61 protein-coding genes (1 of these 61 running past the window's edge) are annotated in these 57,671 nt (G+C 37.3%); 14 read left to right on the top strand and 47 right to left on the bottom strand.

Features of this window, described 5'->3' with window-relative positions; genetic code table 11:
- Positions 1–330, top strand: partial view of a 4-hydroxy-3-methylbut-2-enyl diphosphate reductase gene (locus N782_RS08170; RefSeq protein ID WP_036818337.1) — the end only. Its footprint begins 615 nt before the window's first position; the window shows 330 of its 945 coding nt (coding positions 616–945); the start codon falls outside the window, past its left edge; its stop codon occupies positions 328–330.
- A 45-nt stretch (positions 331–375) separates the two neighbouring features.
- Here the strand turns inward: N782_RS08170 and N782_RS08165 are convergent, their stop codons facing one another.
- The 22 genes from N782_RS08165 to rpsU all read right to left on the bottom strand — a co-directional run bounded on the left by N782_RS08165 (position 376) and on the right by rpsU (position 20,599).
- On the bottom strand, positions 376–1,500 hold the full coding sequence (locus N782_RS08165; RefSeq protein ID WP_036818335.1) for a Nif3-like dinuclear metal center hexameric protein: 1,125 nt from the start codon (positions 1,498–1,500) through the stop codon (positions 376–378).
- Positions 1,493–2,203, bottom strand: a complete 711-nt coding sequence (locus N782_RS08160) for a tRNA (adenine(22)-N(1))-methyltransferase (protein ID WP_036818333.1) — start codon at positions 2,201–2,203, stop codon at positions 1,493–1,495. The genes N782_RS08165 and N782_RS08160 overlap by 8 nt, the downstream gene beginning before the upstream one ends.
- A gap of 167 nt (positions 2,204–2,370) precedes the next feature.
- A complete protein-coding gene (gene cccA / locus N782_RS08155) occupies positions 2,371–2,766 on the bottom strand; it encodes a cytochrome c550 (RefSeq protein WP_036818331.1) in 396 nt (131 codons plus the stop codon).
- A 105-nt stretch (positions 2,767–2,871) separates the two neighbouring features.
- Positions 2,872–3,408, bottom strand: a complete 537-nt coding sequence (locus tag N782_RS08150) for a hypothetical protein (RefSeq protein WP_036818329.1) — start codon at positions 3,406–3,408, stop codon at positions 2,872–2,874.
- Between the two features lie 272 nt (positions 3,409–3,680).
- Positions 3,681–4,799, bottom strand: a complete 1,119-nt coding sequence (gene rpoD / locus N782_RS08145; protein ID WP_036818326.1) for an RNA polymerase sigma factor RpoD — start codon at positions 4,797–4,799, stop codon at positions 3,681–3,683.
- A gap of 43 nt (positions 4,800–4,842) precedes the next feature.
- Entirely contained in the window at positions 4,843–6,657 is a 1,815-nt protein-coding gene (gene dnaG / locus N782_RS08140; RefSeq protein ID WP_036818323.1) for a DNA primase, read from the bottom strand.
- A 676-nt stretch (positions 6,658–7,333) separates the two neighbouring features.
- The gene (locus N782_RS08135) at positions 7,334–8,146 is read right to left on the bottom strand and encodes a pyruvate, water dikinase regulatory protein (RefSeq protein WP_036818320.1); all 813 of its coding nucleotides are present in this window, start codon (positions 8,144–8,146) and stop codon (positions 7,334–7,336) included.
- Positions 8,147–8,170: 24 nt separating this feature from the next.
- Positions 8,171–8,800 (bottom strand): transcriptional regulator CcpN, encoded by a 630-nt coding sequence (gene ccpN, locus N782_RS08130; RefSeq protein ID WP_036818319.1) that lies wholly within the window; start codon positions 8,798–8,800, stop codon positions 8,171–8,173.
- A 156-nt stretch (positions 8,801–8,956) separates the two neighbouring features.
- Positions 8,957–9,703 carry a DNA repair protein RecO gene (gene recO / locus N782_RS08125; protein ID WP_036818318.1) on the bottom strand — a complete coding sequence of 249 codons (747 nt, stop codon included), beginning with the start codon at positions 9,701–9,703 and terminating at the stop codon, positions 8,957–8,959.
- A gap of 21 nt (positions 9,704–9,724) precedes the next feature.
- Positions 9,725–9,868, bottom strand: coding sequence for a YqzL family protein (locus tag N782_RS21005; protein ID WP_084103019.1), 144 nt, complete (start codon positions 9,866–9,868; stop codon positions 9,725–9,727).
- A gap of 98 nt (positions 9,869–9,966) precedes the next feature.
- Positions 9,967–10,872, bottom strand: coding sequence for a GTPase Era (gene era / locus N782_RS08120; protein ID WP_036818316.1), 906 nt, complete (start codon positions 10,870–10,872; stop codon positions 9,967–9,969).
- Between the two features lie 194 nt (positions 10,873–11,066).
- Positions 11,067–11,438 carry a diacylglycerol kinase family protein gene (locus tag N782_RS08115; protein WP_036818313.1) on the bottom strand — a complete coding sequence of 124 codons (372 nt, stop codon included), beginning with the start codon at positions 11,436–11,438 and terminating at the stop codon, positions 11,067–11,069.
- The gene (ybeY, locus tag N782_RS08110; protein WP_036818310.1) at positions 11,413–11,880 is read right to left on the bottom strand and encodes an rRNA maturation RNase YbeY; all 468 of its coding nucleotides are present in this window, start codon (positions 11,878–11,880) and stop codon (positions 11,413–11,415) included. Before ybeY ends, N782_RS08115 begins: the two co-directional genes overlap by 26 nt.
- On the bottom strand, positions 11,880–14,000 hold the full coding sequence (locus tag N782_RS08105) for an HD family phosphohydrolase (protein ID WP_036818308.1): 2,121 nt from the start codon (positions 13,998–14,000) through the stop codon (positions 11,880–11,882). The genes ybeY and N782_RS08105 overlap by 1 nt, the downstream gene beginning before the upstream one ends.
- A 64-nt stretch (positions 14,001–14,064) precedes the next feature.
- Positions 14,065–15,024, bottom strand: a complete 960-nt coding sequence (locus tag N782_RS08100; protein WP_036818306.1) for a PhoH family protein — start codon at positions 15,022–15,024, stop codon at positions 14,065–14,067.
- Between the two features lie 3 nt (positions 15,025–15,027).
- The gene (gene yqfD / locus N782_RS08095) at positions 15,028–16,215 is read right to left on the bottom strand and encodes a sporulation protein YqfD (RefSeq protein WP_036818304.1); all 1,188 of its coding nucleotides are present in this window, start codon (positions 16,213–16,215) and stop codon (positions 15,028–15,030) included.
- Positions 16,216–16,235: 20 nt separating this feature from the next.
- Positions 16,236–16,520: a sporulation protein YqfC gene (yqfC, locus tag N782_RS08090; RefSeq protein ID WP_202595678.1), complete on the bottom strand. Its 285-nt coding sequence runs from the start codon at positions 16,518–16,520 to the stop codon at positions 16,236–16,238.
- 79 nt (positions 16,521–16,599) lie between these two features.
- Positions 16,600–17,139 carry a hypothetical protein gene (locus N782_RS08085; protein ID WP_036818301.1) on the bottom strand — a complete coding sequence of 180 codons (540 nt, stop codon included), beginning with the start codon at positions 17,137–17,139 and terminating at the stop codon, positions 16,600–16,602.
- A 31-nt stretch (positions 17,140–17,170) separates the two neighbouring features.
- Positions 17,171–18,166: a flotillin-like protein FloA gene (floA, locus tag N782_RS08080; RefSeq protein WP_036818299.1), complete on the bottom strand. Its 996-nt coding sequence runs from the start codon at positions 18,164–18,166 to the stop codon at positions 17,171–17,173.
- 18 nt (positions 18,167–18,184) lie between these two features.
- Positions 18,185–19,516: an NfeD family protein gene (locus N782_RS08075; protein ID WP_036818297.1), complete on the bottom strand. Its 1,332-nt coding sequence runs from the start codon at positions 19,514–19,516 to the stop codon at positions 18,185–18,187.
- A 447-nt stretch (positions 19,517–19,963) separates the two neighbouring features.
- Positions 19,964–20,410: a GatB/YqeY domain-containing protein gene (locus tag N782_RS08070; RefSeq protein ID WP_036818294.1), complete on the bottom strand. Its 447-nt coding sequence runs from the start codon at positions 20,408–20,410 to the stop codon at positions 19,964–19,966.
- Positions 20,411–20,425: 15 nt separating this feature from the next.
- Positions 20,426–20,599, bottom strand: coding sequence for a 30S ribosomal protein S21 (rpsU, locus tag N782_RS08065; protein WP_036818291.1), 174 nt, complete (start codon positions 20,597–20,599; stop codon positions 20,426–20,428).
- A gap of 250 nt (positions 20,600–20,849) precedes the next feature.
- On the opposite strand from rpsU, the gene N782_RS08060 reads away from it, so the two are divergent.
- Positions 20,850–21,785 (top strand): Na/Pi symporter, encoded by a 936-nt coding sequence (locus tag N782_RS08060; RefSeq protein ID WP_036818289.1) that lies wholly within the window; start codon positions 20,850–20,852, stop codon positions 21,783–21,785.
- A gap of 1,050 nt (positions 21,786–22,835) precedes the next feature.
- On the opposite strand, the gene deoC is transcribed toward N782_RS08060, so the two are convergent.
- The 13 genes from deoC to gpr form a co-directional block, all read right to left on the bottom strand.
- On the bottom strand, positions 22,836–23,507 hold the full coding sequence (gene deoC / locus N782_RS08055) for a deoxyribose-phosphate aldolase (protein ID WP_036818287.1): 672 nt from the start codon (positions 23,505–23,507) through the stop codon (positions 22,836–22,838).
- A 154-nt stretch (positions 23,508–23,661) separates the two neighbouring features.
- Positions 23,662–25,020, bottom strand: coding sequence for a tRNA (N(6)-L-threonylcarbamoyladenosine(37)-C(2))-methylthiotransferase MtaB (gene mtaB, locus N782_RS08050; RefSeq protein WP_036818286.1), 1,359 nt, complete (start codon positions 25,018–25,020; stop codon positions 23,662–23,664).
- A 4-nt stretch (positions 25,021–25,024) separates the two neighbouring features.
- Positions 25,025–25,777 (bottom strand): 16S rRNA (uracil(1498)-N(3))-methyltransferase, encoded by a 753-nt coding sequence (locus N782_RS08045; RefSeq protein WP_036818284.1) that lies wholly within the window; start codon positions 25,775–25,777, stop codon positions 25,025–25,027.
- A gap of 47 nt (positions 25,778–25,824) precedes the next feature.
- Positions 25,825–26,763: a 50S ribosomal protein L11 methyltransferase gene (prmA, locus tag N782_RS08040; RefSeq protein WP_036818281.1), complete on the bottom strand. Its 939-nt coding sequence runs from the start codon at positions 26,761–26,763 to the stop codon at positions 25,825–25,827.
- A 30-nt stretch (positions 26,764–26,793) separates the two neighbouring features.
- A complete protein-coding gene (gene dnaJ / locus N782_RS08035; RefSeq protein ID WP_036818280.1) occupies positions 26,794–27,921 on the bottom strand; it encodes a molecular chaperone DnaJ in 1,128 nt (375 codons plus the stop codon).
- A 151-nt stretch (positions 27,922–28,072) separates the two neighbouring features.
- Positions 28,073–29,896, bottom strand: coding sequence for a molecular chaperone DnaK (gene dnaK, locus N782_RS08030; RefSeq protein ID WP_036818278.1), 1,824 nt, complete (start codon positions 29,894–29,896; stop codon positions 28,073–28,075).
- A 48-nt stretch (positions 29,897–29,944) separates the two neighbouring features.
- The gene (grpE, locus tag N782_RS08025) at positions 29,945–30,505 is read right to left on the bottom strand and encodes a nucleotide exchange factor GrpE (RefSeq protein WP_036818276.1); all 561 of its coding nucleotides are present in this window, start codon (positions 30,503–30,505) and stop codon (positions 29,945–29,947) included.
- A 177-nt stretch (positions 30,506–30,682) separates the two neighbouring features.
- Positions 30,683–31,726, bottom strand: coding sequence for a heat-inducible transcriptional repressor HrcA (gene hrcA / locus N782_RS08020; RefSeq protein ID WP_036818273.1), 1,044 nt, complete (start codon positions 31,724–31,726; stop codon positions 30,683–30,685).
- 210 nt (positions 31,727–31,936) lie between these two features.
- A complete protein-coding gene (hemW, locus tag N782_RS08015; RefSeq protein WP_036818270.1) occupies positions 31,937–33,088 on the bottom strand; it encodes a radical SAM family heme chaperone HemW in 1,152 nt (383 codons plus the stop codon).
- 125 nt (positions 33,089–33,213) lie between these two features.
- Positions 33,214–35,028 (bottom strand): translation elongation factor 4, encoded by a 1,815-nt coding sequence (gene lepA, locus N782_RS08010; protein ID WP_036818354.1) that lies wholly within the window; start codon positions 35,026–35,028, stop codon positions 33,214–33,216.
- A 345-nt stretch (positions 35,029–35,373) separates the two neighbouring features.
- Positions 35,374–35,724: a DUF3679 domain-containing protein gene (locus tag N782_RS08005; RefSeq protein ID WP_036818266.1), complete on the bottom strand. Its 351-nt coding sequence runs from the start codon at positions 35,722–35,724 to the stop codon at positions 35,374–35,376.
- Between the two features lie 14 nt (positions 35,725–35,738).
- On the bottom strand, positions 35,739–36,905 hold the full coding sequence (gene spoIIP / locus N782_RS08000; protein WP_052111239.1) for a stage II sporulation protein P: 1,167 nt from the start codon (positions 36,903–36,905) through the stop codon (positions 35,739–35,741).
- A gap of 123 nt (positions 36,906–37,028) precedes the next feature.
- Positions 37,029–38,129, bottom strand: a complete 1,101-nt coding sequence (gpr, locus tag N782_RS07995) for a GPR endopeptidase (RefSeq protein ID WP_036818264.1) — start codon at positions 38,127–38,129, stop codon at positions 37,029–37,031.
- Positions 38,130–38,312: 183 nt separating this feature from the next.
- Here gpr and rpsT point away from each other — a divergent pair, with 183 nt between their 5' ends.
- On the top strand, positions 38,313–38,579 hold the full coding sequence (rpsT, locus tag N782_RS07990; RefSeq protein ID WP_036818262.1) for a 30S ribosomal protein S20: 267 nt from the start codon (positions 38,313–38,315) through the stop codon (positions 38,577–38,579).
- A 166-nt stretch (positions 38,580–38,745) separates the two neighbouring features.
- On the opposite strand, the gene holA is transcribed toward rpsT, so the two are convergent.
- On the bottom strand, positions 38,746–39,783 hold the full coding sequence (gene holA, locus N782_RS07985) for a DNA polymerase III subunit delta (RefSeq protein WP_036818261.1): 1,038 nt from the start codon (positions 39,781–39,783) through the stop codon (positions 38,746–38,748).
- Positions 39,784–40,091: 308 nt separating this feature from the next.
- Between holA and N782_RS21000 the strand changes: the two genes are divergently transcribed.
- On the top strand, positions 40,092–40,229 hold the full coding sequence (locus N782_RS21000) for a YqzM family protein (RefSeq protein WP_036818259.1): 138 nt from the start codon (positions 40,092–40,094) through the stop codon (positions 40,227–40,229).
- Between the two features lie 191 nt (positions 40,230–40,420).
- Here N782_RS21000 and N782_RS07975 read toward each other — a convergent pair whose 3' ends face one another.
- The 3 genes from N782_RS07975 to N782_RS07965 all read right to left on the bottom strand — a co-directional run bounded on the left by N782_RS07975 (position 40,421) and on the right by N782_RS07965 (position 43,969).
- Positions 40,421–42,652, bottom strand: a complete 2,232-nt coding sequence (locus tag N782_RS07975; RefSeq protein ID WP_084103018.1) for a DNA internalization-related competence protein ComEC/Rec2 — start codon at positions 42,650–42,652, stop codon at positions 40,421–40,423.
- 99 nt (positions 42,653–42,751) lie between these two features.
- On the bottom strand, positions 42,752–43,315 hold the full coding sequence (locus N782_RS07970) for a ComE operon protein 2 (protein WP_036818255.1): 564 nt from the start codon (positions 43,313–43,315) through the stop codon (positions 42,752–42,754).
- Positions 43,316–43,381: 66 nt separating this feature from the next.
- On the bottom strand, positions 43,382–43,969 hold the full coding sequence (locus N782_RS07965; RefSeq protein ID WP_052111238.1) for a helix-hairpin-helix domain-containing protein: 588 nt from the start codon (positions 43,967–43,969) through the stop codon (positions 43,382–43,384).
- Between the two features lie 78 nt (positions 43,970–44,047).
- Here N782_RS07965 and comER point away from each other — a divergent pair, with 78 nt between their 5' ends.
- Positions 44,048–44,869, top strand: a complete 822-nt coding sequence (gene comER / locus N782_RS07960) for a late competence protein ComER (protein ID WP_036818252.1) — start codon at positions 44,048–44,050, stop codon at positions 44,867–44,869.
- A 93-nt stretch (positions 44,870–44,962) separates the two neighbouring features.
- On the opposite strand, the gene N782_RS07955 is transcribed toward comER, so the two are convergent.
- From N782_RS07955 to N782_RS07920, 8 genes are read right to left on the bottom strand one after another with little or no spacing between them, the layout of a single operon-like run.
- Positions 44,963–45,727, bottom strand: a complete 765-nt coding sequence (locus N782_RS07955) for a class I SAM-dependent DNA methyltransferase (protein WP_036818351.1) — start codon at positions 45,725–45,727, stop codon at positions 44,963–44,965.
- Between the two features lie 2 nt (positions 45,728–45,729).
- Entirely contained in the window at positions 45,730–46,098 is a 369-nt protein-coding gene (gene rsfS / locus N782_RS07950; protein WP_036818251.1) for a ribosome silencing factor, read from the bottom strand.
- 22 nt (positions 46,099–46,120) lie between these two features.
- On the bottom strand, positions 46,121–46,687 hold the full coding sequence (gene yqeK, locus N782_RS07945; RefSeq protein WP_036818249.1) for a bis(5'-nucleosyl)-tetraphosphatase (symmetrical) YqeK: 567 nt from the start codon (positions 46,685–46,687) through the stop codon (positions 46,121–46,123).
- Positions 46,674–47,243: a nicotinate-nucleotide adenylyltransferase gene (locus N782_RS07940; protein ID WP_036818247.1), complete on the bottom strand. Its 570-nt coding sequence runs from the start codon at positions 47,241–47,243 to the stop codon at positions 46,674–46,676. The genes yqeK and N782_RS07940 overlap by 14 nt, the downstream gene beginning before the upstream one ends.
- 15 nt (positions 47,244–47,258) lie before the next feature.
- Positions 47,259–47,549 (bottom strand): ribosome assembly RNA-binding protein YhbY, encoded by a 291-nt coding sequence (gene yhbY / locus N782_RS07935; protein WP_036818245.1) that lies wholly within the window; start codon positions 47,547–47,549, stop codon positions 47,259–47,261.
- Positions 47,543–48,391 carry a shikimate dehydrogenase gene (gene aroE, locus N782_RS07930; RefSeq protein ID WP_036818243.1) on the bottom strand — a complete coding sequence of 283 codons (849 nt, stop codon included), beginning with the start codon at positions 48,389–48,391 and terminating at the stop codon, positions 47,543–47,545. Before aroE ends, yhbY begins: the two co-directional genes overlap by 7 nt.
- 19 nt (positions 48,392–48,410) lie before the next feature.
- Complete coding sequence (gene yqeH, locus N782_RS07925) at positions 48,411–49,511, bottom strand: ribosome biogenesis GTPase YqeH (protein ID WP_036818242.1); 1,101 nt, start codon at positions 49,509–49,511, stop codon at positions 48,411–48,413.
- Positions 49,499–50,029 (bottom strand): YqeG family HAD IIIA-type phosphatase, encoded by a 531-nt coding sequence (locus N782_RS07920; protein WP_036818241.1) that lies wholly within the window; start codon positions 50,027–50,029, stop codon positions 49,499–49,501. The genes yqeH and N782_RS07920 overlap by 13 nt, the downstream gene beginning before the upstream one ends.
- Before the next feature lie 580 nt (positions 50,030–50,609).
- Here N782_RS07920 and sda point away from each other — a divergent pair.
- The 9 genes from sda (at position 50,610) to N782_RS21795 (ending at position 57,580) form a co-directional block, all read left to right on the top strand.
- On the top strand, positions 50,610–50,750 hold the full coding sequence (gene sda, locus N782_RS20995; protein ID WP_084103016.1) for a sporulation histidine kinase inhibitor Sda: 141 nt from the start codon (positions 50,610–50,612) through the stop codon (positions 50,748–50,750).
- A 288-nt stretch (positions 50,751–51,038) separates the two neighbouring features.
- Positions 51,039–53,369, top strand: a complete 2,331-nt coding sequence (locus tag N782_RS07915) for a Na+/H+ antiporter subunit A (protein ID WP_036818239.1) — start codon at positions 51,039–51,041, stop codon at positions 53,367–53,369.
- A gap of 1 nt (position 53,370) precedes the next feature.
- Positions 53,371–53,709, top strand: a complete 339-nt coding sequence (locus N782_RS07910; RefSeq protein ID WP_036818236.1) for a Na(+)/H(+) antiporter subunit C — start codon at positions 53,371–53,373, stop codon at positions 53,707–53,709.
- The gene (locus N782_RS07905) at positions 53,702–55,183 is read left to right on the top strand and encodes a Na+/H+ antiporter subunit D (RefSeq protein WP_036818233.1); all 1,482 of its coding nucleotides are present in this window, start codon (positions 53,702–53,704) and stop codon (positions 55,181–55,183) included. The genes N782_RS07910 and N782_RS07905 overlap by 8 nt, the downstream gene beginning before the upstream one ends.
- Positions 55,184–55,189: 6 nt before the next feature.
- Positions 55,190–55,666: a Na+/H+ antiporter subunit E gene (locus N782_RS07900; RefSeq protein ID WP_036818230.1), complete on the top strand. Its 477-nt coding sequence runs from the start codon at positions 55,190–55,192 to the stop codon at positions 55,664–55,666.
- 1 nt (position 55,667) lies between these two features.
- On the top strand, positions 55,668–55,976 hold the full coding sequence (locus N782_RS07895; protein ID WP_036818227.1) for a Na(+)/H(+) antiporter subunit F1: 309 nt from the start codon (positions 55,668–55,670) through the stop codon (positions 55,974–55,976).
- A complete protein-coding gene (gene mnhG, locus N782_RS07890) occupies positions 55,957–56,331 on the top strand; it encodes a monovalent cation/H(+) antiporter subunit G (RefSeq protein ID WP_036818225.1) in 375 nt (124 codons plus the stop codon). The genes N782_RS07895 and mnhG overlap by 20 nt, the downstream gene beginning before the upstream one ends.
- Before the next feature lie 295 nt (positions 56,332–56,626).
- Positions 56,627–57,340 carry an RNA polymerase sporulation sigma factor SigK gene (gene sigK, locus N782_RS07885; protein WP_036818223.1) on the top strand — a complete coding sequence of 238 codons (714 nt, stop codon included), beginning with the start codon at positions 56,627–56,629 and terminating at the stop codon, positions 57,338–57,340.
- Positions 57,341–57,421: 81 nt separating this feature from the next.
- On the top strand, positions 57,422–57,580 hold the full coding sequence (locus tag N782_RS21795) for a hypothetical protein (RefSeq protein ID WP_202595677.1): 159 nt from the start codon (positions 57,422–57,424) through the stop codon (positions 57,578–57,580).
- Positions 57,581–57,671 lie beyond the last annotated feature (91 nt).

The following is a 57,671-nucleotide window of genomic DNA, read 5'->3' as shown; positions in this document are numbered from 1 at the left end:
GAAGCAGTTGCTGAACAAGCTGGAGATGCTGACTTAACCCTTGTGGTAGGTGACCCACGAAGCAACAATTCTTGCCGCTTACAACAGGTTTCTGAAGAAAAAGCCGGTACAAAAGCCTATCGTATAGCTGATGTAAGCGAAATCGAATATGAGTGGTTAGAAAATGTAGAGAAAGTGGCTATTACAGCTGGTGCCTCCACACCTACCCCACTTGTCAAAGAAGTTATTCGTTTCATCGAAAATTATGATAGTAATGACGAAAATACGTGGGATCGAACTTCAAAAGTAGAACAACGTAAGATCCTGCCAAAAGTAAAAACGAAAAAATAAAAAGATTAAGCAAAAATCCTAGTACACGTGTACTAGGATTTTTCTTTATAAGAACTGAAATGGTTCTGTATTCGCTTTTGAAATCATGACATCCGTTTGAATGTTGTTTTCTTCAAAAGTAGTTTGCAAGTAATCATGAACAACTTTTTTCATTACTTTTTCTACGTGATGACCAGGGTCAATAACATTTAACCCCATACCTAGAGCGTCATGGGCAACATGAAAGTATAAATCACCAGTAATAAACACGTCGGCACCAGATCGTTTGGCTTGAGATATAAATTTATTTCCATCTCCTCCTAAGACAGCTACCTTTTTAATTGTCTTAGATAAATCACCTACAACACGTAATGCAGGTACATCAAATGACGTTTTAACATGCTCAGCAAAATCCTTAAGACTGATAGGATTCTTAAGTGATGCAACACGCCCTGCTCCTTGTTTTTCCCCTTTATTTTCAAGAGGAATTAGATCGTAAGCCACTTCTTCATAAGGATGAGCATCTTCCATAGCAGAAAGAACTTTCGACAGAAGACTTTGTGGAACAATCGTTTCCATTTTCACTTCATCCACTTTTTCTAACTCTCCTTGAGTACCTATATAAGGATTGGTGTTCTCAGAAGGTTTAAATGCCCCAATACCCGAACTATGAAAGGTACAATGACTATATTCTCCTATATGGCCTGCTCCTGCATCACCAAGTGCTTCTCTTAAATGATTCTCGTGTGTAGATGGTACAAACACTGCGAGCTTATATAAGGATTCTCTTTTAGTCTCTACCAATACATCTTCGACTTCGAGACCCAATGCTTCACACATAGCATCGTTAACACCACCCTTTGTAACGTCAAGGTTGGTATGAGCGGCATAAACGCTGATATCATGTTTCATTAACTTTTGAACGATACGACCTTTTTCTGTGTCAGGATTTATTTGTTGAAGGGGTTTAAATAATAACGGATGGTGAGCAATAATTAACTCAACACCATTATCAATTGCTTCATCGACTACATTCTCTAACACATCGAGTGTTACCATAACTTTTGAGACGGGTTTGTTTAACGTTCCCACATGAAGACCAATTGGATCTTTCTCCATAGCTAGATGTTTAGGCGAAAATTCTTCAAACCATTTAATAATCTGTTGTCCTGTTGCAATATTATCACTCATTATGTAATACCTCCTCCATCCAATTTAGTTTACGCGTAAAATCCTCTATTTTATCATGATTTGGTTGTGATGCTTTCTTCATTTCACTTAAGATTCTTTCAATATTTTCAGCTTCAGAAGACCACTTTTCACGAAATACTTTAGAGGATTCTTCCATTAAAAATGGGCCAAAGTATAGCTCTTTTTCAAAATTATCCTCTGTGTATGGTTTTCTAGGCATACCCTTATCAGCCACAAGAATTTCATAGTAGTGTCCCTCTTCTTCTATGATTTGTTCATCCGTTAATTCATAGTCATGCTCAATGAACCACTTTCTAAGTAGGGTAGCATTCACATTCGGTTGCAGAATTAATCTAGACACATGATTTAATTTTGATAGACCCTCATTTAAGATCATAGCAATAAGACTTGCTCCCATACCTGCGATGGTTATTTGGGAAACTTCACCTTCATCAATAACATCTAGACCATTCCCTTTTCGAACTTCGATACGGTCTTGTAACCCTTGTTTCCTGACCTCGCTTTTTGCTGATTGAAAAGGACCATCATTTACCTCTCCAGCTATTGCAGTAGCTGTATGATTTTGCAGACAAACATAACAGGGTAAATACGCATGATCAGAGCCTATATCAGCAAATCTTGCATGATCAGGTAAATAGGAGGCAACTACACGTAATCGGTTTGACAACTGTAAACTATTCATTTTTATCACCACTTTATCATTCTCACACTATCTATTTTAGATTAAAACGTACTAATAGGAAAATAAAACGAAGGTTGATCGCTGAAGCTAATTGTTGTTGATACATATCATGTAGCCAGAGCATAAAGAAAAGCCTTCCTTTGAACAGAAGGCTTTCCATGTACATTTTATTTCTTTTCTGCTAGCCAATTTGCAACTGCAGTTTTCTTTTCGCCTTGAATTAGATTTGGAGGCATGGACCCTTTACCATTTGTAATGATACCTTTGATATCTTCTACGTTTAATTTACTACCAACTTTTTGTAAATTTGGACCTGCACCACCTGATAAGTCACTACCATGGCAAGAAGCACAGTTATTCTTGAAGATTTGTTCTGGGTTAGCTGAAGATGATTCGCCACCTTCACCTTCTCCACCACCTTCTTCTTGCTGTTGTTCTCCACCTTCTCCGTGACCTTCTTGTACCTTATCTACTTGATTTAAACCAACAAAAGATAAAATAATCATAAGGGTAATACCTAATACCGCTATAAGTGCGTACGGTATAACTGGGTTACGTTTCATGCTAATTTCCTCCTTATGTAATCCCCTTTTTCTCTATCACTAGGACAAACTATATATATTTTACTTTAAAAAACAAGGATAGAAAAGGGAAAAACGTGTCAAAACTTAAAAAAAGATGTAAATTGACCAGATGATACATCCAATAATGCCTGAGGCTGTAAGATAATACAGCTTTCGCTTCACTCCAATAAATCCCCATAATACACAATGAAATAATATCATAGATTGCAAAAGCCAGTTCAAACCAATCAACTCTTTTGTAGCATAAACAGTTACTAAGAATAATATAAGCAAAAAAACAATCATTGCGATATGTATATTAATGGAATTTTTCTCTTTATAACGTAAAATACTCCAATAGGAAAAGGCTAACAAAATAATTAATATACTAAGTTGCATTGGTATGGATAATTCAGTAAAATATATCACAAGAAATGAAATTGGTAACAAGAGCAGCAGGAGAAAAACTTGAAAAAAATTAGAGGTTAATTTCTGAGGTGCACCTTTCCATTCATTATTAACAGTACCTTCTCCTTCTGTATAAAGCGCTAACAAAAAATCACAATATTCTTTTGGGAGCAATTGATGGGCTCTCCAATACTGAATTTCATCAACTATTACTTTTTTACGCTCATTTCCCATCGACTTCACTCCAAATCAAAGCATTTAAATTTATGTTTTATTGGATTTCGAATAGTGTCGCTAAAGAAATTTCAATGCGCTCCTAAAATACTCCCTAGAGGCTTAAGCAAAGCCTCAGCATTGTAAAATATATAACAGAAAGGCTTTGTTTAAGCCTCTAGAAAGTAACTCTGGAGATGTCTGTAGATCGAGTAACATCTCACATTTCTTTAACTAAAAAAATAACCAGTCATTAAGCGTAAAAACTTCTCACGCTTAATGACTGACAATAACTATTCTAAGAAGTCTTTAAGACGCTTGCTTCTACTTGGGTGACGAAGCTTGCGAAGTGCTTTCGCTTCAATTTGACGAATACGTTCACGAGTCACACCAAATACTTTACCTACTTCTTCTAATGTTCTTGTACGTCCATCGTCTAGTCCAAAACGAAGTCGTAAAACGTTCTCTTCTCGGTCTGTTAACGTGTCCAACACATCTTCAAGTTGCTCTTTTAATAACTCATAAGCAGCATGATCAGATGGAGAAGTAGCTTCCTGGTCTTCGATAAAGTCGCCTAGATGAGAGTCGTCTTCTTCACCAATTGGTGTTTCAAGGGAGACTGGCTCTTGGGCAATCTTTAAAATCTCTCTTACTTTATCCGGAGTTAATTCCATGTCTTCAGCAATTTCTTCAGGAGATGGTTCACGACCAAGGTCTTGAAGAAGCTGACGTTGTACTCGTATTAACTTATTGATTGTTTCCACCATATGCACTGGGATCCGGATTGTTCTAGCTTGGTCTGCAATGGCACGTGTAATGGCCTGACGAATCCACCAAGTGGCATAGGTACTAAATTTGTACCCTTTACGGTAATCAAATTTTTCTACGGCTTTAATCAGTCCCATGTTACCTTCTTGAATAAGGTCTAAGAAAAGCATTCCTCTTCCAACGTAACGTTTAGCTATACTTACTACAAGACGTAAGTTTGCTTCTGCGAGACGACGTTTAGCTTCTTCGTCTCCATTTTCAATACGTTGAGCCAAATTGATTTCTTCTTCGGCAGAAAGAAGATCTACACGACCTATTTCCTTAAGATACATGCGCACAGGGTCGTTAATTTTTACTCCTGGCGGAACACTTAAGTCATTAAGATCAAATTCTTCTTCCTTATTTAGCTGTTGCATACTTGGGTCTGCTTCAGAGTCTCCAATGACTTCTACACCTTGATCATTTAGATATTCATAAAATTCATCCATTGATTCTGAGTCAAGCTCAAAACCGGATAAACGTTCAGCTACCTCTTCGTAAGCTAAAATACCACGTTTCTTCCCTAATTCAAGCACCTGTTCTTTTGCCTGTTCTAGGGTTAGCTCATTCTCAGTTGATTTTGAGTTAGATGGCTTCTCTGCCATGAGTCCCCCTCCTTCCAAAACTTCCTTCTATCTCAAGTCTTTATTAAGACTTTAAGCTTTTTTTTAATTCTAATATTTGCATTGCAATTTGCGCTGCTCGCACAGGATCTTGTTGCCTCTCTGCTTCTTTTTGCTTGGCTTGTAGTGATGCAATATTTTCTTGTTCATTTTTCTTTGCTTGAATAACTCGAATATAATCTTGGATCTCAGGATCGCTTATTTCAGGTTGCAATTTCATCATTGCAATTTCTGAGACAAGATTTTTTACATTAGGGTCTGGAATATGCTCAATAAATTGACTGGAATTAGGTGCATACCCTTCTTCATAAAAAGCATACAAATACGTTACTATTACTTGATGCTCTGGAAGGTTAAAAGCTCCACCTAACTGCTCTTGAACTTTCTCCGCTACAGATAAATCCTGCATCATATAGTGAATTAACTGTCTTTCAGCATTATGAAAGGCAGGTAGTAGCTTTGACCCTTTATTCGTAGGCTCCTGGTAATTAGTATAGCTTTTCGTTTGGTTCTTATCCTTATCTAACCCTTGCTTTTTTCTTCGATCTATGATTTCTTTTTCTAAAACTTCTACAGAGAGGTTATTATCAGCTGCTACTTCTCGCACATAATGATCACGTTCAAGTGGTTTATCCATTTTAGAAATCTCGTCCAACACTTTTTCGATATAAGTGATGCGATCTCCTTCATGTTGTAAGTTATAACCACGTTTTAGATATTGAATCATAAATCCCATGTACGTAGCGCTAGCATCTAACACCTGCTGTTGAAAGCTTTCACTACCAAATTGATGTATATATTCATCAGGATCTTTACCATCCCTTACCGTAGCTACTCTGACTTCGCAACCAGCTTGTTTCAATGCATTAGCAGCCTTGTAGGATGCTTCGATGCCTGCATCATCTGAGTCATAACAAATGATAACACGCTCTACATACCTACGAATTAATTTTGCTTGTGCATCTGTAATGGATGTTCCTAAAGTGGCAATACCATTTTTAATACCCGCTTGATAGGCTGATATAACATCCATCTGCCCTTCAAACAGGACTACTTCTCCACGCTTTCTAATCTCAGCTCGCGCAAGGTCGAAGTTGTAAAGAATTTTTCCCTTATGGAAAAGATCCGTTTCAGGACTATTTAAGTATTTAGGGTCATTTCCATTTACACTACGCCCCGCAAAAGCCACCGTTTTTCCTTGATGGTTTCTTATTGGAAAAATTACTCTCCCTCGGAAACGATCACCATACTGGCCACTTTCGTTGTAAGATAATAATCCACCCTTTACCATTGATTGAGGGTGAAATCCTTTATTCTCCAAAAACTTTTTAGTGAAATCTTTTGAATTAGGAGCAAATCCTAATTGAAATTCGTCAATGGTTTCATCGGTTAACCCTCTTTGTTTCAAAAGTTCATACCCATCTTTTCCTTCTTTTGTATGTCGAAGCAAATGATGGTACAATTTAGTTAACCAAGTATGAGCTTCATATAAATTCTGTAGTTCAGGATTAGATTGTGAGGCATCATTGTTACCAGAAGTACCTTCTGGAAGTTGATGACCACTCTTTTCTCCTAACAGTTGTACAGCCTCTTGAAATGATATCCCTTCCATTTCACGTATAAAGGTAAAAACATTCCCACCCTTTCCGCATCCAAAGCAATGAAAAATCTGCTTGTCTGGGGAAACGGAAAACGAAGGAGTCTTTTCATTATGGAAAGGACATAATCCAAAGTAATTACGGCTTTTTTTTGTTAGCTGAACATATTCACCCACAACATCAGCAATGTCATTGGCATTCCTGATCTCTTCCACTATACTGTCTGGGATACGAGTTGACATTCTTATCACCGTGTTTACTGTTTATTCTATATCAAGGACACAATACCTTCATATTTCGACAACATTTTTCGATTCTTTCAATAAATTGTTGACCGTCTGTTAGTATTACATAAAGTTTAAAGAACGTACATACTTAAACAGAAATATAGAAAAGGCTCTTACATCATGTTCCCTAATTACATAACTACATAAACCCCTCTATTTGAAAGATTGTATTCTCTCAAAAATTAATTGTATAAGAGATCATTTAATTCTTAAGTAGTTAAGGTAAATTCGACATTATTTGTGGGATTTAGAGATATGTTATAGTTCTAATTCTACATTACTACCTGAATTCCTTCCTTCCGCTATAAGTTTAAACTTTCAGAAAAGTAAACCACAGGATATGACAAACGAACTATAAACATTTTTTCACAAAAAATAATTATAATACAAAAAACTTGTAAATGCTATGATTTTTTTCAAAAAAAAGCTGTTATTTTATAGAAACACGTAGATAAAATTAAGAATTAGTGCTCTATGTCAGTAATTAACTGGTTATGCTCATGTAATCACATAAATGCAGAAACATCCTAGATACCTTAGTTCATCTAGGATGTTTCTTTTTTCTTGTCCAGGAAATTAATACGACGCTAAGCTAACGCTAGTTCTTCGTTCTATCAATACAATGACTATACTATGATTGTTCCTTACGTCTTATTACATTCATGATTGTATTAGCCGTTTCTTCTACAGCTTTATTTGAAACATCGATGACATCACAATCAATCTTGTCTACTACTTGTTGAAAATGGTTTAACTCTTGCTTAATGCGTTCCATGTTTGCATAGGTGGCTTGATCATCTAAGCCTAATGCTTTAAGCCGCTCTTTTCGAATATCATTTAATTTCTCAGCACTTATTTTTAAACCTATACACTTCTCTGGATTAACTTTATATAATTCCTCTGGCGGATCCACTTCCGGTACAATTGGTACATTCGCTACCTTTAACCGCTTGTGAGCAAGATACTGAGATAATGGAGTCTTTGAGGTTCTAGACACACCAATTAACACAATGTCTGCCTTAAGAATCCCTCTTGGGTCCCGTCCATCATCATATTTTACAGCAAATTCTATCGCCTCGACTCGTTTAAAATAATCTTCGTCCAATTTATGTACTAAGCCTGGCTCTAAACGTGGTTTTTTTCCATAGAGATTTTCCATTTCATCAATTATAGGTCCAATTATGTCAATTGCCGGCACGTTATGATTTCTTGCTTCTTCAAGCAAAAATGTTCTAAATTCTGGTTTCACTAGTGTAAAACCAATTAACGCTTTGTGTTCTTTTGCCTGAAGGACAGCCTCTGTTAGTGTAGCAGTATCCTCAATATAAGGTATACGCCGTATTTCAAAATTACTATTGTTAAACTGACTAATAGATGCTTTCACTACTAGCTCTGCCGTTTCACCTACTGAATCAGATACAACATATACAATTGGTTTATCCATACTCTCTGTACCTCCTACTCACCTTTATACCCTTTGGTCTCTTCCTAATTCCACTAATGCTTTTGTCAAATTTGTCTTTGTTAACCTTCCGATTACTTCATAGCCTTGTTCGCTATCTTTCACAACTGGAAGTGCATCAATTTGTTTCTCAATTAGGATCTGTCCTGCTTCAAGAAGAAGATCATCCTTATAGCAAATTGTAACATTCGGCATTCTTGTCATGATGATATGAACTGGTATTTCTCGTAAATCTTGATTCCCTAGACTTGCTCTCAACAAGTCTTTCCGTGAGAGAACTCCGACTAAATAGGCACCTTCATTTACAACAAATAAAGTACCAACATCCTCTAAAAACATCGTACAAATAGCATCATACACTGATACATCCTCGCTTACAACAACAGGAATCGATTGAAACTCCTGGACCTTAAATTTTTTTAATTTTTCTGTAAGGAGTTCCGAACCTGTTTTTCCTGTATAAAAATAGCCTACTCTAGGTCTTGCATCTAGATATCCTGCCATTGTTAATATAGCCAAGTCTGGACGAAGTGTAGCCCGGGTTAAGCTTAACTGTTCTGCAATGTTTTCTCCAGTAATAGGCCCATTTTCCTTTACAATTTCAACAATTTGATGTTGCCGATCTGATAAATCCATACCTTTTATCACCCTCATATATGTGACATACTAGTTTAAATATTATATACTATATCACCGTTCTTTGAAAGTGTATGCAACAGAAAGAAGCTTTCAATTGAAAAGAAAAAACTCGCCATTAAAGAATAAATGAGCGAGTTTTAAAGGTTTTTTACATTAGTCTTTTAACCAATCCAATTGGTTAAGAAATTTTTTTGACTTCAAAAAATATCCACCATATCGTTCATAATACAAGTCTAATATTTCGCGGATACGTTGTTTATTTTCATCTTTAACAGATATATTCCCGATTCTTGTTACGTCCACTAAAAGACACATTCTCAATAGCTTAATGATGGTATCAGGTAACGTGAAGGATTCATTATCTATATGGTTACAAAAGCGGCACAAAAGACCACCTTCCATAACAGAAAAAGTATAAGGACCTTCCGTGCGCCCGCAGTTTACACATTGATTTAACTCAGGAGCAAACCCACCTTTTTTGTACATCTTTAGTTCGTACATATACAGAAGGATATCTAAATCCTTATCTTCTGTCATCCAAACCATAGTTTGAAGTAGCTGTTGATACAAGAATGGGTCGGGTTGATTTTCTTCTACTAATTTATCTGTGAGTTCTGAGATATAGGCAGCGTAGGCAGCTTTTATAATATCTTCACGTATAGACCGTAATGATTGCAATACCTCACCTTGATATAACGTCCCCATATTAGAGCCAATTTGGATTAAGAAACTTGCATGGACAAATGGCTGGGTAATGGCAGACATTTTGCTTTTAGGTTTTTTTGCCCCTTTTGCCATTACTGCTATTTTGCCTCTTTCCCGTGTGAACAAGGTAACTATTTTATGCGTTTCCCCATAGTTACCTGTTCGAATAACAATCCCCTCTACCTTTTGTAACACATTCGGTTCACCTTTCTCCTGCTATAACTGTGAATCCATCTCAGCAAAATACTCTTTGTGTTCTTTAACGTTTTGCTCATCATCACTTGTTTCAAGTTCTTTTAATAATAAATAGGTTTCAATGTTCCCTGTTTGACTAAAAACCTTCCATGTAAAGTCGAGCACAAGAAACCACACCTTTCTTTTATTTACCGTAATTTAAGGTAACTTGATTATAGATTGACCATTAAACGCTATCGATATGTTATTAAAAATTTACCATCTTAATATTCGCTTTCATCATATCCGAAATCCTGTAATTGACTTGGTCGATTCCGCCAATCCTTTTGTACTTTAACCCAAAGGTCTAAATAAATTTTTGTTCCTAATAAAGCCTCAATGTCTTCCCTAGCTCTTTGACCAATTTCCTTTAACATTTTACCTTGCTTTCCAATAATGATCCCTTTTTGACTCGGTCGTTCTGTAACAATTGTTGCCTGTACATATACCTTGTCGTTTTCTTCACGTTCATCAATAGAATCGATAGCTACTGCAATAGAGTGCGGAATTTCCTCATGTGTTAAATGCAATGCCTTCTCACGAATCAACTCACCTATTACGAAACGTTCTGGATGATCAGTTATTTGATCTTCAGGGTAATATTGAGGACCCTCTGGCATTAAGGAAACCATGGTGTTTAATAGGTGGTCCACATTGTTACCTTCTAGTGCTGAAATAGGGATTATTTCTTCAAATTCATATTTCGTCCTGTACTCCTCAATAATAGGCAGTAATTCATCTGGGTGCACCTGATCAATTTTATTTATGATGAGATAAACAGGCTGCTTTACTTTTTGAAGCATATTAATGATAAACTCGTCACCACGCCCAAAGCCTTCTTTTGCATTAATCATAAACAATACTAAGTCAACTTCATTTAAAGTTTGTTCAGCTGTATTAACCATAAAGTTACCAAGCTTATGCTTAGGTTTATGAATACCTGGTGTATCAAGGAATACTAATTGAGCTTCTTCGCTAGTGTACACACCTTGAATTTTATTTCGTGTAGTCTGAGCTTTGTCGCTCATAATTGCTATTTTTTCTCCGATGACTCGATTCATAAAAGTGGATTTCCCTACATTTGGTCTTCCAATAATGGATATGAATCCTGACTTAAAACTTGCTGACATGTTGTATCCTCCAAGTAGATATTTCATTTTGTTGAGTGTTTGATTTTAATCTATTTTACTACAAAATCATTGCCTTTTCATGTAATCGACAAAACCTATTACAGATAGAACGTTTTTTTGTAATTCCGTATAGATTTCGACATATAAGTGGACACTTGCGTATATCCGAAAAAGCCCTGGTGCTTATACCAGGGCTAAAGAAATTTAGGAATAAATAAAATACAACCAATAATGACAGATGCTAGTGCAGCAACAAATACTGCTCCAGCTGTAATATCTTTTATCTTCCCTACGAGAGGGTGATGTTCAGGAGAAAGAAAATCCATCACTCTTTCTATAGCCGAATTAAGCATTTCCATTGTTAAAACGAATGTAATAGCTAATACAAGAACTCCCCACTCCATAAGGGATAATCCTACAAAAAAACTAAATGCAATCACAAATAAGGTAATCACGCAATGTATTCGAAAATTTCGTTCCGTCTTGATAACCTCTTTAAGTCCATTCCAAGCAAAGGAAAACCCAATCCACTTCCTTGATTTAGTTTCTTTTGAGCCCGAACTCATTTAGTATATCCTCTTGTCTTGTAAACATATTGCTTTCATCTTCTTTAGATTGATGATCATATCCAAGAAGATGTAAGAAACCATGCAAGGCTAAAAAGCCTAATTCTCTCTCAAGAGAGTGATTATATTCCTCTGCTTGTTCCTTAGCTCGGTCAATAGATATAACAATATCCCCTAATAAAACAGGCATTTCCTCACCAATAATCTTCATTTCATCTTCTCCCTCTTCTTGCATAGCAAACGAAATGACATCTGTTGGCTCATCTTTTTGTCGGTAATTGCGGTTAATAATTTGAATTTCTTTGTTATCTACAAATGAAACAGATATTTCCGCTTCATCAGTTATGTTCTCTTTCTGAGCTGCAAAATTTAAGATACGTTGGATAAGGTCGATAAAATTTTCTTCTACTGAATTTGTTTCATCATGGAAATCAATGTACATTATGTAGCCTCCTTAATAGTTTGTTTGCTTTCTGGATATTGGATTCGAGAATGAAAAATACCTTGTAGAGTCTCGCATATTGCTATTTGTACTTGATCTAATTCTCTCATTGTTAGCGGACTAGAGGATAACTGACCATCTAACAACCTATCTGTAATAATGGACCTAACAATCTCTTCAATATCCTCGGTGGTTGGTTGTTTTAACGATCTCACAGCAGCTTCTACAGAATCACATATGCTAATGATTGCCGCTTCTTTGGTTTGAGGCTTTGGTCCAGGATACCGAAATTGGTGTTCCGATATGGAGGGATTAGCTTCACTAGCCTTATGATAAAAATACTTTAACAAAGTAGTACCATGATGCTGTTCGGCAATATCAACAATCTCTTGAGGCATCTTGTGCTTTCGCAATGTTTCTGCACCTAAATAAGGGTGCTCTATTATTATTTCCGCACTTTGCTCTGGTTCAATCATGTCATGTGGATTTTTTATTCCCATTTGATTTTCAATAAAATAATGAGGTTTATAAGTTTTACCTAAATCATGATAATAAGAACCCACTCTCGCCAATAAACCATTGGCACCAATCGCTTCACATGCTGATTCACTTAAATTCGCCACCATAATACTATGATGATACGTCCCTGGAGTTTCTGTTAATATCTTACGTAATAAAGGGTGATTGGGATTTGCTAACGTTAGAAGCTTTGTATCTGAAAGAATGCCTAATCCTGCTTCAAAAAAAGGTAACAATCCTAAAGTGAGTACAGAGGATAAGAAAGCTGATTGAACTGCGAAAAGCATAAGTACAAGTATAGCAGAAAAAGACAAAGGCTCATAAGATAAACATGTAAACACTATGACTAACACCACATTTATCACCGTTACACCTAACCCTGATTTAAGAAGATACATTCGATCTCTTCGGTTGTTAAGCAACATAATAGCACTTATTTGCGAAAATAATAAAAATAATCCCGCTTCAACGTTTAGTGTACCAGGTATCTGCTGATTAAAGAATATCGTAGCAAAAACAGCATAAATAACTGAAAGAATTATAGCTATTCTTTCTTGAATTAGAATTTTTAATAAGAATGCACAGGTTGCTAATGGTACAGCAAAGTATAATTTGTCCCAAGTATCTTGTAAAAAGCTTCCAATTTCCATAAACAAAAAAGCTAACATACTTATGACACCAATAGCTAATAAATTCCCTGGATTTAATCGCCCACTCTTATGTAAATGTCGTATTTCATATGCGATAACCCCCATTGCTAGCACAATGAATAGCACAAGTCCTATGTATGGATAAAGATTGTTTTTGCTATCTAACAACCCCACTAGTTTTAGTCGATTATATATGTCGCTTGTTATTCTTTCACCCTGAAAAACCAACACTTGTCCTTGACGAATCATAACAGGCTCAACTTCATTAGCAGCCTGTGTTTTAGCTTGATTCGTTTTAGATAAATTCAAGAAAGAACTCTCAATAATTGCAAAAGAAGCAATTGAATGAATAGCTTCTCTTAAATCAGAGTTAAAGCTAGTAAAATTAAGTTGCTTTTGTACTTTTGACTTGGCTTCTTTAACTTCACCAGCTTTGACCCCATCTTTTAGAATTTCATTTACTTCTTTCGTAATTAGCTCTTCTGCTAATTTACGTTCTTGTGGTGTGGAAGCCAATAGTTTAGTAAAAACTTTCTGATTGAGATTACTTGTAATATCATCAGAAAGCATATTGGTAAGTTGTTCTGCTTTTTGTTCTACCTTAGAATTTTTTTCTTTTGACTCTATTGCAGATACAGCATTAAAAATATCGTTAATATAGTTAATTCGCTTTGTAATAACCTCAGTGGATACCGTATGTATGTCTTCTACAGATTGAAATGCTTGGCTTCTTTTCTCGTCTGTTTTAGCTTTGTCCTCAATTGTAATCGGGGAAAGAATCGTTTCTTCCGCCTTCTCGAATTGCTCGACATCATATGTTTTAGTTTGTACATTGGAAAAAGACATGAAAAATAAAGCAGTCGCAAGTATAAGTAAAGTGACTCCTACTTGCAACGACGTATTTTGAACACCTTTAATCTTTGTTAGCTTCTTAAGCCAATGCAAATACATGGTTCCACCCCATTATAGACGTATATACAGAAAATAAGACCCTGTATTTGGGCCTTACTATCAATCATTCCCCTTTGTCATAAGCATCAATAACTCTTTGAACAATTGGATGACGAACTACATCTGACTGTTCTAAATAATGAAACGCGACGCCATGTATGTGGGAAAGTCTCTTTTCAGCTGTTTTGAGTCCTGAGGTTACTCCTTTTGGTAAATCTACTTGTGTAATATCTCCTGTAATAATCATCTTAGAACCAAATCCAAGACGAGTAATAAACATTTTCATTTGTTCTGGTGTTGTATTTTGAGCTTCATCAAGAATTACAAAAGCGTCATCTAACGTTCTACCTCTCATGTATGCAAGAGGGGCTATCTCAATCGTTCCTCTCTCTATTAGACGCGCTGTGTGCTCTGTGCCTAAAACATCATGGAGAGCATCGTACAATGGACGTAGATAAGGATCTACCTTTTCTTTTAGATCTCCTGGAAGAAATCCTAAGCTTTCCCCCGCTTCAACGGCAGGTCGAGTTAGTATAATCCGTTTTACCTCACCATTTTTCAAAGCTTGTACTGCCATTACAACTGCAAGGTACGTTTTACCTGTTCCAGCTGGACCAATGCCAAACACTAAATCATGATTTTTAATTCCAGAAACATAGTTACGTTGACCAAGTGTTTTAACTCGAATTGGTTTTCCTTTTGTATTCCTTGAGATTTCGTCTTCAAACAAGGTTTCAAATTGCTCGATTTTATTCTTTTTAGCCAAATCGATCGCATAGATTACATCGCGTTCTGAGATGGTCAATCCTTTACGAATAACCTTTAATATCGCGTGAAAGACACTTTCTACTAAGAGCACATGCTCCCTATTTCCAGAAACACTTACATGCTCCCCTCTTGTCACAATCGATACTTGGAGCTGCTCCTCCATTTGCTTGAGATTGCGGTCTCCGTTGCCAAATAAAGCTAAAGCTTCGTTAGGATTATCTAATTGTATGTCAATCGTTTGTAACTCTTCTTGCATTCTTCAGTCTCCTTGAGTGATCGGATATGGTTTTACAATATTTTCTTGCACCTTTATATATAGGATTAATTTTACTTTACCATTCTCTTTCTTCTCGTGCAAAATTTTTTCCCTTAATATTTTGGCATCAATTGGTAATTGCTTGCTTAATTCTCTTTTTGCTTGTTCAATACCTGCTGACACTGCTTCCTCCTGTGATCTATTTTGTTCAAACACTTCTTGCTCCCAAATATACTTAGTCTTAAAAGCGAGAGGGATTTTCCAATTGAATAAGTATAAAGGATGTTCCTTCTCCTCCATAAAAGATTGTTTATAATCTGGTTTGGTAAACCCCCAAATTGGAACGGAAGCATTAAACAGAGATATAGCATATTGTTTTTCTTTTTCCCCTGTTATGACTTTATATTCAACATTTATAGGAATCGACACTTCGCTTTCATACCATGTTTCTGCAATGATTTCCCCTTTTGCATGAACAGCTTGCTGATCATCCTCTCCCCCAATTAAGCCCGAAACCAAGATGTCACCAGGTTGTACGAAATCATTAACATTGACTTTAGGTTCTCCTTTTTCAACATACATGTCTACAATAATGCCTTTTTTCTTAGCAACAAGGTGTTGGGGACCTCCCTCGTCTTTCTCTTCCACAATAGTCTTTTCTACTCCTTGTAGATGATAGGTTGTACCTTTTTCAGTTATTCCAATCCAAAGTAGTTCCGGAACATCATTAAGAAGTCGTTGTTGCATTTGACTAGGTGTTTCAAGCTTAAACTTCCAAGCACCTTTTCGTACCCCATATTCATCTAAATTCTCTTTTATCTTGTGTTCTATCTCTGGCGTTACTCCCTCGATATCTATATCCCATACCATATTGGATAACGTAAATATTAAAATAAGGCTTAACAGGAAACCAATGACCAACGGTTTTCTTTTCCATATGGCATTTATGAGAAATGGTAATCCAATTCTAGAACTGAAGGAGATTTTATAAGACATGTTTTTTCTTAAATCTTTTAATTTCGGTATATCTTCGAGCTTTATATTTGCCTGACAGGAAGACTCGTCTAATTTTTTTATATTCCAAATTACAATACCATTTTCAACACAGCGGTTTAAAAAGAACTCTGGAAAGCTTCCAGTTACCTTAAACGTTGTGTACCCATTAAAAAAGACCCCTTGTGTCCGTTTCATATATGCCCTCCTAGATATCCCTAGTTTTGGTCAATAAATGATATATGTTCTATCGTACCTTCAAGTAAGATTTCTTCCGGTAGCATCATTCGAAGGACAAAGTTTTTACCTGTTATCTTCAATTGACCCTGTTTTAATTTCAAGCGGAGTTCTTGCTCTGAAAAGATGAGTAGACCCTTATGATTTTCTATGTAGGCATGAATTTGACCAATTGTCGTAATTCTAGGAAGTTCAAGAATAACATCAGATGGTAAATCTAAATGCTGTGCAATCCAACTCCCTATCCTTTGCTGCCATTTGTTCATCAGCTCCGCCCCCTCTCTCATACATGTGTATGAAAAAAGCACGAAATGTATCACTACATTTCGTGCTTTCTTATTGCTTTTATTTAATTTTTGATCCGTAAGGCTTTTTGGCCCTTGGAGAACCAAGCACTTCGGCCATGACAATACTTTCCATCAATCGTTTGCTAGATAATTTCTTATCTATATTTTCCACAACGGGTGCAGAACTTTTTTTATAGGGCTGCAATGTATCACGGTTGTATTGATTACCATTAGCATCACGGCTATATTGATTGCCACTAGGTCTGTCTGGTAGTGCATTATGTTCTGCATTCTCCCCTGCCGGCTGTGCTGTATGCGCATAACGATCAGTAGATTCTTGCTTTCTCTTTTTCATTTCCTCGTAACGTTCTTGTTGGGCTTCCGCAAACGTTTGTAATTCAGGTTTCTTCTCTTGTTTTGTATTTGTAGAAGGTTCTGAGTTTTGGCTTCCTCCAAAGGATGGCATCGGTTTAGTCTTGGAAGGTTTTGATCCTTTTTCTTCATCCTTTTTATTGTTAGCAAAGGCATTATATAAAAAGGCGATAACACCACCAATGATGACAGCATTACTGATGATTACTTCAATTATGTCACCCATACAAAAGCCTCCTTACTTACTAGAAAAGGCATTAGGATTTATCCTCTTCCTCATTTTCACCACTATTCATCTTCCCGATTACATCACGCATATCTGTGTCTGCCTGAATATTCTTCAAGTTATAGTAATCCATTACACCAATATTACCACTTCTTAGTGCTTCTGCCATTGCTTGTGGAACTTCTGCTTCTGCTTCGACAACTTTCGCTTGCATCTCTTGTACACGAGCACGCATCTCTTGTTCTGTTGCCACAGCCATCGCACGACGTTCTTCCGCTTTCGCTTGGGCAATATTCTTATCTGCTTCCGCTTGGTCCGTTTGAAGGATAGCACCGATGTTTTTACCAATATCAATATCAGCAATATCAATAGATAGAATCTCAAACGCGGTACCTGCATCCAGTCCTTTTCCTAGTACGTTCTGAGAAATACGATCAGGGTTTTCTAATACTTTATTATGATCTTCAGAACTACCAATGGTACTAACAATACCTTCCCCTACACGGGCAATAACTGTATCTTCACCAGCACCACCTACAAGGCGATCTATGTTAGCACGTACTGTAATACGAGCTTTTGCTTTTACTTCAATACCATCCATTGCAACACCGGCTATAAATGGCGTTTCAATAACCTTTGGATTTACACTCATTTGCACTGCTTCTAATACATCTCGACCAGCTAAGTCAATAGCAGCAGCTCGTTCAAAGCTCAATTCTATGTTTGCACGTTGTGCAGCAATTAGAGCATTTACCACACGGTCTACATTACCACCGGCCAGGTAGTGACTCTCTAATTGGTTTGTATTAACATCAACACCGGCTTTATGAGCCTTAATTAATGGATTAATAACGCGGTTTGGAACAACTCGACGTAATCTCATTCCGATTAGAGTAAAAATGCTAATTTTAACACCTGCTGCAAGTGCACTAATCCATAGCATTACTGGAATAAATGTGAATAACACTGCAACTGCAATAATAATGATTCCTACCAAAATAATTGGCATAAACTGTTCTGGAGTCATTTCTGTTTTCCCCCTTATTTATTCTTCCTCATTAATTTCTCGCACAATGACGCGAGTTCCTTCCGTTTTCACAACTTTTACATGCTTCCCTTTTTCAATAAACCCACCTTCTGTTACTACATCAATTCTCTCATTATCAAAATCACCAGTTCCAGACGGACGTAGAGGCGTTAGGGTGGTCCCTTCTAACCCGATAAGATCGAGTCTATTTTTTGATGAGATATAACCCTTCTCAGTAGAAGTAGAATCATTTAAAACAATATTCTTAAGAAATCCACGTTCTAACCCCATCGTTTTGAAAAGCACAACGGACGCTATAATAGCAACCATTAATGCAATCCCGATACTCATGGCCATATACCCCATATCATTGCCTGTCATAAACAGCGATCCTATGACCGCTCCGACACCTATGATACCGAGTATTCCCCCTGGAACAAATAACTCTAAGACAATACAGATGATTCCTAATGCAAAGAAGATAATGGTTTCATAACCTGCTAGCCCAGCAATCAGATGTCCATAGAAAAACAATACTAAAGCTGATAATCCCATTATGCCAGCTACACCAAAACCAGGTGAATACAGTTCAGCAACAAATCCTAGGCTTGCGATAGATAATAATATTGGTACAACTACCGGATTCGTAATCAATCTGGCAATTTGTTCTGAAAGTGTCGGGCTAGTTTCGACAACCTCTGCATCCTCAAGCTTTAATTGCTTTAATAAGGCTTCTCGGTCGTCAACAACACCTTCAGCGTATCCAACTTCAACTGCCTCATTAGCACTTAAGGTTAGGTATTTCCCTTCGCCTGCCTGGTATTTCGGTAAGTCAATATCTGGATTTGCCATAGCCTCTGCATATAAAGGATCTCTTCCACCTGTCTCTGCAGCGCTTCGCATAGCTTTAATCCAATTAGACTGAGCCTTTTTACTAGCGGCATTCCCATCCCCTGTAATAACACCTGCTGCTCCCATAGTAGAACCTGGTGTCATATAAATGTTATCCGCATTCAGCGCTATGTACGAACCTGCTGAAAGCGCATTTTTTTCAACGAAGGCTGTGTTGGGAATCTCAATATTTTGAAATAGTTTAGCAATGGAGCTTGCTGCATCTACAGCGCCACCTGGAGTATCAATCGAAAAAATAATATGATCCGCATTACTTTGACGAGCTTCTTTAACACTTCTTTCTAAGAATGAAGCCAACCCCTTCTCCACTGCTTGTTCTACAGGGACAACATAGACTCTTTTTCCTTCCCCTTCTGCACTAATAGTATGTGAAATTAGTACATGAAAGGCGAGTAATAGTAAGGATAGTATCCAGATGAAGCGACCTGTTCTCTTCATTGCCACCCTCCTTTCTTTCTTAACCCTCTATACGATAGGATATACGAAAACGTTTCAAAAAATTAACTTGTATATAACAAATATACACATTATTAACACAAGGTGAACAATAGCTCAGTGGTTTATCTTTTCCATCCTATAGAACAAAAGCTCGGGGCGCCAGTCTAGCGACGCTCAAACTGCTGCCCACACGACGTGGGTTGGTTCGATGTTGCTACGTGACGTAGCGATACTAATCGAACTTCCCTTTAGCCCGTATGAGATAAAGGAAACACGAAGAGCCACAGCGATTCGATGTTGACTTATCGTAAGGAGGTGCAGGAAGTTTGCTAGTCGCTGGGCGCTGGAGCTGGACGCGGCCACTTCACTCTTTTTAGTTATACACAAGCATTGAATTTTATCATTTCCATCCTATACAAAAAAACCGCCAAGCTGGCGGTTTTTTTATTAAGATAGATGTTTTTGTACAAGTTGATTTACTTGAGAGCCATCCGCTTTACCTTTCACTTTAGGCATAACAGCGCTCATCACCTTGCCCATGTCTTTCTTAGAAGTCGCTCCAAGTTCGCTAATCGTTTCTTTTACGATCTCATCAAGCTCGTCTTCAGAAAGCTGAGAAGGCATATATGATTCAATAATTTCAATTTCTCTTACTTGTTTTTCAGCTAGATCTTCACGACCTGCATCTTTAAACTCCTGGAGGGAATCTTTTCGTTGTTTTAACTCACGAGATAAAACAGTTAATTCTTCTTCCTCAGATAAATCGCCCTTCCCAAGTTTTAAAGCTTCATTTTGTAAAGATGCTTTCACCATTCGAATGACAGAAAGCTTTTCTTTGTCTTTACTCTTTAAAGCTTGTTTCATATCTTGGTTAAGACGTTCAAGTAATGACATTGAGTTTACACCCTCTTATTTACGCTTTCTAGCAGCTTCAGACTTCTTCTTACGACGAACACTTGGTTTTTCGTAATGTTCACGTTTTTTGTACTCAGCTAATGTACCATTCTTAGATACACTTTTCTTGAAGCGACGAAGAGCATCTTCAAGGTTCTCGTTTTTACGTACGCGAGTATTATTTGACATGCTATTTCCCTCCCTCCAAAGCAAAAAGACAGTTTCAAAATATTGCACATGTTCTTACTCGACATATGCCTTTTGCAATTATAATATATTCCAATGGTTAGTTCAACTTTTTTCTATTTGATTATTAAGAGGGATTTTAAATATCCGCATGTCTACATATGTCTACTCACGACAAATTGCTAAATGTTTAAAAAATTCACTCATGATTTACCCCCTTGTCCATATGATGATATAGGGGTGAAGAACAACTATGGGGGATATACTAACTCTCTTGACTGTATTTATCATTATGTTTTTATTTGGAATGACTATATTAAGAATAGGGTTGTACCAGCTTTCTTATCATAGGATGAAGAGCCTCCTAGCTCTTTTTGCTGACCACCCAATCAAAGGAATGCTTACTGGAATTGTCGTAACAGGTATTTTACAGAGTAGTTCTTGTACCATGATTATTACAGTTGGTCTAGTAGCCGTTGGTGCTCTATCGTTTAAGCAGTCAATTGGAATAATGTTAGGTGCTAACATCGGTACAACAGTTACCCTTGAATTGCTCTCCCTTTCACATAATATACCTATATGGCCGATGTTAGTGCTTGGATGTATTCTACTATTTTTTCGAAAGCCCGTTTTATTTGGTACTGGTGGTATCTTATTTGGCTTAGGTACGATGTTTGTAGCCTTACATGGATTCTCCACACTTGCACAGCCTATTCAACAACTTCCTATTATTCAAGATATGTTAGCCTTCACAAATCTTTTCCCATCATTAAGTATTGCTGTAGGCACGGTCTTAACAGCCATCATACAATCATCCACTGCTTCCACGGGTATAGCCATGTCATTTCTTAATGAAGGGTTATTTACGATGCCCTCCGCTATAGGAATCATGCTTGGAGCCAATATTGGGACATGTATTACCGCATGGCTCGCATCTCTTGGAAGCAATCAGGAGGCTAAACTTGTAGCGATGGCCCATATTTGGTTAAACGTGATTGGTGTCTTGATATTTGCACCATTTTTAGAGGAGATGGCTATGGTTTCAGGCTGGTTAGCTAACACACCAATGCAACAACTAGCACATATTTCGGTACTGTTTAATGTTATTTCATCTATTGTTGTGCTTCCATTTCTTAAACAATTTACATCTTTTGTGTTATTGGTTCATGGAAAAAAAGAAATAAGGTAAAATTTCACAGAAGCACTTCATTCACTTCTTAATTGTATTGATCCTTATTCTATAATCGCCCCATTATATTGAGGACTTGAAGTCGAGATATGTTGGGATAGGTCCGATACTTTAAAATGAATAGGGTTGGATGGGAAACAACTTGCGTCCTGCGGGCGAGCTGGCAAGCTACCTTCGGGGAAATCACCCTCAGGGGATCTTGCCTACCTCTTTCTCCCGCGGGAGTCTCGTCGTTTCCCACCCAACCCTGCCAATATGTTGCGATCGGACCTGCGACCTCAATTACCATAAAATTGATCAAGTTTGTTATGCGTAGTAGTGACCTATTCCTTAACTATATGGATCTGGAGCGACTTTTCCTACTTTTGGAGCAAGATTCGAAAAACAGGAGCAACTTTCGAAATTTAGGAGCGAGATTTAAGGAGCTACTTATAAAAATCAGGAGCGACCACAATTTTGTTGACATGCGCCGTCGCAACCAATGTCGGATTTGCGCTAGGGTGCATGAAGTCCTTTTTTAGCGAGCTTTCGAAATTAGGAACGAGTTTCTGAAAAAAGTATCGACTTCTTGATTTTTGGAGCAACTCTCGCCAAATTCAGATCAACTCTTCCAAAATAGGAGCGACAACCTAAAACTCCCTTTTCCGGCCATGTTTCCGTCCCTCCCAAAACAGCAAAGGTGGCCGTGGAACAAGGAGACTCCCGCCGGAGAAAGAGGTAGGCGAGACCCCGGAAAGCCCCGATTTTGGGCTTGAGGAGGCTTGCCAGCTCGCCGGGAGGACGCGAGTTGTTCCACGGCCACCTTTATTCTCAAAAAGCTACGGAAACATCCCTCTTTATTTGCCAATTCATTGCTAAAAAAACTGAATTTATCTCAAATCCAAGTCTTCAAGATTATGCCTCTTATTTTGAATGATGTTTGTACTAACATTACTTTTTCCCAATCATCAAATTTCCGCTTATTCCAGTCTCCAAAAAAAAAAACGCATGAGCTCCAATATCGGAGTATCCCATGCGTTTTTAGTCAACATATTTCTATGATGTGTGATATTAGTAATCAGAAGTACCTTGTCCACCTGAAACGATTTGCATTCCTGCACTTGCGCCGATACGAGTTGCTCCGGCTTCGATTACTGCGTCTGCACCTTCGCGGTCACGTACGCCACCAGAAGCTTTAACACCCATATCTGGTCCAACTGTTTCTCTCATTAAGCGAACGTCTTCTACTGTAGCGCCGCCACCAGAGAAACCAGTAGATGTTTTAACAAAATCTGCTTCTGCTTCTTTAGCCAGCTGACAAGCTTTTACTTTCTCGTCATCTGTAAGAAGAGATGTTTCGATAATTACTTTTGTAAGAGCTTTTCCTTCTGTAGCTCGAACAACAGCTTCAATATCTGCTTTTACAGCTTCATAATCTTCGCTCTTAAGTGCTCCGATATTGATAACCATATCCACTTCAGTTGCACCATTTTCAATGGCTTGCTTCGTTTCATAGGCTTTCATTTCAGTTGTTGTAGCACCTAATGGAAATCCAATAACTGTACACACTTTAACGTCTGTATCTTTAAGAAGATCATAGCAAAGTGGTACCCAGTATGGATTTACACATACGGAAGCGAAACCGTATTCCTTCGCTTCATTACAAATTTGTTCTATTTTTTCTTGTTTAGTATCAGGCTTTAATTGAGTATGATCAATCATCTTGGCCATTTTTGTATCCATTGTATCATCCTTTCAAACCGTAGTTGTACGTACCTCTTCTATAATAGCATTCTCATAAAAAAAATGCTATAACTCTTATTACCATTACCTACACAATGCTATCCTCACCATTAATAAACCCCTTACCGATTATGACAGCAAGGGGTTTTCTACGTTAGGAAGACATTTTTAACTTCTCATTTAATTTCGGGGCGTCTAACACACGTACAAATTCTCCTGCATTATAAGGATACCCGGCGTGTGTAATTTTTACCCGCACAATTTCTCCAACCATTTCTTCGTCTGCTTCAAATATCACCTTAAGATAGTTATCTGTGTAACCTACGTAACGACGATCGTTTTCATCATCTTTAAACTTTTCTTCAGGGATTACTTCCAGTACTTCCCCTTCATAAGTGGAAGCATATTCTTTCGCTTGTTGATTGGATAGCTCAATTAACTGATGAACACGTTCATTTTTAATTTCATCATCTACTTGGTCATTCATACGCGCTGCTGGTGTACCTGTACGTTTGGAATAAGGGAACACATGCAACTCAGAATATCCAATTTCTTGAATGTAACGATACGTTTCCATAAACTCTTCTTCTGTTTCACCAGGAAAACCTACAATAACATCTGATGTAATAGCCAAACCTGGAAGAGCTTTTTTGATTCGATCGATACGTTCTTTATAATACTCTGTTGTGTACTTACGACGCATACGTTTTAACACAGTATTAGAACCTGACTGTAACGGTATGTGTAAATGGCGAACAATTTTGTCCGAATCATTCAGAACCTCAATCACTTCATCGGTAATTTGACTAGCTTCAATAGATGAAATGCGAATTCGTTTAAGTCCGTTGACACGCTCATCCAACTCTCGCAGTAGCTTGGCTAAGTTATACTCTTTCATATCTTCACCATAACCACCTGTGTGAATACCGGTTAACACAATCTCTTTGTAACCAGCGTCTACAAGTTGTTGTGCTTGTTGAATAACATCTTCAGGATCTCTTGAACGCATTAGTCCACGAGCCCAAGGAATAATACAAAATGTACAGAAGTTATTACAGCCCTCTTGTATTTTGAGTGATGCACGGGTACGATCTGTAAATGCTGGTACATCCATTTCCTCGAAAATACGTGTTTTCATAATATTTGAGACGCCATTAATAGGTTGACGTTCTTCTTTAAACTGCTCGATATAATCTAACATCTTTTTACGATCTTGTGTACCAACCACAATATCTACACCTGGGATTTCCATAATCTCAGCTGGAGAGGTTTGAGCATAACAACCTGTTACACATATAACCGCATTATCATTCTTACGAATCGCACGACGAATCATTTGACGACTTTTCTTATCACCTGTATTCGTTACGGTACATGTGTTGATTACATAGACATCCGCTTGATGATCAAATTCAACACGCTCGTACCCTTCTTCTTTAAACAAATTCCAAATCGCTTCAGTTTCATAATGGTTAACCTTACAACCTAATGTATGAAAAGCTACTGTTGACATATCGTCACCTCAATTCTTCTAGTTGGTAAGAGATAGCTGATAAAATGTAGGCTGGCGCAGTTTCAGTTCGAAGTATTCTTGGACCTAATCTTACGGATAAGAAAGAAGCTTCTGTTAACTGATGAACCTCATTTTCACTAAATCCACCTTCTGGCCCTATAACAACCATTACACGTTCTGACGGTTTTATAAAGGGGATTACTTCTTTTAGAGAACGAAAAGATGGGGCCTTTGCTTCATCCTCATACGCAATGAGCTTCCAATCATAATCATGACCTTCTTCAATCAGTTGCTTTAAATTTGAAAGCTGTGTAACTGTTGGTATCATTGTGCGATGGGATTGTTCACTAGCCTCTTTAGCTATTTTTTGATAGCGTTCTTGTTTCTTTTGTGCTTTTTTCGCATCCCATTTCACAATAGAGCGCTCTGCTTCAAAAGGGATAAAACGACTAGCACCTAATTCGGTTCCCTTTTGAATCACAAGCTCCATTTTATCTCCTTTTGGTAAACCTTGAACGATGGTAACCTGGGCAGGAAGTTCCTTGTCTTCATCTAACCATTTTACTATGTAACAGGTTACCATGTCATGAGTTATTTCGATGATTTTACACAGTGCAGCCTGTCCTTCAGGTGTACAACAAATAATTTCATCATCTGTCTTCATCCGCATTACTTTGGTAATATGATGAACGTCCTCACCCGTTAGAGTTACATGTTGATGCTCCCAACCTGATGACGATACAAAATAACGTTGCATGATAGTCCCTGCCTTTTAGCTCAAAAGGGGTTACCTTTTAAAACTTTTTATGGTTTTCTTGCTATGATACATGTCCAATCTTCCATTTGATTCGTTTCTACTACTTCAAAACCTGATTTTACTAGTTGGTCTTTTACGTCTTGGCGTTTGTTTTGGATAATTCCTGAAGATATAAAGTATCCACCTGACTTCAAGTTTTCATAAGCCTTATCTGTGAAACGAACAATAATTTCAGCTAAGATATTTGCTACGATCATATCAGCTTGATAATCTACATTATCTAATAAATTATTTTGTTTGGCATGTACTTTGTGTTCTACACTATTCAACTCGGAATTAATGGTTGTACTTTTCACTGCCACATCATCTAAATCATACGCATACACTTCTTTAGCTCCAAGTAGAACAGAAGCAATACTTAATACCCCTGATCCAGTCCCTACATCAATAATGGTGTCATCTTTTTGAATATATTGTTCAATTGCTTGGATGCTTAGAACAGTTGTAGGGTGAGTACCTGTACCAAAAGCCATCCCAGGATCTAATTCCATAATAATCTCATCACTGGATACACGCTGATAGTCTTCCCATGTTGGAATAATTGTAAATGTTTCAGAGATCTTTACAGGCTTATAATATTTTTTCCAAGCCGTTGCCCAATCCTCTTCATCCAATTCACTCATGGTAACCTTATTATGACCAAGGTCAATTTCATGGATGATCAGGTTATTGATGGCTTCTTTAATTTCCTCTACAGTCTCCGCTAAGAAGCTATTAACAGGAAGGTATGCTTTAACATACACACCTTCCTCTGGATAGTCTTCTGGATTAAGCTCGTAGATTTCACCCATAAATGTGTCACGTTCTTTGACTAAATCTTGTGGATCCTCTATTACGACACCACTTGCTCCTGCTTCATGCAAAATATTCGAAATCGGCTCTATTGCTTCATTTGTGGTATGAATACATAGTTCTGACCATTTCAATGGGGATCAACTCACTTTACTTTTTAATTCTTATTCGCCTTTAAACGCTCGCTTCACACGTTGGAAAATGTTTCCATGTTGTTCTTCTGTAGCTTCGTTTCCACTGATTTCATGGAATTCACGAAGTAGCTCTTTCTGACGATCTGTTAAGTTTGTTGGTGTAACTATACGAATCTTAACATGCTGGTCACCATGACCACGACCACGGACGTCAGGAGCACCTTTATCCTTCAAGCGGAATGTTTTACCGTGTTGAGTGCCTGCAGGAATCTTAAGTTTTACTTTCCCGTGTACAGTAGGGACTTCAATTTCATCACCTAGTGCTGCTTGTGTAAACGTAAGTGGCATCTCGCAGAAAATATGATCGCCTTCACGCTGATAGAATTCATGTGGACGAATTTGAGCAACTACATACAAGTCACCTGCTGGTCCGCCATTTACGCCAGCCTCACCTTGACCAGGTACACGAATTTGTTGTCCTTCATCAATGCCTGCTGGAATAGAAATGTGGATTGTTTTACGTGTTTTAACTTTTCCATCTCCACCGCATGTATTACATTTGTCTTTCACATACTGACCAGTACCCTGGCAATAATGACATACACGGCGGTTTACGATACGACCGAATGGTGTATCTTGCTCTTGGTTAAACTGTCCAGCACCTTTACAGTGTGGGCATGTTTCAGGTTGTGTGCCTGGTTTTGCACCATTACCTTCACACGTATCACATGTTTCTTCTTTTGGTATTTGAATATCCGTTTCCTTACCAAAGATAGCTTCTTCAAATCCTAATGTCATCGTATATTGAAGGTCTGCACCTTTACGAGGAGCATTTGGATCACGACGGCGTCCACCGCCACCAAAGAACATATCAAAGATGTCACCAAATCCACCAAAGTCTTCGCCACCGAAGCCACCAAATCCTTGGGAGCCTCCATTCATGCCAGCATGGCCAAATTGATCATATTGTTGACGTTTTTGTTCGTCACCTAATACTTCCCATGCCTCTTGCGCTTCCTTAAATTTATCAGAAGCATTTTCTTCCTCGCTGACATCTGGGTGGTATTTCTTTGCTAGCTTACGATAAGCTTTTTTGATTTCATCTTTTGATGCGTCCTTTGAGACACCTAAGACCTCATAGTAGTCTTTTTTACTCATTGACGATCACTCTCCCGACTCTTACTGCATAAAGTTTATATTAACATGATTGGCTATCCTATTTCAAAGGTCACTAACATTTTACGTTATTCAGTAAAAAAGTCAAAGTCAAGAAAATCCTGACTTTGACTTTTTCTACCTGTAGTTCAACTTACTGTTTCTTTTCGTCGTCGTTTACTTCTTCGTAATCGGCGTCTTCTACGTCTTCAGCACCTTCTTGACCTTGTTGTGCTTCTGCTTGCTGTTGTGCTTGCTCGTACATTTTAACAGAAAGCTGTTGTACTTGTTCTTGAAGAGCATCTTTCTTCTCACGGATTTGTTCCATGTCTTCGCCTTCAAGTGCTGTTTGAAGCTCTTGCTTCGCTTCTTCAGCTTTTTGTTTTTCTTCTTCAGATACGCTTTCTCCAAGATCACTGATTGTTTTATCAGTTGTGAAGATTAGTTGATCTGCTTCATTACGAAGTTCAATTTCTTCACGTTTCTTCTTGTCTTCTTCAGCGTTCTCTTCCGCTTCATTTACCATGCGCTCTACTTCATCATCAGAAAGACCAGAAGAAGATTTAATGGTAATGGATTGTTCTTTGTTAGTACCTAGGTCTTTCGCACGTACGTTAACGATACCGTTAGCGTCAATATCGAAGGATACTTCGATTTGAGGTACGCCACGAGGTGCTGGTGGAATATCCGTTAGTTGGAAACGACCAAGCGTTTTGTTGTCCTGTGCCATTTCACGTTCACCTTGTAGTACGTGGATATCAACCGCTGTTTGGTTATCGGCAGCTGTAGAGAACGTTTGAGAATGGCTTGTAGGAATTGTAGTGTTACGATCGATTAGCTTCGTTGTAACTCCACCCATTGTTTCAATACCAAGGGATAGTGGTGTAACGTCTAATAGTACAACGTCTTTCACATCACCTTGAAGTACGCCACCTTGGATAGCTGCACCTAGTGCTACTACTTCGTCAGGGTTTACACCTTTAGAAGGATCTTTTCCTACTTCTTTCTTGATAGCTTCTTGTACTGCAGGGATACGTGTAGAACCACCTACAAGTAGCACTTTGTTAATGTCATTTGATGACATGTTTGCATCTTTAAGTGCACGGCGTGTTGGCTCCATCGTACGCTCTACTAGGCTAGAAGATAGTTCTTCAAACTTAGCACGAGTTAGGTTCATTTCTAAGTGTAGAGGACCCGCTTCACCAGCTGTGATAAATGGTAGAGAGATTTGTGTTTGAGCTACACCAGAAAGGTCCTTCTTCGCTTTCTCAGCAGCATCTTTCAGACGTTGAAGTGCCATTTTGTCCTGAGAAAGGTCAATTCCATTTTCTTTTCTGAATTCAGAAACCATGTGATCGATGATTACTTGGTCGAAGTCATCTCCGCCTAGTTTGTTATCACCAGCAGTAGCTACAACTTCAAACGTGCCTTCGCCAATGTCTAGGATAGATACGTCAAAAGTACCTCCACCTAGGTCATAAACTAGGATTGTTTGATCTTCTTCTTCTTTATCAATGCCGTAAGCAAGTGCTGCAGCTGTAGGCTCGTTAATGATACGCTCTACTTCTAAACCAGCAATCTTACCAGCGTCTTTTGTAGCCTGACGCTCAGCATCGTTAAAGTATGCAGGTACTGTGATTACTGCTTTTTCAACAGTTTCTCCTAGATAATCTTCTGCATAAGATTTGATGTGTTGTAGAATCATTGCAGAGATTTCTTGCGGTGTATATTCTTTACCTTCAATCTCTACTTTATAGTCTGTACCCATATGACGCTTAATGGATTGGATTGTATTAGGGTTTGTGATAGCCTGACGCTTCGCAACCTCACCTACTTGACGTTCACCATTTTTAAACGCCACTACTGAAGGAGTAGTACGGTTACCTTCTGGGTTTGGAATTACTTTTGATTCGCCACCTTCCATGACAGCGACACAAGAGTTTGTTGTTCCTAAGTCAATACCAATAATTTTACTCATGACTAAATATCCTCCTTTACTTATTGCGTATGTAGTGTGTTGATTTCTTTATTGATTTACCTTCACCATTGAAGGACGAATCACTCGATCTTTAAGCTTGTACCCTTTTTGTAGCTCTTCAACCACTACATTGGAACCATAATTTTCATCATCAACTTGCATAACAGCTTGATGCATATTTGGATCAAATTCTTCTCCTACAGCAGGAATTTCTTCTACACCCTGCTTATTTAAAGCATCTTTAAGCTGACGGTACACCATGTTCATACCTTCTACAAAGCTTTTTGCAGAATCATCTTGAACGTCTGTTTGTAGAGCACGTTCAAAGTTATCAACAATTGGTAAAAGCTCTTCCACTAAATCCTGAGATTTATATTTTAGGTCGTTTTCACGTTCTTTTTGAGAACGACGACGGAAATTATCATAATCAGCTTGCAAGCGTAACAAACGTTGGTACGTTTCGTCTTTTTCTTGCCTTAACTGTTCTACTTCGTTACTAGCTGGATTGGTTTCTTCAACCACTTCCTGTTCAGGATGATCAATTACCTCTTCTTGTTCAACGTTTTCTTGATCTTCCATTTCTTCGGATCTTTGTTTATTCTCGTCCATGTTTGTCACCTCCTCTAGTAAACGGGGTTGTTACGCACCATTTACGAATATATCAGAAAATGGTTATGAACTAAACCATAAAAACTTGAAGACACATGAATATTTCGCAAACCTTATAGACGCTACTTATTTATGCTGCGTTTATAAGGTTGCAAGAAGTTTCTTCAACTTTTTCATTTATTCCCCATTTTCACCATTTTGATACCATGAATGAAATGTTTGTGACATTCTGTTAGATAAAAGGCTTAAAAGGGAAATAACTTTTGAATATTCCATCCTTGTTGGACCTAATAATGCAATGGTTCCCATCTGCTCATCGCCTAATGAATAAGACGCTGTAATGAGACTACAATCTTTCATTGCTTTGACTTCATTCTCTTGACCAATTGTGACCTTGATTTCATCTGATTCATGTCTTAAAAGATGCGCAATCTCTGCTTCTTCCTCAATCATAGAGTATAAAGAACGAACTTTTTCAATATCCTTGAATTCAGGCTGCATTAAAATATTAGTTTTTCCACCTACATACAGTTTAACTGGCTGTTCTTCAAAAAGAGCCGCCTGCAAATACTTGTATGCTTTATCAAATTCATCCGTATGTTGTCGTAACAACTCTGAAATTTCAGAGTTTAATTTGCGATGCAAATGAATAATCGGTACACCATACAATTTTTTGTTTAAAATGTTGACCATCTTCTCCAAATCACTAGAATGAATCTCTACTGGAATCGTAAAAGAACGATGTTCAACATGCCCCGTATTCGTGACAAGTATCGCAACTGCAGAATAATTAGATAACGGTATAATCTGAAGCTGCTTTAATCTTGTTTCATAAACTTCAGGACCTAAAATAATGGAAGTATAGTTTGTTAAATCTGATAAAACACGTGCTGATTGCTGGACTACTCTTTCGAACTCAACCAATTGATTGGTGAAAGCTTCCTGAACAAACGAGATATCTGACCTTGGTAAATGAAAGGGTGACATTAAATGATCCACATAAAATCGATACCCTTTCTCTGAAGGAACACGTCCTGAAGAAGAATGTGTTTTTTCAAGAAAACCCATTTCTTCCAAGTCAGCCATCTCATTTCGGATAGTAGCTGAACTATAAGAGACTTTTTCCTTTTTGGAAATAGCCCGAGAACCAACAGGCTGCGCTGAGTCGATGAAATCATCAATAATCACTTGCAATATGAGTAATTGTCTTTCAGTCAACATGATGATCACCTCTGTTAGCACTCGATGTTACTGAGTGCTAAATCTAATATTAAGTTATCAAATGCCTTTTCCATTGTCAACGATATTTATTTCAGAAATACAAGAAATTCGCAAACATGCGAATTTCTTTATATTTCGATTCACATCATACATAGAAAAAGCATCTCAGGTTCCAACGAGCCCTCTTTTAGCAACACCTTCTATCCATTGCTAGTCTTGAAGCTTTTCATCCTCTAGTAGGAATTCTTGAAACACATTGTTTCCAAACAGCCTACCTTGTGGAGTAATCCGAATGAAATCACCAGATTCTTCTATCCATTCTTTTTGTTTTAAATAATCTAATTCTTCCTGGTATAAAGAAGATAACGACCTTCCAAAACGGTCCTGAAACACGCTCTTGGAAACACCTTCAGCTTTTCGTAGCCCAAGAAACATTTGCTCTTCTATTCTTTCCTTCTGATGAATGGGCTCTTCATGAAGAATAGGCTTCCCATCTTCCATTGCCTTCTTAATATATTGAGGCAATGGACGAATATTTACAGTTCGTTTCCCAGGTAAATACCCATGAGCTCCTGAACCAAAACCATAATAATAATCATTATTCCAATAGGTTAAATTATGCTTACTTTCAAAACCTGGTTTAGCAAAATTACTAATCTCATATTGATGTACACCATTATACTCCATATCTCTTACGAGTAATTCATACATCTGAGCTTCATCATCTTCCATTGGCTTATGAAGTTTACCTTTCTTATGCCGTTGGTAAAACACTGTTTTAGGCTCAATTTGTAAGGAATAAGAAGAATAATGAGGCAAATCCAAACGAATCGCTTCATCTACCGTTCGTTGAAAATGCTCAACTGTTTGACCAGGTAAACCATAAATTAAATCTACTGATACATTTTCAAAATCAAGCTTTTCAAAATGACGTAGATTATCATATACATCCTTCACTCGATGATTACGACCGAGCTTTTCTAGCATTTGATCATCAAATACCTGGACTCCAAACGAAATTCGATTTACCCCGTAATACTTTAATAGAGCTAATTTCTTTTCATCAAACTCTCCAGGATTTGCTTCAAACGTGTACTCTTCGCAATTTTCGACATCAAAAGACTCCGAGATGGTCTTAAGAAGTTGCTCTAGCTGAGTATAGTTTAATGCTGTAGGTGTTCCTCCACCCACAAAGATGGTTCGCATATACATTTGATTCTTACCAACTTCTTCTTCTATCTCTCGATCCAATGCATCTAAATACTGATCAGCTAATTCTTTGTTATAGAAAAACTTAGTAAAATCGCAATAATGGCAGATTTGTTGGCAGAATGGTATATGAATATATACAGAAGATATCATGCTAGTCACATTCCTTTATCTAAGTGTAAAAACGCCTTAGTTTTGGGTAAGCGTCTTTGCGCAAGTAAAACAACCTCAAACGTTACAAAAACCGCAAGAAGTTCCTCCTGCGGTTTTGTAGTACATTAATCGTTGTCTGTATCCATTTCAAGCACGGCCATAAACGCTTCTTGTGGTACCTCTACTGATCCTACCATTTTCATTCGTTTTTTACCTTCTTTTTGCTTCTCTAGAAGTTTACGCTTACGAGTTATATCCCCGCCATAACATTTTGCTAATACGTTTTTACGCATTGCCTTAATGGTAGAACGAGCAACAATCTTATTTCCAATGGCAGCTTGGACTGGTACCTCAAATTGTTGTCTTGGAATTAAATCTTTTAATTTATGGGTAATGGCTTTACCACGTTCAAAAGCAAAATCTCGGTGGACAATGAAGGACAGCGCATCAATCGTATCGCCGTTCAACCAGATGTCCATTTTCACAAGATTAGAAGCTTTATACCCTTCTAACTCATAATCGAAAGATGCATACCCTTTTGTTTGAGATTTTAATTGATCAAAGAAATCATATACGATTTCAGATAACGGAATCTCGTAGGTAATGTTCACTCGATTATCGTCTAAATATTCCATGTCTTGGAATGTTCCACGTTTTTTCTGGCAAATTTCCATAACAGAGCCTACGTATTCGTTGGGAACCATAATAGTTGCATTTACAAATGGTTCACGCACCTCTTTAATGGATTGAGGATCTGGCATTAGAGATGGATTATCAACAGTAAACTCTTCCCCATCTACAGATTCAACTTCATAAATAACACTTGGTGCTGTCGTAATCATTTGAATACCGAATTCACGCTCAATACGTTCTTGGATAATCTCCATGTGCAAGAGACCTAAGAAACCACAACGGAAACCGAAACCAAGTGCTTGAGATGTCTCTGCTTCATATTGTAAAGACGAGTCATTTAACTCAAGACGCTCTAATGCCTCACGCAGGTCATTATAATTACTAGCATCCACTGGGAATAAACCGCAGAATACCATAGGATTCAATTTCTTATAACCTGGTAGTGGTTCTGCTGCTGGTTTATTAGCACTAGTAATCGTATCACCAACTCGTGAATCACTCACGTTCTTAATAGAGGCAGTTAAGAAGCCTACATCGCCTACAGTTAGTTGATCTTTGGCGGTAGGTTTAGGGTTAAATACTCCAAGTTCATTAACCTCAAATTCCTTACCTGTTTGCATCATACGAATACGTTGACCAACTTTAACTGTTCCTTCTTTAACACTGATAGATGCAATAACCCCGCGATATGGATCATACAGAGAATCAAAAATCAATGCTTTTAATGGGTCATCAGGATTGCCTTCAGGAGCTGGTACTCGATGTACAATAGCTTCAAGAATTTCATTAATGCCTTTGCCAGCTTTTGCAGAAGCCCACAATACTTCATCACTTGTGACACCAAGAAGGTCCTCAATTTCTTTTGAAACACCTTCAGGGTCAGCTGCCGGTAGATCAACTTTATTAATAACCGGAATAATTTCAAGGTCATTATCAAGTGCTAAGTATAAATTTGCTAATGTTTGTGCTTCAATACCTTGAGCGGCATCTACCACTAAAATAACACCATCACAAGCAGCTAAACTACGAGATACTTCATACGTAAAGTCTACGTGTCCCGGTGTATCAATAAGGTGAAAGAGATAGTCTTCCCCAGTATGTTGAGATTCATATCGAAGCTGTACAGCATTCAATTTAATTGTAATTCCACGTTCACGCTCTAAATCCATCGCATCTAGAAATTGTTCTTTCATTTCGCGATCCGTTAAAGCCTTTGTTTTTTCTAAAATACGGTCTGCTAATGTTGATTTACCGTGGTCTATATGAGCTATAATCGAAAAATTACGCACATTTTCTTGTTTAATCATGTCGTTACTCACATTTATCACTCCTACTTTGGTTCCGCAACAATCACTAGCATTGATTATAGCAATGTGAAGCCAATACTTCAACGAAAACTGAAAGAACTAAAGCTCAGGGCTTTTATTTAGCGACGTATATACTGCAACTTACATGAAGAGTAGCGAACTGGTGTTCACTTCACAGGAAGTCTATTAATCATTGGGAGCAGGACGTTGCGTCTAAACTAATTAAGTTTAAAAACAATTCAACATTTTATATTACGCTAGACAATAAATAAAAGCGCGGGCGCAAGTGTAGCGAGGTTTTTCTATACAACTTAAAAAGCGCTTGCCAACAGGCAAACGCTCCTATTATGCAAAAAAGACTTGGACGAGCTGGTACACTACAAAAATCATGGTATTATACACCCATTTGACGCCTTTTTCCAACGTGAATGCTAATTTCTGCACACCATGTGTAATTTGCATATCAGCATACACCTGTTGTTTTTCTTCTACAGGTACTTGTTGGAACTCTTTGCCTAATACTTCCACTTCATAATTGCTTGAAGTAGGTTGTTGGGTCTTAATTGCTTCATGAAAATTCGTATCGGAAAAACCTCGCATTTGAATCATCCCAAGACTTGCTTGATTCATCCCTAACAATACTCCGCTCATGAACAGGATGACCATGATAAGAAACGTCACTGTGAAGCGTACCATTCTTCGTCAACTCCTTAATTTCCGTTCACTTTTTCAGCCTTCCAATAAAAATCACTAAAAACTTCTGCTATGGCATCTGCGCTTCTATACAATTCATCAAGGTTATTTTCTACTCCACCAAACTCTATCAGTACAGCATTTTGTGATAAATCCTGATTGAACTTCCCATTAGTTGTAGCACCTTTTTTCGTAATGACTCCTCTACTCAATCCTGGATACTTTTTTTCTATTGCCTTATGCAAATCATTAGCAAGTTTAAGATTCTGTTCGTAACGGGCATACTCTCCCCCAATGACAAATACGGTCTTAGCATAACTCTTTCCGTTAAGTTCTATAGTAGTAAGTTCTTTTCCTAAGGAATCCCTGTGTAAGTCAAAGAAGAATTGTAAATTCCCATCCTGTTTAATAGCTTCCTGGATGATTGGACGTGAAGCAGCATAGGACTGATAATACTCCATGTTCTTCTCTTTAAGCTTTTTCGTAATATCCGTCTTATCAACATTCGTCCCTATTCCGTTTTCTTCTAATCCTTTAGCTAATCTCTCTCCTACCATCGTAATATTTGCTTTTGAATGAAAAGCTTCATCAGCTACGGTTCCGGCTGGTAGTAAAGGTAAGAAAGATTCCCTGTTATGTGTATGGTAAATAAAAACAACATCCCTCTCACCGGTGGTCTGGACAGGGTTCTTATCAGGTGCTTTATCCTCTGTTGATGTTTCTTCTTTGATAACTGCTTCTTTTTCCGTCTCGAATACTTCCATTGGTGGAGACGATTCGATTGGCATATTGGTATAATCAGTGCCTTTACCTGCAACAATGATTTCTCCATCATATGAAGAAAATCCAGGGATTTCACGCCCCAATAATGTTCTTGGATCATTTGGTTTTATACTAGTTGCCATTTGAAATACAACTTCAGAGACTTTAATATCCTCCTGGTCTTCCGGATAAGCTGTCTTAAATATGCGATTTTCCATCCCCATTAAGTGTAAGAAGGAAGAACCATTTATTTGACTTGTCCACTGATGAAGAGTCGAAGAGGATAATCTATAAGCTGGTTGGATTGATGTTAAAATACCAGCAAACAAAAATAATGCTATGATGGCAATCATATAAAAACTACTGCGTTTATACCATTTTTTCATCTCTTCACGAATGAGGGAGACTCCTTTTGAATTCATGGTTCCACCCTTTCTCCTTTTTCTAGCAACTCTAGTAAACATTATGTAGAAAAAAGAGAAAGTAGAACCTTTCTTTTTTAAACAAAAGCTCAGGCCGCTCGCTTATTCTTTAAGCAATTTCAACTACCTCGTAAACGAACCATCATTAGTAGGGTCTACTGATTCATGCAACGCAGCATTCATTCCAGTTGCAATTACATGAGCCATGTCTTTCATAAACCCATCTACCTCTTTAGGGGTTACCATAAGATTATGTCCTAATGGATTCAATACCTCCTGAATCAATGAACGTTTTTCCTGTTCAGACAAACCACCAATCATTCCGAGCACTGCCTCTCGTTGCTCTTCGTTTGGTAAGTCCTCTTCTGTAAGTTGTTTCTTCTCACCAAACTCCATCCCGGCTGGGGTTAACGCTTTAGATGGATCCCCCTTCTCATTCCATTCTCTTCCAAAGTGTTTCAGCATGTAATCGATTGTATCACTTGTTATGGTTACTGCATCTACAACAGTTGGGACTCCAACAGCAATAACAGGAATGCCTAGTGTATCTACACTTAGTTCTTTTCGCTTATTACCTACTCCGGAACCAGGATGGATACCTGTGTCAGATATTTGAATCGTCGCATTCACTCGATTAATAGAACGAGAAGCTAATGCGTCAACAGCGATAACAAAATCCGGTTTAATCTTGTTAATCACTCCAAAAATGATATCGCTTGTTTCTATACCTGTTACACCCATTACTCCTGGAGTAAGAGAGGATACAGGGCGAAACCCTTCGTCCACTCGTTCTGGTTGTAATTCGAACAAATGTTTGGTAACTAAAAGCTTTTGCATGACCATTGGCCCTAATGCATCCGGAGTAACATTATGGTTTCCAAGGCCTACCACTAAGCAACTCGCATCGTCTGGAAGGTTAGATTTACTAATAAGACCCTCTAACTCTCTAGCGAAGATAGAAGAAGTATGATGTTGTAACTCAGAATCATGATTACGTATTCCTTGAGATTCAATCGTAATATAGGAACCCGGCTTCTTTCCGGTTTTTTCTGCACCATCTTCATCTATATCTACATATGTTACTTTAATGTCACCATCCGTACTTTCTTTTACAGTGACCCCTTGCTTTGAATCCGTATTTTGATCTTCTTTTTCATCCATTAATTCTTTTGCTTCTACAGCTAAATCAGTTCGTATCTGGTATCGCTCTAAATCAATATTCATTAAGGACACCTCCGTTTTAGTATTAGCATAAACAGGATAGAAGGTGTTCATACATTTTAAGAGATTTATCTTTACATACACATCTCTATTGAAAACTATCTTCTGCTTTGGTAAAATGTCTCTTGTTCGAGAAGTTGCTTATTAGATAAAGCAGGCTTAATTCTCCAGGGAGGTGAAAGATATATGCCAAATATTAAACAAGCGAAAAAACGTGTTGTTACTCAAAGTTTCCAACGTACTAAGAACCATTCCTTCAAAACAGAAATGCGTTCTGCTGTAAGAAAAGTTGAAGGTCTTATTAGCGAAGATAAAAAAGAAGAAGCACAAGATGCTCTTGAAACAGCTTTCCGTAAGATCGATAAAGCTGTAAGCAAAGGCCTTATTCATAGAAACAATGGTAATCGCCACAAATCTCGTCTTCATAAGAAAGTTCAAAACCTTTCTGCGTAAGACAAGACTATTGCATTTACTATGACCAACAAACGATCCTTTAAAAGGGTCGTTTTTTTATACTCTAAAATAGGATAAGAACAAGCTATATCTAGCTAAAAACGATGTTTCCAGAAAAACTCGGCTAATGGTCCTTTAAGGTCCACTAGCCGAGTTTTTTCATAATTTACTTTTTATTTTTCTTCACATGTATTAATTCATACAACAACAACTCAAATGAAAGGTTTTTTTCCATTCTTCCTTGTTTCATAGAAGCATCCGCTTCTGTAAGAAGTTGTGTAATTTGAGCAAGTTGGCCGTCCGAGAATCCTCTCTCCCTCTTTAAAGCCATTTTTATTGCAAATGGGTGTGCCTTTATTTGTTGAGCCATTTGGTTTTGAGTGTAGCCTTTTTGTTTCAGTAATTTAGATTGGTAAATCAATCTGAATTGAGAAGCTAAAAGCGCTAACAATGCTATAGGTTCCTCATTTTGTTTTTCTAAATCCTTATACAGTAAAATAGCTCGTTCAACATTTTGGTTCATTACTGCATCTACGAGCTTTAGCGCTGAAGCTTGTGGATTATGGGCAGCAAGCATTTCAGCAATTTCTTTGGTAATTGTTCCTCCGTCTCCTACATATAAAGCCATCTTCTGAATTTCGTTACGTACCGCCATAAGATTGGTCCCATTTTCCTGAATAAATACATCGAGTGCAGGAGACTCTATGTTTATATGTAATTCTCTTGCTATAGATTGAATCCAATCTGTCATTTCATGCTCTTTTAATGATTGACAAGGAATCACTTTTCCTTGTTGTTTAATTTGCTTAATAACTTTTTTTCGCTCATCCACCTTCTCATATGGAGCAATGAACACCAGAACAGAATAATCAACTGGTTCTGTTAAATATTGTTGCAACACGCTCATATCATGTTCAACTTGCATTTTATCTGGCTTGGCCTTAAATAGGCTCGCATTTTTACACAATAAAATTTTTCTTTCTCCAAAAAAGGGAAATGTTTCTGCATCCATTACGACCTCTTGAATCGGAAACTCTTCAAGGTCATAAACCGATAAATTGACTTCTTGTTCTTCTTCCGTTAATCCATATTGGACAATGGCTTGCTGAATATCTTGAACAAGATAACTTTCCGTACCATAAATTAAGTAAACCGAATCAAATTGTTTTTGTTTTATTTGTTTTAAGGCTTCGAAGTAAACCATGTTCCTTCCCCCATTTCACTATAACGTAATGGTATATGGAATTCGGAAGGCTTTCAAGAGTTTATTAAGAGAAGGGGAAATGGAGACCCCATCCCCCCTAAGATCTATATAAACGTTTAGACAGCAGCCCCAGGATACTACTTTCTAAACGATATTTTGCCGGTACTCATAGCCTAGCCTAATTTGCAAAAACTATGGATGTTAACTCTTGTCAACAAAGGAAGGCAATTGGAACGTATTTTCTGTACGTAATATAGATTTTTCTGGTATAATCGCTTATACTAGGAAATGGTATAGGAGGGGTAAACGTGAACGAATTTAAAAAAGAAGTGCAATCACCGACAAACGATGTAGTTGATTCTGCTAAAGGATTCCTATTTTCTTTTATTTTCTTTTTCGTCATCTTCGCAATTGGTGTAGGCGTTCGCTTGATTGAAATCCTATAAAAGATGATAAAAAGAACAATTACTTACATTTGATACCTTATTTGAAAGAGACTGTAATTACAGTCTCTTTTTTATGTTTTAGCGACCTTTTACCTCTTGTAGATCATTTGCGTAGCTATTACATTTTTAGTTTTAAGTACATGTTGTTCCTGGAAAGTATGTGATTCGTATGCTGTAATTACATTGCTATCCTATGGAAGATATTGATAAAACGTACCTGTCTCTTCTTTAAATTCATAAAAAACAGCGCCTTGTTGATCTGTTCTCATAATGTGAACCTCTTCCTTTACTAACAAATCAATCACCTCTTTGGCAGGATGGCCATAAGCATTTTTCTCTCCTACAGATATCCAGGCAACACTTGGATTTAATTCCTCTAAGAATAATGATGATGTTGAAAAGCGACTGCCGTGATGAGCTACCTTAAGTACATCTGCCGTCAATTCAGGGTACTGATGCATAATTTCCAGTTCCATTTCTTTTCCAATATCCCCTGTAAAAAGCCAGCTTTTACCCCCAAGTTTAGTGGAAAGTACGATGGAGTTCTCGTTTTTTTCTCCTGCCTCGTATGTAGGATGCAATACCATAAAGGATGTACCTTCAATTATGAATGTGTCTCCTTTTTGAACATGTCTCACATTAATTTTTTCAGGAGTATTATCCAGTTGGTAAAACGGATTTAATAAAAGTGTTTCTACATTAAATTGATTTTGAACTTGTTCTGCACTTCCCATATGATCTCTATCCTTATGTGTAAGTAAGAGCGTGTCTACTTTACCAATCCCTCTTGAATGAAGATAAGGCTTAATAGCATAAGTAAATAATTCACCATTATCATTAATTGTTTTCCCAGCTGCATCTATCATAAGAACATGCTTCCTGTACGGCCATTCCATAATAATGGTATCTCCTTGTCCGACATCCAACATCGTCACTCTACCTACAGGGGATAGATAAGGAACTAGTGAATGGGCCATTAATACAACAACCATCATAGTACTAGCAACTAAGGTCTTCACATACATCTGTTGCTGCCAAAAGTACATAAAGGCAACAAATAATACATAATAGGCAACTCCAACCTCTAGTGAAATTTCACCAATAACCCATTCAACATAAAGGAATTGATCAAGTATTTGGACACATCTCATAAGAATAGTGTTGAGAATAGTAAAAAACTGATCCAATAAGGAGGTGATGGGAAACGGTAACCAATAAACCATAACTAATAGTATGCAATAAGGTAACAAAATGAAAGAAAAAATAGGGACAAGGAAAATGTTTGCCACAATGGAAACCGGATTTAAAATATAAAAGTGATGAACTTGTATAGGGATGAGAGTGAGTTGACTAATAATGCTTACATGTAGAAGAGTGCGAAAAGAAGAGATGTTTTGAAGGAGTTTTTTGGAAAGTAATAAAGAAAACGTAACAAGGAAGGAGAATTGAAAACCTAACTGAAAAGCAAGGAACGGATCGATTAAAAGAAAAATCACAACCAAAAAGCTAATGATATCTGTCACAGGCCAGCGTTTATGGAACCATGTCATTAAAAGTATTACTTCTGCCATCCATACAGCACGAACAACAGAAGGTGCACCTCCAGCGATGATACTATATAATGGCAACAACACGATTAACATCCACCTAATAGTTTCTTTTGTAAGAAGGCCTGTACGAATACTGAGAAGTGTAAAAAAAGCTATACATAATCCAACATGTAATCCAGAAATCGCCAACAAGTGGGACAGGTTCCAGCGTTGGAACAATTGGACAATACTGTCATCCATCCCTTTATCTTCGCCAAGCACTAAGGTCATCACCCAACTCGCTGTGGAGGGAGAATAAGTATTGTTTAAAGATTCAATTACCGATCCCCGGAATTGATTGATGGCATATAACCCTTTGGTATCACGACAATAGATGGATTGTGCATCAGCGTGGAGAGAGCCAGAGAAACCTTTATACTGCAGAAATTCGGCAAAATCAAAGGACCCTGGATTTCTAGCTTGTTGAACTGGCTCCTTAGTGGCTGTAAACGTACATATTGAGCCTATGTCTATCTCCACCTCATGGATAGATTCATGGAAAGCTGTGACTCTCCACTTTTCTTCAGTATGCAAATCTTTAAGGTTAAATTGAAGGTAATTTTTCTTATTAATAGGAGTTGAAATTACTCTTCCTTCCCAATTTTCAGAGCTATGATCCACTACTTCCATAGATGAAGCGGGAGCTATTGAAAACGTCAATGTGAAATAGCAAAAAACGAGAACACTCCCACAAATGTTTCTCCATGAAAGATGAAGCCGCCATAACAATAACACGATAACGATTGTGTATAAGAAAAGTATAAAGGCGGTAGTATTGCCAATATAGAGACCAAGCAACGCACAGATTGCTATAAAATGCCACGTTCCTTTCACTTATCATCTCACCTCTTCGCATAGTACTATACTTTAACCTATCAGGAATCTTTTTTAGAAGTGAGAAGTAAAGGAAGCAATATGTAATAAAACTCACACCTAAACTTGAAATAAGGAAGCGGCTTCTCTTCTTAATGCATCAATTTCTTCATCGGGTACCTTCTGTTGTTCTAAACGCTCAATTAGATTTTGTATATACTGTAGCTTTTCTTGTGAATGTGGATCGATTAAATTGTTTTCTAACTCAACTTTTTCTGTTTTTACACCAGCATCTTGGAATAGCTGTAATGCATATGGATGGTTTTTATAATCCGTGGCATAATATACTGCTTTAATGCCACCCTGTATTAATGCTTTGCAACAATGTAAACATGGAAAATGGGTAACATAAATCTCTGCCCCCTCTGTAGCGACACCGAATTTTGCACACTGCAATAACGCATTCATTTCTGCGTGAATCGTACGCACACAATGACCATCTATAACGTAGCATCCTTCATCGATACAATGTACCCCTCCAGATACACTTCCGTTGTAGCCACCAGCTATAATTCGCTTGTCACGAACGATTGTTGCACCGACAGCCAAACGTTCACAAGTGCTTCTCAGTGCTAGCAAATGGCTTTGTGCCATAAAATATTGATCCCAGGATATACGCTTCATTGTAGACCACCTTTTTCTGAATTTTCCTATACAGTTTACTCTCTGCTTCGTAACTCGTCAATATCGTTAAGGAATCTGGATTTTATCCTGAAAATTTTCCACTGTTTTCTCTCCTATTCCTTTAACCTTCATCAACTCTTCAATAGACGTAAACGGACCATTTTGTTCTCGATAGTCTATAATAGCTTCAGCTTTTGCCTGTCCAATGCCAGGTAAGGCTTCCAATTCTATTGGTGTAGCCTGATTCACAAAAATTTTGTCAGTGCTTCCGAGATTTTCAGGTGAACCAGTGGATGTTGATCCTTCTTCTTGTACATAGATAACCATTTCATCTATTAATTTTTGGGCTAAATTAACAGAAAGAGGATTCGCATCATCTCGTAATCCACCTGCTTCTTCAATTGCATCTTTCACTCTTGTTCCTTGCTTCATTTGATAGACATCTGGTTGAACAACCGCTCCTTTAACATCAACAAACAATAAATCGTTGCTTTGTTTATGAGTGTTTTCGTCAGAGGAATCTGCAGAGGAGATTGGAATAGATTTATCTGGAGTAACAGCCTGCCCCTGAGGTTCTTCTTGCTGAAACAGTACAATAATGCCAACAATAATGACTGCAGCAGTCACAGCAAGAGTTTTTGTAATTCGATTCATAATCAATCGACCTTTCTTCATATATTTAATATTGGCACATAAAATGTAGAAGACCTTTGGAGTAAAGGAGGGACATCGATGAAATGGGGAATAATTGGTACAGGTAATATGGGGAGAATTTTAATTGAAGCTTGGTTAGATTCTGGAATGATCAACCAATCTGACTTGTATATTACCAATCGTTCTTTAGAGAAGGCATTATCTGTGAAAGAATATTATCCAAGTATTAATGTGATTAATGACCCAGCAACATTAGCTCAACAAGTGGATTTGCTATTTGTTTGTGTAAAACCATTGGATATATATCCTCTATTAACTGATATACAATCACAGTTAACCGAGAAACATTGCTTAGTATCTATCACCAGTCCTTATTCTGTTGAGGAACTTGAGGACCTAGTTCCTTGTCAAGTCGCCAGAATCATTCCCAGCATAACTAATAGAGCAAGAACTGGAGTAAGCTTAATGACCTTTGGGACACGTATTGATCCTGTAATGAAAGCGTACCTCCAACAAAGTGTGAAACTATATTCGAAACCACTTGAGATCAATGAATCCATTACTAGGGTATCATCGGATATCGTATCATGCGGTCCTGCTTTTTTCAGTTATATCATCCAACGTTTCGTGCAGGCTGCGTGTGAAGAAACAGATATAACAAATGCAGAAGCGACTACCATGATAACAGAAATGTTAATTGGGTTTGGTAAGTTAATTGAAGAGGGGTATTATTCTTTATCCACACTGCAAGCTAAAGTTTGTGTTAAGGGTGGTGTTACAGGAGAAGGAATTCAAATACTGGAAGAGGAAATTGGAGACATGTTTCATCAGCTTTTTCAAAAAACACATAATAAATATGATGAGGATAAACGAGAGATATCAAATCAGCTAGAAGGCTAACAAACATATTCTACCCTCATTCATAATTTCCTTTTTTAATTTCACAAAAAAATAAAAAAACGTCCAGATTTTAAAAAGAGGAAGCCTCACAAATTAGGCTTCCTCTTTATTTAACGGCTTTTCACATACAAAGAAAATGCGATCATGTTCTTTTTCATCGAAACCTTCCTCATCCGAAAAATCACCGTGAACACTACATAATTGAAAGCCAGCTTCTTGTACGCTCTCCACGTATGTTTCAACAGAAAATGTTCGTTGATGATGAACCTCATCAAATCGCTCATATTTATTGCCTTCTCTAACAAAAAATGTCAAGTCATGAGAAACAGTGTACGGAGTGAGACCTTCTTCGCAAAACCAAATATAAGATATATCATCTGTCACCGCTCCAAAAGTCTGGTTAGCTAAAAAGTCTTGAACATAGCCTGTAGAGTGTACATCAAATATTAATTTCCCACCTGGAGCTAGTAATTGATAAGCATTGTTCATAAATGCTTCTACTTGGTGAATGTCAGTTAAATAGTTCACAACATCACAAAAGCATACAACGGCATCATATGTCGCACTAGTATTCAAATTGGTAATATCCATCTGTAGCCATTGTATAGTAGATTGACTTTGTAATGATTTTTGGTGAGCAATAGTAAGCATTTCTTCTGATACATCAATCCCAGTCATGTTAAAGCCTTCTTCATCTAAACGCAGGGTAATTTCACCCGTTCCTGCTCCTAAATCAGCTATATTTTTAACCGCTATTGACGACTCACGTAAACGATTTTTTGTGAAGCTTACCCACTGATCATAAGGAACATCACTCATGAGTTCGTCATACACCTGGGCAAATCGTCCGTAACTCACCATTACATTTGACCTTGGTCTTGTTCAATCTCTTGATACGTATAAGTTGGTGCATCTCCCCATAGACGTTCAAGGTTATAATAACCACGTTCATCTTCATGGAAAATGTGGCATACAACGTCATCTAAGTCTACAAGAATCCATCTAGAATGCTCAAAGCCTTCTAGTCTTTTCACTTCGATATCTTTTTCTTCCACATCTTGTTTTATACCACGCGCTATTGCTTGAACTTGGCGTTCATTCGAGCCATGACAAATAAGGAAATAATCTGCAATAAGAGATACGTTTTTCATATCTAGTACAACAATATCCTCAGCCCGTTTATCGTCACATGATTTTGCTACTAGCTCCATCAATTCTTTACTTTCCATTCTATGATTACCTCCAGCTTTTCTAGTTTTTATTTGCTTTCGTTAATGCGTTGTATGCATTAAAGGTTTCAGGATAAATCGGTTGGTTTTTACTCATAAGAAATTGGATTGTATTTTTTGCTGCCATCCAGCATCCATGATTTAAATCCATCCATGCTGCATCACGAACATCTGAGAGTCCTGGAAACTTTCTACCTGGCTCAATATAATCAGCAAGAAAAATCACTTTATCAAGAGCACTCATATGAGATCGTCCAGTTGTATGATAATGTATGGAATCTAATATTTCCCGATCATGAATTCCTACTTCTCTTTCGACAAGCTTAGCTCCAACTGGACCATGCCATAACTCATGATGATAGTGAAGCAAATCCTTTGGCAAATAAGTTGTTTGAATCCAACGTCTCATCTCATCAATAGGACGGTATTTAGCATAATCATGAAAAATAGCAGCTATTTCAGCTTTTTTTTCATCTACACCATATGTTTGAGCAAGCTGAATAGCAGTTTCCATTACTCGCACAGTGTGATCATACCGCTCCTGTTTAAGCTTTGGTTTTACGATTGCTAGTGCTTCATCTCTTTCCATACAAACCTCGCTCCTTTATATAGGTTTCAACTCTTTCTGGCAATAAATACCTTGTAGATCCACCACCTTGAACGCGGTTACGGATGAGAGTAGAAGAAACTTCAAACATAGGAATTTCAACTTTTATTATGGGATATTCGCACTCTAGTTCAAATCCCTTTCGTTGAACTCCAACAAAGGATACTAGTTCAAGTAACTCCTCAATTCTATGCCATTTAGGTAAATACTCCACCATATCTCCGCCCATAATAAAATAAAACTCCGTATCCTGGTAGGTATTCACAAGAGAGCTTACCGTATCGAACGTAAATGATGTACCAGATCGTTCAATCTCAATGGTATTTACATCGAAATGATGGTTTGTTTGGACAGCCATTCGGGTCATCTCTAATCGATCTTCTGTATTTGTATCTGTTGAATCTTTATGAGGGGGATCATTTGATGGAATAAACCATACTTCATCAAGGTCTAGAGCATGATACACTTCTTCTGCTACCAGTAGATGCCCGAGATGAGGAGGATCAAATGTCCCTCCTAACAGCCCAATTTTTTTCATGCTATACTCCTTTTTTTAAGGTAGTTGGATTTCCTTATTATTGGAAGATTCTTTGTAAAGAATGATGGTGTTTCCAATGATTTGAACAATTTGAGCTTGTGCTCCGTCAGCCAATTCTTGAGCTACCTCATTTTTGTTTTCAAAGTTATTTTGTAAAATGCTAATTTTAATTAATTCTCTCTTCTCTAATGCTTCATCGATTTGTGTAATCATGTTATCTGTTACACCAGTTTTCCCCACTTGAAAAATTGGGCTTAAATGATGTGCTTTTGATCGTAAAAATCGCTTTTGTTTACCTGTTAACATGTTTCATCACCTTTCAATTGTTGTTCAAATTTCCTTAGAAGTTCGTCGGCTTGAATCGTTGTATTTGTCCATATTTCGTAAGCTAAAGCTGCCTGATAAATCAACATGCCATGGCCGTGTAAAACACGAGCACCTTTTTGTTTCGCATCTTCAAGGAATACTGTCTCAAATGGCTTATAGACAATATCTGCAACAATTGCTCCCTTTTTCACATTTGCCAAGGAAATAATTTGTTGATCGTCATTAGGGGGCATTCCCACAGAGGTTGTTTGTACAATAATATCATACTGCTCAAGTGATTTCTCTGCCTCTTCTAAAGAGATTGCTAAAGAAGGAGTGTGTTGATCATTTAATGCAACAATCGTATTTGCTCTTTCCGGTGTGCGATTAGCAATATCAACTCTTGTCATATTCTTTTCTAAAAGGGCAGTATAAATCCCTCTCGACGCTCCTCCAGCACCAATACATAGTGCTTTACAAGAGCTTAAATCAACTTCTGGATAGGCTTCCAGTAACGATCGAACAAACCCTTTACCATCTGTATTATATCCAATCCACTCACCATCTTGATAGAGTACAGTATTCACTGCACCAACCTTCTCAGCGTAAGGATCAAGCGTATCAACATACTGCAAGATATCTTCTTTATAAGGTACAGTAACATTAAATCCATCTACTTGTAATTGCTTCATAGATGATAGTGTACTCTGTAAGTCTGCAGGAGAAGTTTCAAAAATTCGATATAATCCTCTTTCATGTTGTTGATCTAGGAAATGATGATGTATCCAAGGAGACCTTGAGTGCTTTGCTGGATACCCAATCAATCCAAATAAATAACCCATACTTTGTTACACCCTCCTATCATATTAGAGATGGCCGTAGCGATACTCGCACGCCTGCTGGTGAATAGGCAGTAACAGTTATACCACCTTCTGGAACCGTTACCCATCCTAAACCAGAAAACACAATGTCCGTTTTACCTTCTTCTATATAAAAGGATTGTGGCTTTAATGGGGGTAATTTAGCTAAAGTAATTTCATTTGGAGGGACTAAGATTTCTCCAACGTGATTTTGGTATAACTCATCTGCTTTTTCCAATTTAGTTCTATGAATCATTAATTCGTTGGAAAAGTAGCATACAAATGAATGTCTATCCCCTTTTTCAAAATCTAAACGGGCTAGACCACCAAAATAAAGAGTTTGTTCTGGATTCAATTGATAATTTCTTGGTTTAATTTCCTTCTTTGGTGTAATCACTTTTAAATCTTGATCTGAGACATAATGGGCCATCTGATGATGGTTGATAATACCAGGAGTATCAAACAAGGATGAGTTCTCATCTAAAGGAATATCAATAAATCCTAATGTTGTTCCAGGAAAATATGATGTCGTTATAGCTTCTTTTTCCCCTGTAGATTGATGAATTAAATGATTAATGAATGTAGATTTCCCGACATTTGTACAACCTACTACGTAAACATCGTTCCCTTTTCGCATCTGATCCATCTTCTGTGCAACTTCATTCATTCCTTGTCCTGTTTTAGAAGACACTAAAAACACATCTGAGACTTTCAAACCTTGATCTTTAGCAGATTTCCTCATCCATTGCATTACTTTATTTGGGTTAACAGACTTTGGTAGTAAATCAACTTTATTTCCTACTAGTAAAATCGGTTTATCTCCCGTAAAGCGAGGTAGACCTTGAATAAAGCTACCATTGAAATCAAATATATCGATGATTTTCACAATTATCCCATTTGCTTCACCAATTTGATTTAACATATCCAAGAAATCATCATTTGTTAAATCTACATCTTGAACTTCATTGTAATGCTTCAACCTGAAGCAACGTTGGCAAATAACCTCTTCTCGATTTAATGCTGAGGAAGGCGCATATCCAACTGCACTTGGATCATGGGTTTGAATTTCAGCTCCGCATCCTTGACATATTATTTTTTCCATTGTTGTTCCTCCCATGAAATCATACCTTTACGACGAAACCAGCTTAAAAGACGTCGTTCTATCTTTCTGTTAATTCTTGTTAAAAATCCATCTGTTTGCACAATTGGGACCACTAGAATCGTATGCAATCCAGCACGATTCCCACCCAATACATCAGTCAACAGCTGATCCCCTATTACAACCATCTCATCTTTTCTTATTCCCATTGCATGTTGAGCTTTTCTAAATGCTTGTCCTAATGGTTTTCTAGCACTATAGATAAAAGGAATATCTAAAGGCTCTGAAAACGATGTTACTCGTTTTTCATTATTATTCGATATAATGGTGACTTGAATCCCATTTTCTTTCATTAACTTGAACCACTCGACTATTTCTGGAGTAGCATCTCTGGTATCCCAAGCCACCAGTGTATTATCTAAATCTGTAACAATGCCCTTGATCCCTTGATTTTTTAAGTCCAAAGGTTTGATTTCAAATACAGATTGAACGTGCTGATTTGGTAAAAACTTTTTTAACACCGGATTCACCTCAATTTCTACCTATTACCGAACCATTTACCACTTATTCATGATATACAATTTAGCGTTGCCTTTCAAAAAAAAGTTTCAATTTTTTAGAGAAACCTAATCATTATATGTGAATGATTGCTATTTAGGCAAGAAACTTTTCGACAAATTCCTACAAAGATTTTATTGTGGATAACTTACTCCACAAAACTCACAGTATTACATCAGGTTATCTTTCCATTATCAACCAATTACCCACAAGTTATATACAGGATCCTGTGGATATCAACTCTGTTGTGGCTAATTAGGATTCATGATAAAGTTAATTTACATTAAATGAGTTACATGTTCGAACAACAACACCTTAATGAAAAGCTATAATTGTCTACCTCAGCTATCGGACTTCAAAATACGCTGAATGAAGGAGACATTAAAGCTAGCCATCTAAGAAAGGATAAGCGCCCGGATCTTATTAATCTCCGTATTAAACTCACTAAGATATAAGAGAAAGGCACTTAATACATTGGATTGACTCATAAGTTTATTCCAAGCAGGAGGTGTGTTAGCCTGCATTATATGCTGGCGATGTACTATGGAACACTTATCTGATGAATTGTTAATTGATGCTTATATAAAAGCTACTGAATTAAACTTAAGCGATGAATTTATTAGACTAATTGAAGAAGAACTAAAGCGAAGGTCTATTTCTCATTCGATTAAGCAAACTAGTTAAAGATCCTTCAGCGCCTTATCACAAAAAGTGTGATAAGGTTTTTTTATGAAGATTTTTTTATAATCCTACTCAACCCTATCAAAGATGGGAAGACTTAAAGATAATGTAGATTTAATATTATTAAATTCTTTCCTATTTAATATAAAAATTATCATAGCGCCTTTGCAAGTAAAGATTAGTTGAACCTAAGACCCTTTTTTGCTTACAATGGAGTGGATACTATCTCAACAAGAAAAAATCGTTTGCTTAAGCAACTAGCTTTGCAAAACGAGGGAGGATTTAGACTCAATGTTAATTGCTGTATTTTTGCCACTCATATTTGCGTGTCTTATACCCTTCTTAAGTAAATGGAAACAAAAGGTTCATACAGGATGGTTTGTTTTACCTATTCCTTTCAGTATATTTTTGTTCCTGATTCTTAAAGTAGGTAAACAATTTTCACCCATTTCACAGTCCTATGCTTGGATCCCATCGCTAAATATAAACTTTGATTTATATTTGGATGGACTTGGACTATTGTTTGGACTATTGATTAGTGGTATTGGCACCTTAGTGGTTCTATATTCCATATATTATTTACATAAGACTGAACAATTAAGCCATTTTTACGTATATCTTCTTATGTTCATGGCTGCTATGTTAGGCGTTGTATTTTCAGACAACGTTTATGCTCTATATTCCTTTTGGGAGCTTACATCTTTTTCATCCTTTTTATTAATTGGATTTTGGAATCATCGTAAGGGATCCCGTTACGGCGCGTTAAAATCGATGTTAATTACGGTTTTTGGTGGCTTGAGCTTACTAGCTGGACTTATCCTATTAACAATTGTTACTGATACAACAAGTATTCAAGCAATGATTGATCAAAAAGACGTTATTTTGAATAGTAATTACTTCGGATGGATTTTAGGCTTTCTTTTCTTAGGAGCCTTTACAAAATCAGCTCAATTTCCATTCCACATCTGGCTTCCTGATGCGATGGAAGCTCCAACACCAGTTAGTGCGTACTTGCACTCTGCAACGATGGTAAAAGCAGGTATCTTCTTGGTAGCTCGTTTCTTACCTATTGTTTCACTAAGTGAATGGTTCTTTTTCATTGTTAGTGGAATAGGTATCATCACCCTTTGTTGGGGATCCTTCATAGCTGTACGCCAAACTGATCTAAAAGGGATTCTAGCTTATTCTACAATAAGCCAACTTGGTATGATTATGGCTATGCTTGGTTTTGGAACAGATGCTGCTATTTTTGCTGCTGTATTTCACATTCTAAACCATGCCACGTTTAAAGGTAGCCTATTTATGGTCGCTGGTATAGTAGATCATGAAACAGGAACAAGGGATATTCGAAAACTAGGTGGATTAATGACACTTATGCCAATCACAGCTACATTAGCCTTGTTTGGTACGTTCTCAATGGCCGGTGTCCCTCTACCATTCTTAAATGGCTTTTACAGTAAAGAGAAGTTCTTTAAAACGTCACTAGAATTAGAAGAAGCTAGTGGAATCGTTCAAGCACTAGCAACAGCTATGCCAGTTTTAGCTGTTTTAGGTAGTATCTTTACATTCGTGTATTCTATGTACCTTGTATTTGGTACATTTAGAGGTGAATATAAAGAGGATGAGCTTCCTCAAAAGCCTCATGAAGCACCATTTGGAATGCTTATTTCACCTATGATTTTAGTTATTGGAATTATTGTCATTGGATTGTTCCCACATTTAGTTAATGGTTCTTTCTTAGCTCATGCAGCTGAAGCCATTAGCGGTCATGAAAGTCATGCTCATATTAAATTCTGGCACGGATTCGTACCTCCGTTATACATGTCTCTTGCAGTTGTAGCTTTAGGAACACTTCTTGTGATAACACGTAAACGTTGGAATTCTATTTATAACGTTGTTCCAGGTACGCTAACTTTTAACCGTGTTTATGACTGGTTGGTTGATCGTACTGAGCTCTTCTCCTCGAAGATTACGAAAACCTATATGACTGGTTCATTAAAGCTTTATGTACAGCTGATTTTAATTGCGATTATTCTTGGTACCATTAGCATGCTTCTCATTACTAATGGCTTAAACCTAGAAGCAACCGACCTGGCAAGAATAAGGTTACCAGAGTTATTAGTGGTAGGGATGATGGTTCTAGCCTCTATCGCAACTATTTTTACAAACAACCGAATTGCCGCTATTCTTATTTTAGGAGTAGTAGGATATGGATTATCTATATTATTTGTTTTATATCGAGCTCCTGACCTAGCACTAACACAGTTGATTATTGAAACTGTAACAGTAGCTCTGTTTCTATTAGTATTCATGCATCTGCCGAAGTTAGAAAAACGAAATGAATCAAAAGGATCTATCGTTATGAATGCTACTATTGCAATATCCTTTGGAGCTATGATGACTATCGTTGGGATTTCCTCTTATACGAGCAAATGGTTTGAATCTATCTCTGGCTATTTCTTAGAAACATCTAAATCGTTAGGTGGAGGAAGTAACGTCGTTAACGTTATTTTAGTTGATATGCGTGGATTAGATACCTTGTTTGAAATTTGCGTGTTAGGAATAGCAGCATTAGGAATTTATGGAATGATTAAACTTCGCCGTAAGAAGGAGGCGAAATAATATGGAAATCATAACATCAATGTTAGCTGGTATCCTATTTGCAACCGGCGTGTACAATTTATTGCAAAAACAAATGTTACGAATCATTATCGGAACAGCTTTGCTCTCACATGGTGCCCATTTGTTTATATTAACGATGGGGAAGCTAAAACGTGGGAAACCACCAATATTGGTAGAGGGTGTGGAGAATTACGTAGACCCTCTACCTCAAGCACTCATTCTAACCTCCATCGTTATAAGTTTCGGGGTTACAAGCTTTTTGCTAGTTTTAGCTTATAGAGCTTCATTGTTAAACGAAACAGATAATATGGAAGAATTAAGGGGTAGCGATCATGAGTAATTTAGCCGTCTTACCAATTTTAATACCATTGTTAGCTGGAATTTTCTCAGCTTTTATAAACAAGAAAACCAAAATGGTCCGTATATTCTCTATACTGGTATCCATTATTAACTTAATAGTTGTCTCCTATATTGGATATACCATCTTTCAAAATGGTTCCATTATTTTAGAGACTGGTGGTTGGAAAGCACCTTATGGCATTGTCCTAGTAGCTGATATGCTCTCCATTCTGTTAGTGATTACGACAAATATAATCGCTGTAGCCTGTATCTTCTTTGCAAGAAAAAGTCTTAGTCAGCAACAAGAAAGCTTCTACTTCTATACATTCTTTTTCTTTTTAATTACTGGTGTATCTGGAGCATTTTTAACTGGTGACTTATTCAACTTGTTCGTTTTCTTTGAAGTATTACTTATGTCGTCTTATGCGCTTATCGTTCTAGGTGGAGGAAAAATTCAGCTACGAGAATCAATTAAATATGTGTTAATTAATTTATTCTCCTCTATCCTGTTTGTTACGGTCGTTTCCTTTTTATACTCTGTAGTTGGAACTGTTAACATGGCTCAAATCGCTGAACGTGTTCAGGAAGTAGAACAAAAAGGAATTCTAACGACGATAGCCATTCTATTGTTTTTTGTATTTGCTACTAAAGCAGCAGTATTTCCACTATATTATTGGTTACCTAAATCATATATCGTACCTAACCCAGTAGTATCGGCCTTATTTGGAGCATTGCTAACAAAGGTTGGGATTTACTCTATACTAAGGGTATTTACAACTATCTTTGTCTATGAGATTGATATCACACATCAGTTTTTCTTATGGTTAGCAGCCCTGACGATGATTACAGGTGTTATTGGTGCATTATCCACCAATAACATAAAGTTGATTATTTCCTATAATATTATTCCAGCAGTCGGATTTATGCTTATGGGAATAGGCTTATACACGGAAGCTTCTATTTCAGGATCTATATACTATCTATTGCATGACATGGTTGTGAAAGGGACATTGTTCCTTATTGTAGGTGCTATAGTTGCTCTAACTGGAACAAGCGATCTAAGAAAGATGGGAGGGCTTATTCATCATTACCCTGTAATAGGATGGTTGTTCTTTGTGGCTTCTCTTACTTTGGCAGGTATCCCTCCGTTTAGTGGCTTTATAGGTAAATTATTGCTATTACAAGAAGGGCTTGCTCAAGATCAGATTGCTATTGTCATAATTGGCTTAATCACGAGCCTCTTGATTCTCTTCTCGATGATTCGTATTTTCATTCAAGCGTTCTGGGGAGAAAAAGACGATACTATTACGCCAAATCGTGTAAAATCAAGAGCATACGCTTGGCCAATAGCATTCCTTGTCGCCTTTTCTGTTTTTCTCGGAGTTGGAGCTGAATATGTGTATCCGATGGTTGAAGACATTTCCGCATATTTATTAGACCCATCTCAATACATCGATTCCGTGTTAAAGGAGTAGACTATTATGCCTTTTCAGATTGTATTAAATATCACCATCGCAATCATGTGGATGTTCTTAAATGAAAGCTATCAATTCAGTAATTTCGTTGTAGGATATCTAATAGGAATCTTTATGCTGTTTCTATTACAGCGATTTATACCTGATGAATATTACATGAAGCGCGTCATGAAGATTATCTATTTAGTATTACTTTTTATAAAAGAGCTTATGCTTTCTAATGTTACCATCTTAAAATGGGTATATAAGCCAAACTTGGACATGGAACCAGGAATCTTTGCATTACCTATTGATTTAAAAAGCAATTGGGAAATAACATTACTGGCAAATCTTATTACACTTACACCTGGTACACTTTCCATTGCTGTATCAAATGACCATTCCTATATTTACGTACATGCTATGAATATAGAGGATGTTGAAGAAGAGATTAACTCCATTAAAGATTCCTTTGAAAAGGCAATTAAGGAGGTGACAAGATAACATGGAAACCTTAGAGATGACACAAGCTTTATTAGAAATTGTCACCGAAATTTGCATCGTTGGGGTATCTATTTCGTTATTTATTCTACTTTACCGTGCTATCAAGGGGCCAACTAACCCTGATCGTGCTGTTGCTCTAGATACAATTGGCATAAATCTTATGGGATTGGCTGGTTTAATCGCCATTTATCTTGTGACAACTAAGTTAAATGATATTATTTTACTAATAGGTATCCTATTATTTATAGGAACTGTTGCTATCGCAAAATTCTTGGAAAAGGGTGTTATCATTGAGCGGGACATGGATTGAAATCATATGGGACATCGTGATCATGCTTTTCCTTCTATCTGGTACTTTCTTTATTATTTCAAGTTCTATTGGAATACTACGGTTTCCTGATGTGTACACTCGACTTCATGCTGCAACAAAAGGCGCAACATTAGGTGTAGCTGGAATTATGATTGGGTCGTTCCTATTTATGTATATAGAAAATGGGATTGTTAGCGGCAAACTGATACTTGGAATCATTTTTGTCCTAATAACAGCACCTGTATCAGGTCACATGATTTCACGCGCTGCTTACCGTAGTGGAGTTCGACTATGGGATAAAAGCATAAAAGATGATTATGATAAAGCATTTAAATCAGAAGAGCAACAATCGTAACTTAAATAATGAGCATTCTACTTTAATAGTAGAATGCTTTTTTAATGTGAACATATGTTACAGATGGTTAGCTGCTAAGTATGATGGCTTACAAATTTCAATGGAGGTAAACAATCCTCTTCTACTTTTACTTTATCGGTTTACCTTTTATCTTCGTACTCCCTTTTTCTATTCCAGAACTTGTTCTAAATACTATGCTATTACTTTTCTATACTGGACAGACACAATCCAAATTCGTGCTGCATAAGGATACTATATAGGCTATAGCCTAAATGAATGGTGGAGGTGCATGCGTTTGTCTAGCTTGGTGTCTGCTCTGGTTTATCTCGTTAAAGAAACGATATTCTTTGTGTCTTATGTAAAAAATCATGCCTTCCCACAGCCACTTAGTTCAGAAGAAGAAACAAAATGTCTAGAAGCCATGCAACAGGGAGATGAAGATGCTCGAAATCGTTTGATTGAACATAACCTACGTCTTGTTGCTCATATTGTGAAGAAATTTGAGAATACAGGCGAGGATAATGAAGATTTAATTTCCATCGGAACGATCGGGTTAATCAAAGGAATAGAAAGCTTTTCTCCAGGTAAGGGGACAAAACTTGCCACGTATGCTGCTCGCTGTATTGAAAATGAAATATTAATGCATTTAAGAGCGCTTAAGAAGACGAAAAAGGATGTTTCTTTACAAGACCCTATTGGCCAAGACAAGGAAGGGAATGAAATTAGTTTAATTGATATCCTTAAGGCGGAAAATGCAGATGTTGTTGAGTTAATCCAATTAAATATGGAAGTGGAAAAGATTCAAGAATACTTACAAATATTAGATAGCCGTGAAAAGGAGGTCATTATTGGCAGGTATGGCTTAGGTTTAAAAGATGAATTAACGCAACGAGAAATTGCCAAAAAACTAGGTATATCAAGGAGTTATGTATCACGTATTGAAAAAAGAGCTTTGATGAAAATTTTTCATGAATTCTATCGTAAAGAAAAAAATAAATCTTCATACTAATCAAATAGGCTATTCCCTATACAAATCTTCCCCTCCGCTCATATCCTATCATAACAATACAGGTTAATGAGGTGAGAGTGCATGTACGGTTATGGAGATTTTGGATATCCTTATACAGCCTATCCACTCGCATGTGGGTATAGACCATACTATGGTGGATACGGTTTAGGTTTAGTTGTGGTATTGTTAATCTTATTGTTAGTACTTGGTGGTTTTTTTTATTACAGGTATTATTATTAATCAATCTACCCGAATTTAAAAGTTCGGGTAGATTGAGTATTGTATAGGCTATGTTAAAGTTTGGTGTTGATTTTGGAATCAACTAATCTAA

The organism is Pontibacillus yanchengensis Y32 (genome assembly GCF_000770635.1).
In the GTDB taxonomy this organism is placed as follows: domain Bacteria; phylum Bacillota; class Bacilli; order Bacillales; family BH030062; genus Pontibacillus; species Pontibacillus yanchengensis.
The sequence above is the reverse complement of the archived record's forward strand: the minus strand, read 5'-3'. Positions and strand labels throughout refer to the sequence as shown.

Bases quoted from the DNA above. Each gene is read 5' to 3' on its own strand.
- rpsU (WP_036818291.1), bottom strand. From the start codon at position 20,599: ATGTCAAATAATACTCGCGTACGTAAAAACGAGAACCTTGAAGATGCT.
- N782_RS07940 (WP_036818247.1), bottom strand. From the start codon at position 47,243: ATGAAAAAAATTGGGCTGTTAGGAGGGACATTTGATCCTCCTCATCTC.
- era (WP_036818316.1), bottom strand. From the start codon at position 10,872: ATGTCAGCAAGTTTTAAGTCAGGATTCATATCCATTATTGGAAGACCA.
- N782_RS07900 (WP_036818230.1), top strand. From the start codon at position 55,190: ATGCCTTTTCAGATTGTATTAAATATCACCATCGCAATCATGTGGATG.
- N782_RS07965 (WP_052111238.1), bottom strand. From the start codon at position 43,969: ATGAATCGAATTACAAAAACTCTTGCTGTGACTGCTGCAGTCATTATT.
- ybeY (WP_036818310.1), bottom strand. From the start codon at position 11,880: ATGTACATTGATTTCCATGATGAAACAAATTCAGTAGAAGAAAATTTT.
- N782_RS08100 (WP_036818306.1), bottom strand. From the start codon at position 15,024: ATGCAAGAAGAGTTACAAACGATTGACATACAATTAGATAATCCTAAC.
- grpE (WP_036818276.1), bottom strand. From the start codon at position 30,505: ATGGACGAGAATAAACAAAGATCCGAAGAAATGGAAGATCAAGAAAAC.
- deoC (WP_036818287.1), bottom strand. From the start codon at position 23,507: ATGGATACAAAAATGGCCAAGATGATTGATCATACTCAATTAAAGCCT.
- yqeH (WP_036818242.1), bottom strand. From the start codon at position 49,511: ATGGAAAAAATAATATGTCAAGGATGCGGAGCTGAAATTCAAACCCAT.
- cccA (WP_036818331.1), bottom strand. From the start codon at position 2,766: ATGAAACGTAACCCAGTTATACCGTACGCACTTATAGCGGTATTAGGT.
- yqfC (WP_202595678.1), bottom strand. From the start codon at position 16,520: ATGAACAAATGGCAGCAAAGGATAGGGAGTTGGATTGCACAGCATTTA.
- yqeK (WP_036818249.1), bottom strand. From the start codon at position 46,687: ATGGAAAGAGATGAAGCACTAGCAATCGTAAAACCAAAGCTTAAACAG.
- aroE (WP_036818243.1), bottom strand. From the start codon at position 48,391: ATGGGTTATTTATTTGGATTGATTGGGTATCCAGCAAAGCACTCAAGG.
- hrcA (WP_036818273.1), bottom strand. From the start codon at position 31,726: ATGTTGACTGAAAGACAATTACTCATATTGCAAGTGATTATTGATGAT.
- gpr (WP_036818264.1), bottom strand. From the start codon at position 38,129: ATGAATATTGATTTAGAGCGATACCAGATACGAACTGATTTAGCTGTA.
- spoIIP (WP_052111239.1), bottom strand. From the start codon at position 36,905: ATGAATTCAAAAGGAGTCTCCCTCATTCGTGAAGAGATGAAAAAATGG.
- N782_RS08160 (WP_036818333.1), bottom strand. From the start codon at position 2,203: ATGAATAGTTTACAGTTGTCAAACCGATTACGTGTAGTTGCCTCCTAT.
- sda (WP_084103016.1), top strand. From the start codon at position 50,610: ATGGAACACTTATCTGATGAATTGTTAATTGATGCTTATATAAAAGCT.
- N782_RS07905 (WP_036818233.1), top strand. From the start codon at position 53,702: ATGAGTAATTTAGCCGTCTTACCAATTTTAATACCATTGTTAGCTGGA.
- N782_RS07970 (WP_036818255.1), bottom strand. From the start codon at position 43,315: ATGAAGCGTATATCCTGGGATCAATATTTTATGGCACAAAGCCATTTG.
- dnaG (WP_036818323.1), bottom strand. From the start codon at position 6,657: ATGTCAACTCGTATCCCAGACAGTATAGTGGAAGAGATCAGGAATGCC.
- N782_RS08070 (WP_036818294.1), bottom strand. From the start codon at position 20,410: ATGTCATTACTTGAACGTCTTAACCAAGATATGAAACAAGCTTTAAAG.
- N782_RS08075 (WP_036818297.1), bottom strand. From the start codon at position 19,516: ATGAAGAGAACAGGTCGCTTCATCTGGATACTATCCTTACTATTACTC.
- N782_RS08005 (WP_036818266.1), bottom strand. From the start codon at position 35,724: ATGGTACGCTTCACAGTGACGTTTCTTATCATGGTCATCCTGTTCATG.
- holA (WP_036818261.1), bottom strand. From the start codon at position 39,783: ATGGTTTACTTCGAAGCCTTAAAACAAATAAAACAAAAACAATTTGAT.
- N782_RS08045 (WP_036818284.1), bottom strand. From the start codon at position 25,777: ATGCAACGTTATTTTGTATCGTCATCAGGTTGGGAGCATCAACATGTA.
- rpsT (WP_036818262.1), top strand. From the start codon at position 38,313: ATGCCAAATATTAAACAAGCGAAAAAACGTGTTGTTACTCAAAGTTTC.
- N782_RS08060 (WP_036818289.1), top strand. From the start codon at position 20,850: ATGGGGGATATACTAACTCTCTTGACTGTATTTATCATTATGTTTTTA.
- N782_RS08150 (WP_036818329.1), bottom strand. From the start codon at position 3,408: ATGGGAAATGAGCGTAAAAAAGTAATAGTTGATGAAATTCAGTATTGG.
- ccpN (WP_036818319.1), bottom strand. From the start codon at position 8,800: ATGGATTTATCAGATCGGCAACATCAAATTGTTGAAATTGTAAAGGAA.
- lepA (WP_036818354.1), bottom strand. From the start codon at position 35,028: ATGATTAAACAAGAAAATGTGCGTAATTTTTCGATTATAGCTCATATA.
- N782_RS07915 (WP_036818239.1), top strand. From the start codon at position 51,039: ATGTTAATTGCTGTATTTTTGCCACTCATATTTGCGTGTCTTATACCC.
- N782_RS08105 (WP_036818308.1), bottom strand. From the start codon at position 14,000: ATGTATTTGCATTGGCTTAAGAAGCTAACAAAGATTAAAGGTGTTCAA.
- N782_RS07895 (WP_036818227.1), top strand. From the start codon at position 55,668: ATGGAAACCTTAGAGATGACACAAGCTTTATTAGAAATTGTCACCGAA.
- dnaK (WP_036818278.1), bottom strand. From the start codon at position 29,896: ATGAGTAAAATTATTGGTATTGACTTAGGAACAACAAACTCTTGTGTC.
- yhbY (WP_036818245.1), bottom strand. From the start codon at position 47,549: ATGTTAACAGGTAAACAAAAGCGATTTTTACGATCAAAAGCACATCAT.
- floA (WP_036818299.1), bottom strand. From the start codon at position 18,166: ATGACTCCAGAACAGTTTATGCCAATTATTTTGGTAGGAATCATTATT.
- yqfD (WP_036818304.1), bottom strand. From the start codon at position 16,215: ATGAAACGGACACAAGGGGTCTTTTTTAATGGGTACACAACGTTTAAG.
- N782_RS08165 (WP_036818335.1), bottom strand. From the start codon at position 1,500: ATGAGTGATAATATTGCAACAGGACAACAGATTATTAAATGGTTTGAA.
- N782_RS08115 (WP_036818313.1), bottom strand. From the start codon at position 11,438: ATGAGTTCGGGCTCAAAAGAAACTAAATCAAGGAAGTGGATTGGGTTT.
- N782_RS07910 (WP_036818236.1), top strand. From the start codon at position 53,371: ATGGAAATCATAACATCAATGTTAGCTGGTATCCTATTTGCAACCGGC.
- dnaJ (WP_036818280.1), bottom strand. From the start codon at position 27,921: ATGAGTAAAAAAGACTACTATGAGGTCTTAGGTGTCTCAAAGGACGCA.
- mtaB (WP_036818286.1), bottom strand. From the start codon at position 25,020: ATGTCAACAGTAGCTTTTCATACATTAGGTTGTAAGGTTAACCATTAT.
- comER (WP_036818252.1), top strand. From the start codon at position 44,048: ATGAAATGGGGAATAATTGGTACAGGTAATATGGGGAGAATTTTAATT.
- N782_RS21795 (WP_202595677.1), top strand. From the start codon at position 57,422: ATGTACGGTTATGGAGATTTTGGATATCCTTATACAGCCTATCCACTC.
- rpoD (WP_036818326.1), bottom strand. From the start codon at position 4,799: ATGGCAGAGAAGCCATCTAACTCAAAATCAACTGAGAATGAGCTAACC.
- N782_RS08135 (WP_036818320.1), bottom strand. From the start codon at position 8,146: ATGGATAAACCAATTGTATATGTTGTATCTGATTCAGTAGGTGAAACG.
- rsfS (WP_036818251.1), bottom strand. From the start codon at position 46,098: ATGGAAAGTAAAGAATTGATGGAGCTAGTAGCAAAATCATGTGACGAT.
- hemW (WP_036818270.1), bottom strand. From the start codon at position 33,088: ATGATATCTTCTGTATATATTCATATACCATTCTGCCAACAAATCTGC.
- N782_RS08085 (WP_036818301.1), bottom strand. From the start codon at position 17,139: ATGGGTGACATAATTGAAGTAATCATCAGTAATGCTGTCATCATTGGT.